Below are 57,671 nucleotides of genomic sequence, written 5' to 3' on the forward strand. Positions count from 1 at the left end.
CCGCCCCGGCCGACGTCACGACGAAGTGGGGACGGATGCGACAGGTCACGAGACGGGAGCTCCTCGGCTGGGGGCTCGCCGGGGGAGCGTCGGCGCTGCTCGCCGGGTGCGCGACACCCGGCACGACGTCGGTCAACGCCCAGCCGGTGGTGCCGGCGGCGGCAGGGGAGAAGGTCACGCTCACGTACTGGGCGTGGCTCAAGGACCTGCAGAAGGTCGCCGACATCTGGAACGCGAAGAACCCGGACGTCCAGGTCCAGGTCTCCTGGATCCCCGGCGGCAACGACGGCGGCTACCAGAAGATGTACTCGGCGCTCGCGGCCGGCGGCGGGCCCGACCTGGCGCAGGTGGAGATGCGCACCGTGCCGGAGTTCATGCTGGTCAACGGGCTCGTCGACCTGGAGCGGTACGGCGTCTCCGAGCACGCGGACAAGTTCGACGAGACGCTGTGGAGCCAGGTGAGCTTCGCCGGCGGCGTCTACGGCATCCCGCAGGACTCCGGCCCGGTGGGCATGTACTACCGGCCTGACCTCTACGAGCAGGTGGGCGCCGAGGTCCCCACCACGTGGGCGCAGTGGGCGGAGGTCGCCCCCGCGTTCCGCGAGATCGGCGCCTATATCGACTCGTTCCCGCTCGACGACACGTCCGTGTTCACCGCCCACGCCATGCAGGCCGGGGCCACGTGGCTGCGCAGCGCCGAGGACGGCTGGGTCATCGACATGGCCGGGGAGGTCACGCTCGACGTCGCGCGCTTCTTCGACCAGGTGATCGACGACGACCTGGTGACCACGGCCGCCAACCCGTACACGCCCGGCTGGTACGCCGCCGCGGCGCACGACCAGATCGCGTCCCTGGTGGGCGCGAGCTGGGGCGACGCGCTGCTGCAGAGCGTGAGCGGCGCGGAGGGCAAGTGGCGCGTGGCGCCCACCCCGCGCTGGGACCACGGCTTCGGGTCGTCGTTCATCGGCGGCTCGACGTCGGCGGTGCTGGCGAACAGCGCGCACCCGAAGGAGGCGATGGAGTTCGCCGTCTGGATGAACACCGACCCGGAGGGCATCGACGCGATGATCAAGTACTCCGGGATCGGGTGGTCGCCGGCCCGCGACTACATCGGCGCGGCGCGCGAGGAACCGAGCGAGTTCTTCGGCGGGCAGCGCTACAACACCGAGGTCTTCCAACCGGCCACGCAGGAGCAGAACCCCGACTGGCAGTGGTGGCCCATCACGCAGCAGACGTTCAACATCCTCGGCGACGGGTTCCGGCGCAAGGCCACGGGCGGCACGCTCGTGGACGCCGTCGTCGCCGCCGAGGACCGGACCATCGAGGTGTTCCGCCAGAAGGGCCTGACGATCCGGAGGGCGGAGCGATGACCGCGCAGACCAGCACGTCGACCCGCGGGGCCTCGGGCACCGCCGCCGCACGCCCCGCGAGGAAGCGCAGCACCGCCGTCGGGCGCGCGCCCTGGATCCTGGTGGGCCCGTTCCTCCTGCTGTTCCTGCTGACGTTCGTGCTGCCGATCATCGTGGCGATCGGGCAGAGCTTCACCACCGTCACGCGCGCCGGGCTGTTCGGCGAGCAGGGCGTCACGACCGGGTTCGCCTGGTTCGAGAACTACCGGATCGCCCTGGAGGACGGGAACTTCGTCGCGTCGATCTGGCGGATGCTGCTGTTCGGCGTCGTGCAGGTGCCGGTGATGATCGTCGCCGCGACGGTGCTGGCCCTGCTGCTCGAGTCGGCGTCGGCGCGCTGGCCGGGCTTCTTCCGCGCCACGTACTTCCTGCCATACGGGATCCCGGGCGTCATCGCGACCATCCTCTGGTCGTTCCTCTACGTGCCCGGCCTGAGCCCGATCATCGACCTCACCGAGACGCTGTTCGGGTTCACGCCCGACTTCCTCGGCGCGGGGACGGTGCTGTGGTCGATCGCGAACATCGTCACCTGGACGTACGCGGGCTACAACATGCTCATCATCGTGGCCCAGCTCAAGGCCATCCCGCCGGAGATGTACGAGGCGGCGCGCGTGGACGGCGCCGGGCCGTGGCGCACGGCGTGGAGCATCCAGCTCCCGCTGATCCGCCCGGCGCTGGTGCTCACCACCGTGTTCTCGATCATCGGCACGCTGCAGCTCTTCGCCGAGCCGCAGCTGCTGCAGACCGTGTCGCCCGCGATCGACTCGCAGTACACGCCGAACCTGTCGGCGTACACGACCGCCTTCGCCTACAACGACTACAACGTCGCCGCCGCCCAGTCCGTGCTCATCGCGCTCGTGGCGTTCGCGCTGTCCTTCCTCTTCCTCCGGCTGACGAACAGGAGCTCGCGATGACCGCCGTCTCCACAGCGCCGCACCGCACCGACGCGCCGGACCTCCCGGCCGCGACCCCGGGCGGCCGCGGCCGGCGCCCCGCGACGACGATCCTTGTCACCGCGATCCTCGCCGTCGTCGCGATCTACTTCCTCGTGCCCGTCTACTGGGTGGTCGTCGCCGCGTCGAAGACGACGGACGACCTGTTCGGCACCAACGGATTCTGGTTCGGCAACAGCTTCGCGCTGTTCGACAACCTCGCCGCCGTGCTCACCTACGGCAACGGCGTCTTCATCCGCTGGTTCGCCAACTCCGTGCTGTACGCCGGGGTGGGCGGCCTGATCGCCACGTACCTCGCGGCGGCGGGCGGGTACGCCCTGGCCAAGTACCAGTTCAAGGGCCGCAACCTTATCTTCGGGCTCGTGCTCGGCGGGGTGCTCGTGCCCGGCACGGCCACCGCCCTGCCGCTGTTCCTGCTGTTCAGCCAGCTCGGCCTCGCCAACACGTACTGGAGCGTGCTGATCCCGTCGCTGGTGTCGCCGTTCGGCTTCTTCCTGTGCCGCATCTACGCGGACGCCACCGTGGACTCCTCGCTCGTCGAGGCCGCGCGGATCGACGGCGCGGGGGAGCTGCGGATCTTCCACACCCTGGGGCTGCGGATCATGACGCCGGCCCTCGTGACGGTCTTCCTCTTCCAGATCGTCGGCATCTGGAACAACTACTTCCTGCCGCTCGTGATGCTGAGCGACCAGGACCTCTACCCGATCACCCTCGGGCTCAACAACTGGAACAGCCAGACCGACCGGCTGCCCGAGTTCTACGAGCTCACCACCGGGGGCGTGCTGCTCTCGGTCATCCCGCTCGCCGTCGCCATGATCGTGCTGCAACGGTTCTGGCGCGGCGGCCTGACGGAAGGCGCCGTGAAGGCATGATCGCCGCATGACCCTGCTCTCCCCGCTCCCGCACGAACACGCCACGCCCTGGTCGGGGCGGGTCGAGCCGCCGCGGTCCGCGCCCGCCGGGGACGCACCCCGCCTCTCCCTCGACGGCACGTGGGACTTCCGCCTCCTTCAGGGCGTCCCCGGCTCCCCGGGCGCACAGGGTGTCCTGAACGTCGGCGTCCTGCCCGACGGCGAAGGGACCGCGGACTTCGCGCGGCCCGGCTACGCGACGTCCGCGGACGCCCGGTGGGGCGAGCTCCCCGTGCGCGCGCACTGGGTGCTGGAGGGCGACGGCGCGTACGGCCGCCCGATCTACACCAACGTGCAGTTCCCGTTCCCGGTGGACCCGCCGCACGTGCCGGACGAGAACCCGACCGGGGACTACCGCCGCGAGGTCGACGTGCCGGCGTCGTGGACCGAGGGCGGCCGCGTGCTGCTGCGGTTCGATGGCGTGGAGTCCTTCTTCACGGTGTGGGTGAACGGCGAGGAGATCGGCTCGGCGTCCGGCAGCCGGCTCGCGCACGAGTACGACGTGACCGACGCGGTGCGCCCGGGCACGAACACCGTGGCCGTGCGCGTCGTGCAGTGGTCGGCCGCGAGCTATCTCGAGGACCAGGACCAGTGGTGGCTGCCCGGCATCTTCCGCGACGTCGCCCTGCTGCACCGGCCCGCCGGGGCGCTCGACGACGTGTGGCTCGACGCGGACTACGACCCGGCCACGGGGGAGGGCGTGCTCGTGCCGGAGGTGCGGGCCGACGCCGCCGCGTTCCCCGTGCGGCTGCGGGTGCCCGAGCTCGGGGTCGACGTCGCGTGGGCGGTGCCCGGGGACGTCGCGCCCGTCGCCGTGGGCGACGTCGAGCCGTGGTCCGCGGAGGAACCGAACCTGTACGACGTGACGGTCGCGTCGGCGGGCGAGACTGTGTCGCTGCGGGTCGGGTTCCGGCGGGTGGAGATCGTGGGCGACCTGCTGCTCGTCAACGGTCGCCGGGTCGTGTTCTCCGGGATGAACCGGCACGAGACGCACCCCGACCGCGGGCGCGTCTTCGACGAGGAGCACGCCCGCGCCGACCTCGCGCGGATGAAGCAGCACAACGTCAACGCCATCCGCACCAGCCACTACCCGCCGCACCCGCGCGTCCTGGACCTGGCCGACGAGCTGGGCCTGTGGGTGATCCTCGAGACCGACCTGGAGACGCACGGCTTCGAGGCCGGCGGCTGGGTGGGCAACCCCAGCGACGACCCGCGCTGGCGCGAGGCGTACCTGGACCGCGTGCGGCGCACCGTGGAGCGCGACAAGAACCACGCGAGCATCGTGCTGTGGTCGCTCGGCAACGAGTCCGGCACGGGCAGCAACCTCGCCGCGATGGCCGAGTGGGTGCACCACCGCGACCCGTCGCGGCCCGTGCACTACGAGGGCGACTACGCCGGCGAGTACACCGACGTCTACTCGCGGATGTACTCGACGGTGCCGGAGACGGCGTCGATCGGCGGCGACGACCTGTCGCCGCTGCTCGGCTGCAGCATCGCCGACTCCGCCCGGCAGCGGTCCAAGCCGTTCCTGCTGTGCGAGTACGCGCACGCCATGGGCAACGGCCCCGGCGCGCTCGACCAGTACCGCGCGCTCGTCGACACACACCCGCGGCTGCACGGCGGGTTCGTCTGGGAGTGGCGCGACCACGGGCTGCGCACCACGACGGCGGACGGCACCGAGTACTTCGCGTACGGCGGCGACTTCGGCGAGGTCGTGCACGACGGGAACTTCGTCATGGACGGCATGGTGCTGTCCGACGACACCCCCAGCCCCGGGCTGCTCGAGTTCTGGCACGTCGAGCGGCCGGTCGTCGTGCGACCGTCCGGGGGCGCGGCGTCCGGGGTCGTCGAGGTCTGGAACCGTCGGCACACCGCGGACACCGCCGACCTCGTGCTGCGCTGGCGGGTCGAGCACGACGGCGAGGTGGTCGCCTCAGGCGAGGCCGCGGTGGCGGACGACGACGGCGCGCCCGTCGCGGCGGGGGAGCGGGCCGTCGTCGGGCTGCTCGACCCGGCGTTGCTGCCCGAGGCGGGCCCGGGCGCCGAGGCGTTCCTCACCGTCGAGCTCGCGCTGCGCGAGGCGGCGTCGTGGGCCGACGCCGGGCACGTCGTCGCGCGCGACCAGTGGGCGCTGCCCGCACCGGCGGCGGTCCGTGCGCGGCGTCGTCCGGCCGTGGCGCTCGCGGACGCGCCGGTCGCGTTCCGCGGCCCGGAGCTGGTCGCGCTCGCCGGCGCGGACGTGTCCGCGCCTCGCGTCGAGCTGTGGCGCGCGCCCACCGACAACGACCGCGGCGCCGCGATGGGCAGCTACGACGCCGACGACCCCACGACCCTGCCGTGGCGCGGCACCCCCGCGCCGCCGGTCGCCGACCGCTGGCGCCGCCAGGGCCTGGACCGGCTCACGCACCGCACCGTCGCCGTCGAGCAGACGGCCGACCGCCTGCGGGTGCTGCGGCGGGTGTCCGCGGCGCAGAGCCGCAGGACGATCGACGTCGAGGAGACGTGGACCGCCGAGCGGGCCGCGGACGGCGTCGTCGAGGCCGTGCTGCGCGTCGTCCTGACCCCCGACGACGACTGGGACGACGTGTGGCCGCGCATCGGCGTGCACCTGGAGCTGCCGACCGACGTCGACGGCGCCGGGTGGTTCGGGCTAGGTCCGCACGACTCGTACCCGGACGTCCGCTCCTCGGTCGTGGTGGGCCGCCATCGCGCGGGGATCGACGACCTGTCGGTGCCGTACGCGCGGCCCCAGGAGTCGGGCCACCGGTCCGAGGTGCGCGAGCTCGTGCTGGAGCGCGGCGGGCAGCCGTGGGCGCGGCTGACGGCGGCCCGGGACGCGCGCGGCCGCCTGCCCGGGTTCACGCTCGCCCGGCACTCGGCCCACGAGCTCTCCGCGGCGGCGCACCCGCACGAGCTGCCCGTGCCCGAGCGGCACCACCTGTACGTGGACGCCGCCCAGCACGGCCTGGGCTCGCGTGCCTGCGGACCCGACGTCTGGCCGACGGCGATGCTCCGCCCGCAGGCCCGCACGCTCGAGCTGCGCTGGCGAGCCCTGTGACGGTCGTGCCGAGATAGAGAACCCGGGTCGGGATCTCTATCTCGGCAGGGTGGCGGAGTCGGTGACGATCGCGCCGTCGTCGAGCACCAGGCGCCGGCCGCGGAAGCGCTCGCGCATGAGACGGTCGTGGGAGACGAGGACGAGGGTGCCGTCGAACTCCGCGAACGCCCGCTCCAGCTCCTCGACGAGCGCGGGGGACAGGTGGTTGGTCGGCTCGTCCACGAGCAGCACGTCCGTCGTGGTGGTGACGACGCGCGCGAGCTCGAGGCGCGAACGCTGCCCCTGGGACAGCTCGCGCACCGGCCGGGGCAGGTCGTCCGGGCGGAACAGGCCCGTCGCGAGCAGCGCCTCCGCGTGCTCCTCCAGGTCGCCGCGGCGCCCGGCCGCGAACGCGTGCAGCACGGTGCGGCCGTCGTCCGAGGCGAGCGCGGCCGTCTGCCGCAGGTGCCCGACGACGCCCGCGCTGCTCGCGGCCCCGGCGTCCAGCGAGACCTCGCCCGCGATCACCCCGAGCAGGGTGCTCTTGCCCGCGCCGTTCGGCCCGGTCACCAGCACGTGCTCGCCCGCGGCCACCGTGAGGCGGGGGACCGAGAGTCGCCCGTGCACCTCGACCCCGTGGAGCTCGACCGTCCCTTCGCCGCCCCGTTCGCCATCATCGCTGCCGACGGGTACGGCCGTGGCGACGTCCGTCCGGAACACGGCGCGGTCGGCGGGCCGCGCGGCCGGTTCGTCGGTGAGCCGCCGCACCCGCTCCTTGGCGTTGCGGATGCGCCCGGTGGCGCCGTGCGCCCGCGACCGCAGCCGGAACGCCCCCGACCCGAACGACGCGATGGGGACCTTGCGCGGGATCTGCTCCATCGCCTCGACGTTGGTCGCCGCGATCTTCCGCTGCCGGTCGAGGTCCGCGCGCCATCGCTCGTACGCCAGCCGCAGCCGTTCGCGCTCGGCCTCCTTCGCGGCGAGGTAGCCCGACCAGCCGGTGCCGTAGCGCCGCGCGCGCCCGCCGTCGACCTCGACGAGCGTCGTCGTGAGGTCCGCGAGGAACGCGCGGTCGTGGGTGACGGCGACGACGGTGCCGTCGTGCGACCGCAGCCGCTCGGTGAGCCAGTCGAGAGCGTCGTCGTCGAGGTCGTTGGTCGGCTCGTCGAGCAGCAGCAGCTCCGGGTCGGCGGCGAGCGTCGCCGCCAGCGCGAGGCGCGAGCGTTCGCCACCCGACAGGGTGCCGAGCGCCCGGCCGCGGTCCAGGCCGGGCAGCCCGAGGCGGTGCAGCGCGACGTCGACGCGGCGGTCGGCCCCGCGCCCGTCGCGGGCGTCGAAGCGGGCGGTGACTTCCGCGTACCGGCGCAGGGCGTCGTCGAGCGCGGCGTCGTCGAGCGACCCGAGCCGGTCCTCGAGCGCGGCGGCCTCCGCCGCGAGCGCGCGCACGTCCGCCAGCACGTGGTCGATCGCGTCGGCGACGCTGCTGGCAGGAGGCAGGTCGAGCGTCTGCGGCAGGTGGCCGACGCCGCCCGGCGCGCGCACGACGCGTGTGCCGTCCTGCGGCGCCAGCACGCCGGCGACGACGGCCAGCAGCGTGCTCTTACCGGAGCCGTTGTCGCCGACCACGCCGACGCGCTCTCCGGGGGAGACGGTCAGGGACAGGCGGTCGAGCACCACGCGGTCGGCGTAGCGCAGGGTGATGTCGGTGAGGGTGAGCTGTGACGGGTCCACGGGCGGGACTCCTTCCGTCGCCGGCGTCGGCGATCGTGGAGGACGGCGGTCGCGCGTGCGCTCACAGAGTTCCCATGGCCGTGCACCCTACGCACGACGGCACGCGGCCACCAGCAGATTGTCGTGGGCGCCGTGTCGGCACGGATTCCGATCCTGAAACCACGCAGCGATCAGGACGCCAGTTCCTGGGCTCCGGCGGCAAGCAGCAACCGGTACCTGCCGTGCTCCTCCTTGGCGAGCTCCTCGTGTCGGCCGGCCTGGACGATCCGCCCGCCGTCGAGCACGACGATGCGGTCCGCGTCGCGGACGGTCGACAGGCGATGGGCGATCATCAGCACGCCGGCACCGCCGAAGAGCTGGCCCATCGACGCCCGGACCCGGGACTCGGTGGCGGTGTCGAGATGAGCGGTGGGCTCGTCCAGCACCACCAGGGCGGGACGCTTGAGTGCCGCCCTGGCGATGGCCAACCGTTGCCGCTCGCCTCCGGACAGGCGGTGTCCCTTCTCGCCGATCACGGTGTCGAGCCCGTCCTCGAGCCGACCGACGAGGTCGGCGAGGTCGACCTTGGCGCACACCTCCGTCAGCTCGTCGTCAGTGGCGTCCGGGTTCGCGTACCGGAGGTTGTCGCGAACGCTCGCGTGCAGCACGTACGTCTCCTGCGGGATGTACGCGACGAGGGCGGCGCGCCGGTGCTCGTCGAGGTCGGCGACCGTGAGTCCGTCGACCTCGACGGCGCCCTCGTCCGGTGCCACGAGCCCCGAGACGATGGCCGCGAGCGTCGACTTGCCGGCCCCCGAGGGCCCGACCACGGCGACGACCTCGCCGCGCCCGACCGTCAGGTCGAGGCCGTCGAGGGCGTGGCCGTCGGCGGGGCCCGGGCGCCCGGCGTCCTCCCCATCCACCCGTCCCGACATGCGGGTGATCGGGAGGAACGAGATCGACAACGCGTCGCCGGAGTGCGAGAGCCCCTCGATCGAGTACGAGGCGACCGCCGGGTAGCGATACCGGACGCCTTCGAGCCGCAGCGCCGGGACGATGGCGCCCTCGGGCCGTCGCGGGTCCGCGGTCGCGGTCGCAGGGGTGGCCGTCGCAGCCGGGTGCTCGGGGTCCGTGGCGAGCACCGCCTCCACCCGGTCCAGCGCGATGTTTGCTCGCAGCTTCGGGTAGCGGGTGCCGAGCAGCGACTGGACCGGCGACTGCAGCTGCTGCAGATAGAGCACGATGAGGATGGCGCTGCCGACCGTGACGTTCTGCGCCGACACGAGCCACGCGCCCATGGCCAGAGCCCCTGCCGTGATGATGACGAATGCGGTGCCGTAGCTCGCGTTCGAGGTCGCGGCAGCGCGAGCGGTCGACGCGGAGAGGCCCGCGAGCACCCGGGTCTTCGCTTCGAACTCAACCTGCTCGCGCGCGGTCTGCCCGTTCTGGCGCGCCAGGACGGCACCGTCGCGGCTGACGAAGGTCTCGGCGATCGAGGCGAGCTCCTTCGTGACCTCGAAGGACCTGCTGATGATCTCGTTGATGCGCGACTCGGCCTTGCGGACGTAGTGGACGGCCGGCGGAATGACCAGCAGCAGCAGGAGCAGGCGCGGATCCACGACGGCGACGATGGCGACCGAGGTCACGATCGTCGTCACGCTGGACACCACCACCGGGATCACGGACGTGTACATCGCCTCGGCGCCGATGGCGTCGCTGGTCAGACGGCTGACTACCGCTCCGGGGCGCACCGTCGTGTAGAAGTGGATCGGCATCGTGGTCAGGCGTCGGAACATGGCCGACTGCATGTCGGCGACTGCGGCACCCGCCGCTCTTGTCGACGCGGCGCGCGCGGCGAACGCCGACCACACCCCGACCAGGCCCAGCCCGAGCATCCCCGCGATCTGCCAGGCGATGTCCGACCCGACGGCCCGGCCCTGCACGAGGGCGTCGATGACCGACCGCAGGAGCAAGACCTGGAAGAGCGGCGCGACACCGCCGACCACCTGGAACACGTACGACCGTGCGAAGAGGCCGCGCTGCCTGCGGATCAGTGCGCTCGCATGCGGGTGCCGGGTCGTGGTGAGGAACAGTGGTCGCCTCATGTCGTTCGGGGGCCTCCTCGTCGAGGACTTGGATCGTCGTCGGCCGTGAGGGCCGCTTCCCGCCGGTGAGCATGCCAGGATCGGTCTCACCAGGGAAGCGGTTTCTCACCGGGTGCCACGACACCTCAGAGTGGTTTCGGTCCCGAGGTCGAGAGGATGACCGGACCCATGAGGCCCGACGGGCGCCGGTCGCCCTCGTACCAGTTCGCGGCGCTGTTGCTCACCAGCACGTCGAGGGTGCGGGTGCCCGGGGCGAGGGTGCCGAGATCCACCTCGTACGGCGCGGCAAGCGCGTGCCCGACGACGACGCCGTCCACGCTGACCGTCGCGGCCTCGCCCACGACGCCGAGGTCGAGACGCGCCGCGCCCGCGCCGTCCGGCACGTCCACCTCGACCGTGTAGCGCACAGACCCCGAGAGCCGGCGCAGGCCGGGCAGCCGGGACCAGTCGCCGAGGCCCAGCTCCGCGGGCGCGACCGTGTCCGGGGCGTCGGCACGGAGGTCGCCGACCACCTTCTCGACCGTGCCGCGCCAGCCGGTGACGTCGAGGCGCCGCCCCGGGACGGCGACGGCGGGGGAGACGCGGTGCCCGGCGGCCGGGACCAGGGCCAGGGTGCGGCGGCGCTCCAGCTCCAGGAGCACACGGCCCTCGTCGTCGCGCGCGACGGCGTGCCGCGCGTCGGTGAACGGGTCCCACCAGCACGCGTCGTCGGGCACGGACGGCAGCCGCAGCCAGGTGCGGACCGGCGCCTCGCCCTCGTGGAAGACGACGTAGCCCGCCCCGTCGGAGAGCACCACGGCCCGCAGGTCGGGCGCGGCGGGCTCGGCGTCCACGACCGGGGCGCCGGCGGCGCGCAGCCGCTCCTTCAGCCCGTCGACGTCGAGCGCGGCGGCGCCGGGCACGTCGTCCGGGTCGACCAGGACGGCGTACGCGGCGGCCGCGCGTTCGTCGTCGCGGTCCACGTACCCGAAGTCGACCTGCGCCTCCAGCAGCGCACGGACGACCGGGCCGGACGGCACGGCGTCGGCGCGGCTGAGCACGCCGACCGACCAGACCGGCGGCGCGGCGTCCAGCAGCTGCGCCACCCGCCGCACGTACCCCACGAAGGCGGGCAGGTGCGGCCACCACGAGTTCCACCGGCCCAGGTCGGGCTCGCTCTCGAACGCCCGCCCGCCGCGCACGGAGGAGAAGAACGCGTGCAGCACGGGCGTCGTCACGCCGCGTGACAGGTACCAGTCCAGCAGCCAGCGCGCCTCGTCGAGGCTGAGCCGCCAGCCGTACGCGCCCAGTACCTCGGTCACCGCCGGTGCCCCGCCGCGGGCGCGGGCCGCGCTGGCGGCGACCTTCGGCGCCGTGCTCTCGGGCCCGTCGAGCCCCGTGCTGCTGCCGCCCTCGTCGCGGCTCGCCGCGCTGCGCGGCACCACCCAGCGCCACACCGTGTCCTGGCCCGGCCAGTGCAGGCGCGCGGCGGTGCCCAGGTCGTCCGGCTCGGCCGGGTGCCCGGTCAGCGCCAGACCGTGCGCGGCGCACCACGCGGCCTGCGCGTCGTAGTACACGCCGTGCAGGCGCGCCCGCACGGCGTCGTCCCAGTCGCGCACGAACCCGGTGGCGTCCGGGTCGGTGCCGCCCGGGCGCGTGCCCTCGCCGTCCCACAGCTCGGGCAGACGGCGCAGCACCACCGCCACCTCGACGCTCAGGGCGGAGGCGACCTCCGCCTCCAGCCCCGGCGTGTACGGGCGGGCGAGCGGGCGGTGCCCGCGGCCCAGCAGGAACGGCTCGTCGGTGAACATCGCGACCACCGTGGTGCCCAGGTGCTCCCCGAGCGCGGCGGCGTAGGCGTCGTGCGTCAGCTCGAGGAACGCCGCGACGGCGTCCGGGTTCAGCAGGTCCGCCGCCGGCGGCGCGAGCGCCGAGCCGTCGTCCTCCTCCGCGTGCGCACCGCGGATCGTGCCCCCGCTGGCCGCGTCGAACATCGCCGTGACCCGCCACGCGCCGGGCGCGAGGTCCAGGCGCACCAGGCCCGGCGCGCGGACGGGCAGCAGCACGGCGTCGCCGCCGCCCGCGCCGCCCGTGCCGCCCACGCGGCGCGCGACGACGGCCAGCAGCCGCGCGTCGAGGTCGCGGCCCAGCGCGGGCCGCCAGTAGCCGACGTCGGCAGGGTCGCCGGGCACCGAGCCCGGCACCTCGACGTCGTGCGTCACCGGCACCAGACAGCGCGCGGCGAACGCCGGGTCGCGCGCCACGACGGCGCCGTTGGCGGAGCCGGACGGGTACGACGCCTCGTCGTACAGCATCACCGCCAGCCCCAGCCGGGCGCACTCGTCGACCGCGACGCGCACCAGCCGCAGGAACTCGTCCGTCAGGTAGCCCACCCGACGGCTCAGCCCGACGCGCGCGCTGAGCGTCACCCCGACGAACCCCGCGCCCGCGATCTCGCGCAGCTGCGCGAGCACGCCGGCGTCGTCCAGGTCGTCGTTCCAGAACACGAACGCGTACGGCCCGACCGGGCCGCGGGGTGTCGGGAGCGGCATCAGGCGACCCGCACCACGCGCACCGCGCCGGCGGGCACGGCGAGGGTGCCGTCGACCGCGTCGCCGCTCAGCAGCTCCGTACCGGTGACCGGGGCGTCCGGCGTGCCGAGCGTCGCGTCGGCATCGGTGTGGTTGATGGCGAAGAGCCACGATGTCGCGGTACCGGTCGCGCCGTCGTCGGCCCACCGCCGCACGACCTCCACGCCCGCCGGCGCGACGACGTCCGGCCCGACGCCGGCCTCGGCGACCAGTCGCTCGGCGAGCGCGCCCAGGCCCGCGTCGTCGAGCCGCGTCGCGACGTACCACGCACGCCCGGCCCCGACCTCGCGCCGCGTGACCGCCGCGCGCCCGGCGAGGGCGCCGTCGTCGTACGACGCGACCACCTCCGTGCCCTCGGCGACGTGCGTCTTCTCGGTCCACAGGTCCGCCGTCGCCTCGCCACCGACGGCCTTGCCGACCACGCGGACCGACTCGGTCCCCTGCAGCGGGTGGAACTCCTCGGTGCGCACGCCCAGCAGGTCGCGGAACGCGCCGGGGTAACCGCCCAGGCGGACGTGGTCGTGCTCGTCGACGATGCCGGAGAAGTAGGTGACGACGACGGTCGCACCGCGCTCGGCGGCGGCTGCCACGTTCGCGGCGTCGGCGTCCGTGACGACGTACGTCGTGGGCAGCACGACCAGGTCGTAGCCGTCGAGGTCGGCGCCCGGCGGCACGAGGTCGGTCGTGACGCCGAGCCGCCACAGCGCCCGGTACCAGGCCTGCACCTGGTCCAGGTAGCGCAGGTCCTGCGTGGGGTGCGAGTCCAGCTCCGACCCCCACCACGACGGGTAGTCCACGACGACGGCCGCGCGCGACCGCACCCGCGAGCCGCGCACCTCGCCCAGCGCCCGCAGCGCGCGGCCGAGCGTCACGACGTCGCGCCAGACGTCGGAGTCCCGGCCGGCGTGGGGCACCATCGCCGAGTGGTACTTCTCGGCGCCGGCCCGCGACTGGCGCCACTGGAAGAACATCACCGCGTCGGCGCCGCGGGCCACGTGCTGCAGCGAGTTGCGCAGCATCTCGCCCGGGGCCTTGGGCGTGTTGCGCGGCTGCCAGTTCACGGCCGACGTCGAGTGCTCCATGAGGATCCACGGCGCGCCGCCCGCGACGCCGCGCGTGAGGTCGGCGGAGAACGCGAGGTCCACGTGCCGGTCGGGGTCCGCGGGGTAGGTGTAGTGGTCGTTCGCGACGACGTCGAGCTCGGGTCCCCACGTGAAGTAGTCCATGCCCCGGCAGTGCGCCGTCGCCATGAGGTTGGTCGTGACGGGCACGTCCGGCGTGATCTCCCGCAGCGTGTCGCGCAGGTCGAGGTAGTAGTCGAGCAGCGCGTCGGAGGAGAACCGGTGGAAGTCGAGCTGCTGCGTCGGGTTGGCGAACGTCGGCGCGACCAGCGGCGGCAGCACGTCGTCGAACGACCCGTAGCGCTGCGACCAGAAGGCCGTGCCCCACGCCTCGTTGAGGGAGTCGACCGTGCCGTAGCGGGCGCGGAGCCAGTCGCGGAACGCCGCCGCGGCGGAGTCCGAGTAGTCGCGCGACACGTGGCAGCCGATCTCGTTGTCCACGTGCCAGACGGCGAGCGCCGGGTGGTCGCGGTAGCGCTCGGCGATGCGGGTGGTCATGCGCAGCGCGTAGTCGCGGTGCACGGGGTGGGTGACGGCGTACGCCTGGCGCCCGCCCTGCTGCAGCACGGTGCCGTCGGCAAGCCGGGGGAGGATCTCGGGGTGCTTGCGGGTGAGCCACGGCGGCGGCGACGCGGTGGCGGTGGCGAGCGCGACCCGGATGCCGGCGGAGTGCAGCCGGTCCATCGTCTCGTCGAGCCAGCCCCAGTCGAGCTCGCCCTCGCGCGGCTCGATCGTGGCCCACGAGAAGATCGCCACGCTGAGGATGGTGACGCCTGCCTCGCGCATGAGCTCGAGGTCCTCGAGGCGCACGTCCTGCGGCCACTGCTCGGGGTTGTAGTCGCCGCCGAAGCCGAGGCCGTCGAGGCCGGCGTTCCAGGGGCGGGGGGTCGGGGTGGACTCCGGTGTCGTGCGTCGTCGCATGGCCCGAGTCTGGCATGTATCGATTCAATGGGGAAGCGCTTGCCCGTCCTCTGGTCAGGCCATCGGGATCACCGCCCGCACCCGCCCGCCTTGCGCGCCCGCGACGGGGAGAGGACCGGCTGCGAACGTCCCCCCGAGCTGTTCCGCCCTCTCGCGCAGGGACGTCAGGCCGACGCCGGGCGCCCACGGCGCGCCGTCCGCGGCGCCGGGCCCGTCGTCCGAGATCTCGACCACGACGGCGCCCCCCTGCACCGCGACGCTGACCGCCGCGGTGCGCGCACCGGAGTGCCGGGCCACGTTCGTCAGCGCCTCGGTGACGATCCGGTAGACCGCGACCTCGGTCGCCGCCGACAGCCGCGGCAGGTCCGCCGCCACCAGCCGCACCTCGAGACGCGCGCCGGAGGCCGAGTACAGGTGGGTCGCGTGCTGCCGCAGCGCCGCCGCGAGGCCCAGCTCGTCCAGGGCCGACGGACGCAGGCCGTCGACGATGCGGCGCACCTCGGCGATGGCCTGCCCGGTGTCGGCACGCAGGTCCGCGAGCAGGCGCTCGACGTCGTCCGGGGACGTCCCGAGCAGGTTGCGCGCGGCGTCCGCGGCGTAGGCCACCCCGGTGAGCGTCGGGCCGAGGCCGTCGTGCAGCTCGTGACGCAGCCGGCGCCGGTCCTCCTCGACCGCCGTCACCACCTGCTCCCGCGACTGGGCGAGGTCCTCGGCGAGCCGGCGTGCGTGCAGGGCCTGGGCGAGCGTCGGGACGACGACGCCCAGCACGCCGCGGTCGGAGCTCCGCAACGTGCTCTCGCCGTCCCGCGCTCCCACCACCAGGCGGCCGACGGCACGGTCGGAGGCCGAGAGGTCGATGGCGTACGTCCGCCCGACCTCGGCGCCGGAGGACCATCGGACCTCCCCCTCAGGGGTCTCGACGGCGGCGTAGGGCAGCCCCAGCGCGCCACGCAGCGCCGCCAGGGCTCCGGTGGGGTCGTCGGCGCCGGACAGCTCGGAGCCCACGTGGGCCGCCGCAGAGACGGCGTCGACGGGCTCGCCGCGCACCAGACGGTCGAACGCGCCGTGCAGCGCGGCCCGCACCGGGCCGAACCCGACGGCTACCGCCACGGCCGCGAGGGCCAGGAACCCCGCCGGGACGTCGTCCTGCGGCTCGGACCGCAGCCGCAGGACCGCGACGAGGCCCTCGAAGACGGCCACGGCGACGACGACGGTCGTCGCCGTGGCCGCCACCCGCACGACGACCGCGCGGACGTCGACCGACGGCGGCCCGAGGAGGCCCGCCGTGCACCCCGCCGGCAGGCACACCAGCGCCACGAGCTGGACCGCGAGGACGACGGCGGAGGTGCCGAGGAAGCCCGCCGGGACCGCGACGACGACGGCCGTCCCGCCCGCCACGACCGGCCACAGCAGCTGCTCGCGCCCGGCCCGGTCCGCCCGCTCGAACCGCCACCACAGGGCACCGACGACGGTGCACAGCATCACCAGCTCGAGCGTCGTGGTGGCGGGCGACCGGCCGAGGACGGCGGCGGCCCCGCCGACCATCACCAGGACGGGGACGGCGATCGCGCGGATCTCGCGGGGACCCGGGCCGGGGAACTCCACGAGCGCGACGGGGAGGATCCCGAGCGCGGCGACGAGCCAGAGCCGGTCGGCGAGCGGCTCCGGAAACCACCCGCTGCCGCCGACGCACGCCGCGGCGAGCACGGCGCCCCCCGCGAGGCTCCCGATCGCGAACGTCCGCGCCCGCGGCCGGGCCAGGCACGCCCATCCGGCCGCGGACCAGGCCAGCGCGGAGACCGCGACGCCCGCCCGGAGGTCGGACGGCCACACGGGGGAGCCGGGCAGCGCGAGCGCGAGCACCGTCACGAGGGCGGACGCACCGGCGAGCGCCCCCCACCCGAACTGTCTCGGCGCGCCGCCGTCGACGGGTGCCGCCCGGGCCGTCATCCCTGCGCCGGTCGTCGTCGGGGCGTGGGAGCGGGAGCCGCTCGGCCGAGTCCCTGCTCTCGTGCGCGGACGATGGCCTCGGCCCGTCCGGCCACCGCGAGCTTGGCGAAGATCGACGAGACGTGGTTGCCGACCGTCTTCGCCGCCAGGCCGAGCTCCGTCGAGATCCGGGCGTTCGACGCGCCCCGGGCGATGAGGTCGAGCACCTCGCGCTCGCGCGGCGTGAGCGCCGGGAACGCGACGTCCGGTGCGGGCGGCGGACTGGTGAGATAGCCGAGGATGCGCTGGGCGACGCCCGGGCCGAAGATCGCCTCGCCCGCGGCGACGGATCGCAGCGCGCGCACGATCTCGTCCTGCCCGGCGCCCTTGAGGAGGTAGCCGCCCGCGCCCGCCTGCAGCGCGGAGAACACGGTGTCGTCGTCGTCGTGGAGCGTGAGGACCAGGACGGCGACCGACGGGACGGCCCGGGTGATGCGACGGGTCGCCTCCAGCCCGTCGATGCCGGGCATGGAGACGTCCATGACGACGACGTCCGGACGCAGCAGCTGCGCCTCACGGACCGCCTCGGCGCCGTCGGCGACCTCACCGACCACGTCTAAGCCGTCGAGCGACCCGAGCAGCGCGACGAGCCCGCGCCGGACCACCGGGTGATCGTCCGCGACGAGCACCCGGAGCACCCGATCGCTCGCGGCCTCCGGCGCCATGGGTCAATGATGGCGCCAGGGCGCCCCCACGGACAGGGGCTGGGCCCCAGACGGGGCGGGCAACCGCCCGGCCGGGACGGGGCGCGGCCCCCTGCAGCGGGGGACGGCATCTCGGACACGCTCGATCCACGGCGCCGCCGGCGCCCCGATCCTTCGGAGGTTCTCGTGTCTGCTGCATCGTCCGGCGCATCGTCCGGCGCATCGCGTCCACCGTTCCCGGCCCGCCAGGTGGTCGGGCTCCTGCTGGTCGGAGTCCTCGGGCTGCTCGACGCCCTCACCCTGCTCGGCCCCACGGCCGCCGAGGGAGAGGTGGGCCCGCCGGTCGAGGTCCTCGTGCTCGACACCGTGCTCGGCGTGATCACCCTGGCTGCCGTGGTCGCCGCCTTCGCCCGACGCAGCCGCGGCGCCGTCCGGGTCGCCGCCGGCGCGCGCCTGCTGTCCGTCCTGACCGTCGTGCCCGCGTTCTTCGCGGGGATGCCCGCCGCCGTCATCGGCGTCGCCGCCGTCGCGGTGCTCGCCAACGTCGCCGGCGTGTACCTGGCCCTGGCGCCGGCGCGCCGCACCGCTCCCGCACGGGCAGGGGAGTGAGCGCCATGGACCTCAGGACCGCACATCGCGTGCTCGCCGCCGTGCTCATGCCCCTGGGCCCGGCCGCCGTCGCCGTCGCCCGGTACGTCATGCCGTACGACACCACCGACACCCCGGACGAGGTGGTGGCCGGCATCCTCGGGTCCCCGGCCGCCGAGGAGCTCATGGCCTGGTTGTCCCTGGTCGCCCTCCTCACCCTCGTCCCGGGAGCCTTCGCCGTGCTCCGCCTCGTCCGGCCCGGCGCCCCCGCGCTCGCGGCGGCGGCAGGCCTGCTCCTCGTTCCCGGCTACCTCGCGCTGTTCGGCTCCGGGGTCGGCGACGCCACCGTCGTCGCGGGGGCGGAGGCCGGGGTCGCGCCGTCGACGCTCGCCACGATCCTCGAGATCGCCTACCAGGACCCGGTCGCGTCGCTCGCCGGGACCGTGTTCGTCGTCGGCCACCTGGCCGGCACCGTCGTGCTCGGCCTCGCCCTGTGGCGCTCGCGCGTCGTCTCCCCCGCATGGGCCGTCGTCATGGGCGTGTCGCAGCCGCTGCACCTCGTGGCTGCCCTGACGGCGAACCACCCGCTGGACCTGCTCGCCTGGGGGATGACGGCGGTGGCGATGGGCGCCGCGGCCGTCGCCGTCCTGCGAACGCGCGACGACGACTGGGACGTCCCGGCCCGGCCCGTGCGGAGCCGCCGGGGGAGCGCCGCGCAGGCCGCCCCCGTCGTCTCCTGACCGGCGTCAGCCGACGCCGGTCGTGGACTCCCGGACGACCAGCTCGGGCTGGAACGTCACCTGCTCGACGACGTCGTCCGGGTCCAGCAGCAGGTCCGCCGCGCGGTGGCCGAGCTGGTGGGTGGGCTGGCGCACCGACGTGAGCGGTGTGGCCAGCTCGCCCGCGAAGGTGACGTCGTCGTACCCGACCACCGCCATGCCGGACGGCACGGGGACGCCGGCGGCGCGGAGCGTGCGCAGGGCGCCGAGGGCGGTGAGGTCGTTGACGCACATGGTGGCCGTCGGGCGCTGGGCGAGCGCGAGCACCTGCTCGGTGCCGGACTGGCCGCCCTCGGCGTTGAGCGTGGCGATCGTGATCTCGACCAGCGCCTCGGCGGGGTCGAGGCCGAGCTCGACGAGCGCGTCGTGCAGGCCGGCGCTGCGGTCGGCGCACTGGCGGATGGTGTGCGGGCCGTTGAGGAAGGCGATCCGCTCGTGCCCGAGGTCGACGAGGTGGCGCGCGGCGGCGGCGGCGCCCGCGCGGTCGTCGACGGCCACCGACGACAGCGTGTCGACCGGCGACGGGCGGTCGAGCAGCACCACGCGCAGCCCCCGGGCGCGGAGGGTCTCGAGGTGCTCGACGTCCGGCGTGGCCGGCACGACCATGACGCCCTGCACGCCGTGCTCCTCGAAGAGGCGCAGGTAGCGTGCCTCGCGCTCCGGCTTCTCGTCGGAGCTGGCGAGCATGAGGGTGTAGTCCGCCTCCTCGAGGCGGTCCTCGATGCCGCGTGCCACGTCGGTGAAGAACGGGTTGGAGACGTCGAGCACGATGGCGCCGGCCGTCGTGATGGTGCCGGCGCGGAGCTGGCGGGCGGAGCCGTTGGGCACGAACGCGAGGTCGTCGATGGCGGCGAGCACCCGCTCGCGGGTGGCCGGCGAGACGCGGTCCGGACGGTTGAGCACGTTCGACACCGTGCCGACCGACACCTTGGCCTGGCGCGCGACGTCGCTGATCGACGCGCGGCGGCGGGGGGCGGTCGTCGTCATGGGCTGCTCCTCGGGTTCGGGCGCGTCGTCGCGCCTGGGCTCCAGCGTAGAGGTACCTGGGCGCCGGGCCGGAGCTCCCCGGTGCCGTCTCGTGTTGCTAGGTTCATGCTATGAACCGTTTCACCGACGACGGCGCAACGACGCACGTCTGTTTCGTGTCCCGCGTACGACGCGACCGCCTCGACGAGTACAAGGCGGCGCACGCCGCCGTCTGGCCCGACATGCTCGAGGCGCTGGCCGAGACCGGCTGGCACGACTACCGCCTGTTCCTCGGCGCCGACGGCCTGCTCGTCGGCGTCCTGCGCACCGACGACTACGAGCGAGCCCAGCGCGACATGGCCGCCCGCGAGGTGAACGAGCGCTGGCAGGCCGCGATGAAGGACTTCTTCGAGCCCGCCGACGGCCGTCCCGACGAAGGCTTCGTCCAGCTCGAGGAGGTCTTCCACCTGGAGTCGCAGCTCGACGCCGCGCGCCGCGCCGACTGACCGCGCGCGACTTGTCAGACTCACCGCGGGCTATACCCCTCCCTGGCTCTGACAACTCTGCGGCTCCGCGAGTTGTCAGAGTCACCGCGGGGTATAGCGCCCTCTGGCTCTGACAACTCGGAGGGCGGGTGTTCGAACCTGAGCGGACGGTTGACGCCGCCCCGCACCCCACCTAGGCTATGAAACGATTCAACGCGGTCGCCCCGCCGGCCGCACCAGCACCGCGCGAGGGAGCGCGGACGAGGAGGAGACATGACGGCGACGACGCCCGTGCTCGACGCACGGCTGCGCAAGGCCCTCGGCGAGCAGACGATCGAGCTGCCCTCGTGGGCGTTCGGCAACTCGGGGACCCGGTTCAAGGTGTTCGGCACGCCCGGCACCCCCCGCGACCCGTACGAGAAGATCGCGGACGCCGCCCAGGTGCACCGCTACACGGGCATCGCGCCGCGCGTGTCGCTGCACGTCCCGTGGGACCTGGTCGACGACTTCTCCGACCTGGCCCGGCACGCCAAGGAGCACGGCGTGACCATCGGGATGATCAACTCGAACCTGTTCCAGGACGACGACTACAAGCTCGGCTCCCTCACGCACTCCGACCCGGCCGTGCGGCGCAAGGCGATCGCTCACCACGTGCAGTGCATCGACGTCATGCGCGCCACGGGGTCCAAGGAGCTGAAGGTCTGGCTGCCGGACGGCACCAACTACCCCGGCCAGGACTCGATCCGCGCCCGCCAGGACCGGCTCGCCGAGTCGCTCGCGGAGATCTACGCCGAGCTCGACGACGACCACCGCATGGTGCTCGAGTACAAGTTCTTCGAGCCGGCGTTCTACCACACGGACGTGCCGGACTGGGGCACGTCCCTGCTGCACTGCCTCGCCCTGGGCGAGAAGGCGAACGTCGTGCTCGACACGGGCCACCACGCGCCCGGCACCAACATCGAGTTCATCGTGGCGCAGCTGCTGCGCCAGGGCCGCCTCGGTGCGTTCGACTTCAACTCGCGCTTCTACGCCGACGACGACCTCATGGCCGGCGCCGCGGACCCGTTCCAGCTCTTCCGGATCATGCACGAGATCGTGCAGGCCGACGCGCTGCGCCCGGAGTCGGGGGTGAACTTCATGCTCGACCAGTGCCACAACATCGAGGAGAAGATCCCCGGCCAGATCCGCTCCGTGATGAACGTGCAGGAGGCCACGGCCAAGGCGCTGCTCGTCGACGCCGAGGCCCTCGACGCCGCGCAGCGCTCCGGCGACGTGCTCGGCGCCAACGGCGCGCTCATGGACGCCTACAACACGGACGTGCGCGGCCTCCTCGCCGACCTGCGCGTCGAGCAGGGCCTCGACCCCGAGCCCATGAAGGCGTTCGCGGCGTCCGGCTACCTGGCGCAGATCGCGGCCGAGCGCGTCGGCGGCCAGCAGGCCGGCTGGGGCGCCTGAGCATGACGACGACGGCGGCGGGCGCGACGGCGGGCATCGCGCCGCCCGTCCCGGCAGATGTCGCGGTCGCCGACCGCGTGATCGCGGGGCCGCACGGCGACCTGCGCGTGCGCGTCTACCGGCCGGCGGGCACGCCCGTCGCGGGCCTGGTGTGGGCGCACGGCGGCGCGTTCGCGCACGGCGACCTCGACATGCCCGAGGCCGACGGCGTCGCGCGCACCCTCGCCGCGGCGGGGGTCGCCGTCGTGAGCGTCGAGTACCGCCTGGTGCCCGCGCTCGACTACCGCGCCCCGGGCGCGACGCCAGGGACGGACGGCGTCCGCTTCCCGGTGCCGTCCGAGGAGGTCGCCTTCGCCTTCGCGTGGGCCGCCGGGGGCGGCGCCGCCGACCTCGGCGTCCCCGCCGGCCGATGGTCGCTGGGCGGCGCGAGCGCCGGCGGCGACCTCGCCGCGGGGGCGTCGCTGCGGCTGCGGGACGGCGCGGCGCCGGGCGGCGCCGTCGGGCCCGACGGTGTGACCCCGCGCAGCGTGGTGCTCGCGTACCCGGTGACGCACCAGGAGCTGCCCGCGCCCAGCGCCGAGCTGGCCGTCAAGATCGCGGCGCTGCCGCCGGAGAAGGACTTCCCGCCGGCGGCCGTGCGCGCGATGAACGGCAACTACCTGGGCCACGACGGCCCGGCGACGTCGCCCTACGCCTTCCCGGGCGGCCAGGACCTGCGCGGCCTGCCGCCCACGCTGATCGTCAACTCCGACCTCGACGCCCTGCGCTCGGGCGGCGAGGCCTACGCCGCGGAGCTCGCGGCCGCCGGGGTGGACGTCTTCGTGACCCGCGAGGACGGCACCACCCACGGCCACCTCAACCGGCCCGCCGAGCCAGGCTTCGCGCGCAGCCTCGCGCGGATCGCCGCCTGGCTCACCACGGACGCCCTCGTCGGCACCGCGCACGAGCGCTGACCCCCGTACCCCTCACCGCACCCACCCCCGTCCGTCGGCCGACGGACCGACCACCGGAGCACCGATGACGAAGCAGACCGTCAACCCGACCGTGGAGGCACTCGTCGCGCGGTCGAACCGCCTGGGCGCCGACCCGCGCAACACGAACTACGCCGGCGGCAACACGTCCGCCAAGGGGATCGAGAAGGACCCGGTCACCGGGCAGGACGTCGAGCTCCTGTGGGTCAAGGGCTCCGGCGGCGACCTCGGCACCCTCACCGCGAAGGGCCTCGCCGTCCTGCGGCTCGACCGCCTGCGCGCGCTCGTGGACGTCTACCCGGGCGTGGAGCGCGAGGACGAGATGGTCGCCGCGTTCGACTACTGCCTGCACGGCAAGGGCGGCGCCGCCCCCAGCATCGACACGGCCATGCACGGCCTGGTCGACGCCGCGCACGTGGACCACCTGCACCCGGACGCCGGCATCGCGATCGCGACCGCCGTCGACGGCCCGGAGCTGACGGAGAAGATCTTCGGCGGCAAGGTCGTGTGGGTGCCGTGGCGCCGCCCCGGCTTCCAGCTCGGCCTCGACATCGCCGAGATCAAGGCGGCGAACCCCGACGCGATCGGCACCGTGCTCGGCGGGCACGGCATCACGGCCTGGGGCGAGACGGCCGAGGAGTCCGAGGCGAACTCGCTGTGGATCATCGAGACGGCCGCGGCGTACATCGCCGAGCACGGCTCTCCGGAGCCCTTCGGCGCCGCCCTCGACGGCTACGGCGCCCTGCCCGACGACGACCGCCGCGCCAAGGCGGCCGCGCTCGCCCCGCACCTGCGCGCGGTCGCGTCGCACGACAAGCCGCAGGTGGGCCACTTCACGGACGCCGACGTCGTGCTCGACTTCCTGGCGAGCGCCGAGCACGCGCGCCTCGCGGAGCTGGGCACCAGCTGCCCCGACCACTTCCTGCGCACCAAGGTGAAGCCGCTGGTCGTGGACCTGCCGGCCACGGCGACGGTCGAGGAGATCGTCGAGCGGCTGCCCGAGCTGCACGAGGCGTACCGCGCCGACTACACGGCGTACTACGAGCGCGGCGCCGCCGAGGCCCGCGCACGCGGCGAGGAGCCGCCCGCCATGCGCGGCGCGGACCCGGCGATCGTGCTCGTGCCCGGCGTCGGCATGTTCTCGTACGGCGCGGACAAGCAGACGGCGCGCGTGGCGGGCGAGTTCTACGTCAACGCCATCAACGTCATGCGCGGCGCGGAGGCCCTGTCCACGTACGGCCCGATCGACGAGTCGGAGAAGTTCCGCATCGAGTACTGGGCCCTCGAGGAGGCGAAGCTCCAGCGCAAGCCGAAGCCGAAGCCGCTCGCGACCCGCATCGCGTTCGTCACCGGCGCGGCGTCGGGCATCGGCAAGGCCATCGCGACCCGCCTCGCGGCGGAGGGCGCGTGCGTCGTCGTCGCCGACCTCGACCTGGAGAAGGCGCAGGCCGCCGCCGCCGAGCTCGGCTCGACCGACGTCGCCGTCGGCCTGGCGGCGAACGTCGCCGACGAGGCCGCCGTCCAGGCCGCCCTCGCCGAGGCCGTCCTCGCCTTCGGCGGCGTGGACATCGTCGTGAACAACGCCGGCCTGTCGCTGAGCAAGTCGCTGTTCGACACCACCGAGGCGGACTGGGACCTGCAGCACGACGTCATGGCCAAGGGCTCGTTCCTCGTGGCCAAGAACGCCGCGCGCATCCTCGTGGACCAGAAGCTCGGCGGCGACATCGTCTACATCTCGTCGAAGAACTCCGTGTTCGCGGGGCCGAACAACATCGCGTACTCGGCCACCAAGGCCGACCAGGCGCACCAGGTGCGGCTGCTGGCCGCCGAGCTCGGCGAGCACGGCATCAAGGTCAACGGCATCAACCCGGACGGCGTCGTGCGCGGCTCGGGCATCTTCGCCTCGGGTTGGGGCGCCAACCGCGCCAAGACCTACGGCATCGAGGAGCAGGACCTGGGCAAGTTCTACGCCCAGCGCACGCTGCTCAAGCGCGAGGTGCTGCCCGAGCACGTCGCCAACGCCGTGTACGCGCTGTGCACCGCGGACTTCTCGCACACCACCGGCCTGCACGTGCCCGTCGACGCCGGCGTGGCGCAGGCGTTCCTCCGATGACGGCGGTCTCGGCAGCGCCCAGGTCGACGGCGGGCACCCTCGCCGCCGTCGACCTGGGCGCCACCAGCGGGCGCGTCATCCTGGGCCGGTTCGGCGGGCGCGAGGGGCTGCGGCTGCAGCACGTCGCCAGGTTCCCCAACGACCCGGTCCGTACGCCCGACGGCCTGCACTGGAACCTGCTGGAGCTGTACCGCCAGGTGCTCGACGGCCTGGCCGCGGCCGAGCGCGAGGCGCCGGGAGAGATCCTCGGCGTCGGGATCGACTCGTGGGCCGTGGACTACGGCCTGCTGCGCGGCGGCCGCCTGCTGGGCGTGCCGTACCACTACCGGGACGCGCGGACGGCGGACGGCGTGGAGCGCGTGCACGCGCGCGTCGACGCCGCAGCGCTGTACGCGCGCAACGGGCTGCAGCACCTGCCGTTCAACACGGTGTTCCAGCTCGCCACGGAGGGGCCGCTGCTCGACCTGGCCGACCGGCTGCTGCTGGTGCCCGACCTGCTCGCGCACTGGCTCACCGGCGCCGAGGTGGCGGAGCGCACCAACGCCTCGACCACCGGCCTGCTGGACGCGCGCACGGGGGAGTGGGACACGGATCTCGCCGACCTCGTCGGGATCCCGGCCGGGATCCTGCCGCCGGTCGTCGAGCCGGGGACGTCGCTCGGCACGCTGCGGCCCGACGTCGCGCAGCTCGTGGGCCGCGCCCTCGAGGTCACGGCCGTCGGCTCGCACGACACGGCGTCCGCCGTCGTCGCCGTGCCGGCCACCGACCGGGACGTCGCCTACGTCTCGTGCGGCACGTGGGGGCTGGTGGGCCTCGAGCTCGACACGCCCGTGCTGACCGAGGAGGCACGCCTCGCCGGCTTCACCAACGAGGGCGGCGTCGACGGCCGCACGCGGTTCCTGCACAACGTCATGGGGCTGTGGCTGCTGAGCGAGTCGATCCGCACGTGGGAGCGCGAGTCCACCGCGGCGCAGCGCTCCAGCACCCTGCAGGAGCTGCTCGCGGCGGCGGCGCACGTGACCTCGCCGGTGGCGATCTTCGACGTCGACGACCCGCGCTTCCTGCCGCCGGGCGACATCCCCGGGCGGATCGCCGACTGGTGCCGCGAGCACGACCAGCCGGTGCCCGCCACGCGCGGGGAGTACGTGCGCAGCATCGTCGAGAGCCTCGCCCAGGCCTTCGCGGACGCCGTGACGACGGCGGCGAAGCTCGCCGGCCGCACCGTCTCGGCGATCCACGTGGTCGGGGGCGGCGCGCAGAACACGCTGCTGTGCCAGGCGACGGCGGACCGCTCCGGGCTGCCCGTGGTCGCCGGGCCCGTCGAGGCCACCGCCATCGGCAACCTGCTGGTGCAGGCCCGCGCCCGCGGGCTGGTGGACGGCGGGCTGGAGGACCTGCGCGCGCTCGTCGCCGCGGCGTTCACGCCTGAGCGCTACGCCCCGCGGTAGGCCCCGCCGGTCATCGCGCCAGCCGGCGCGGTGACCGGCGACCGGTCCACGCTCGCGAACCGCGCCCACACGTGCTTCTCGCCGGTGTCCGTGCGGTACCAGCCGACGTCGTCGGCGATCGTCTCCGCGAGCCGCAGGCCGTGTCCGCCCTGGCCCGGCTCGCGGTCGTGCGGGACGACCGGCGGCGACTCGGGGCTGCGGTCGACCACGTCGAGGACGGCGACGTGCCCGTCGCACAGGAGGCGGGCCACCACCGGCGGGCGGGCGTGCTCGAGGGCGTTCGCCACCAGCTCGCTCGCCACGAGCACCATGCGCTGGCGGCCGGAGAGCCCGCCGAGCTCGCCGGACGGGCCGACCCGCGCGGGGGCGCAGCCGCAGGGCAGCTGGTCCTCGAGCTCCGCGCGCACGTCCGCGAGGTCGTCGACGGTGCGCACGGCCCACGTCCCGACGACGTCGAGCCGTCCGACGGGGACGGCCTCGACCGGCGTCACCGGCGCACGTCCGGAACCATGCAGCCTCCTGTGGCCACGGGGGATGGGGGCCTTCCGAGGGCCGCGGGGGCGACCTGGACCGTCGTCGACCCTACTGCCCCCGGGCCGCCCCCGCGCGCGCTACGGGACGTCGGTGACCGTCACCTCACGGAACGTCACGCTGCGCGCGCTCGCCCCGCTCCGCTTCCCGTATCCCGCGAGCATGAGCTGCGGGTTCTCGGCCTCGAGGACGAGGCTGCCGCCGACGTCGACGAACGTCGTGCCGTCGGTCGAGTACGCCGCCCGATAGGTGTCGCCGGTCCTGGTGAGCCGGAACCAGAGCTCCGTGCCGAGGTCGTCGGTGCCGGGGACCGGCCACACGCGACCCTCCTGCTGCCGGGCGCCGTCCCGCTCGAGCGAGACCTCGATGCCGCGCTTCTTCTCGTCCCACTGGACGTCGAACAGCACGAAGTTGCTGTCGTCGTCGCGGACTCCCACCACCGCCTTCTCCCAGTCCTCCGCGAGCTGTTCGGACAGGCCGAACCGCACCGTCGCCTGCCACTCGTCCGGCGCGTCGTGGACCAGGAGGTTCTTCGCGTCGTCGTTGCTCGCGTAGAGGTCGCCGTCGCCGATCGGGATGCGCACGCCGTCGGCGGTGTGCTCGAGCTTCCCGTCCGGTCGCAGGACCTGCCAGCCCGCGGCGGCGACGTCGTCGGCCGTGGCCCCCCGGAAGTCCGTGCTCTCCAGGGGGCGCACGAACCGCACCGTGGTGGTCACGGGCGTCTGGCCCGGGTAGGCGGCGCGCACGGTCGCCACGGGGGCGCCCGGCGTGGCCTGCTCCACCGACACCTCCGCGCGGCCGTCCGACAGGGCGGCGACGACGGGGAAGGGCTGGTCGGCGCCGAGCCGGACCGTGTACGCCGTCACGTCGGGGTCGAACCCGGGGACGGGCTCGCCGTCCAGCGTGAGGGCGGTGAGCTCCGGCGTGTCCGGGGCGACCGCGACGGGGAAGCTGGTGCTGCGCGTGGTGCCGTCCACCATCACCGCTGCGGTGATCGTCGCGACGCCGGTGGCCAGCCCCCGGACGGTGCCGTGCCGGTCGACGGTCGCGACCTCGGGGGCGGACGAGCGGTAGCGCACCCGGACGTCGTCGAGGTCGTAGAACGACTGATCGTTCGCCACGGCGCTGACCCCGGCCTCGACGGGCTCAGGGTCGTCGAGGTCGATCACGCTGCCGGACGGGACGGCGGTCACCTGCTGCAGGGTCCTGGCCCGCTGGCCGGAGACCGTGAACCGCGCCGTGGCGGAAGGGTCGGCCGCGCTCTGGCCCGCGGTCAGCGTCCAGCGGCCGCGGTCCACCGTCTCCCGGTCGTCGTCCCACGACCACAGCTCGGCCGGGGCGACCGGGAACCGCACCGTGCGGGACTCGCCCGCCCCGAGCGAGACCTTCTCGAAGCCCGCGAGGCGCTGCTGCGGGCGGGTCACCCCGTCCGCGCGCGGCGCGGTCGCGTAGAGCTGCACGACCGTGGACCCCGCGCGGTCGCCGGTGTTGCGCACCGTGGCCCGCGCCTCGATGGTTCCGTCCGCCGCCACCTGCGGCCGGGAGACCGTCAGGCCGGTGACCTCGAGGTCCGTGTACGACAGGCCGTGTCCGAACGGGTAGGCGACGTCCCCGGTGAAGTACTGGTAGGTGCGCCCGTGCGAGCCGTCGGCCGGGGCCACGGCGTAGTCCTTGATGTCCGGCAGCTGGTCCGCGGAGGCGTACCAGGTGAACGGCAGCCGGCCGGACGGCTCGACGCCGTCCACCGACCACAGCACCCGGGCCAGCGCGCTGCCCTGGTTCTGCCCGTTGTACGTGGACCACAGGATCGCGGGCACGACGTCGGCGAACGGCGTCAGGTCCACCTGCGCCACCGACTGCACCGAGACGACCGTGCGCGGGTTCGCCTCGCCGACCTGGCGCGCCAGGTCGGCCTGGCCGCGCGGCAGGTCGAGCGTCGTGCGGTCCTGGCCCTCGGCGGAGTCGTCCTCGCGCGTGCCCACGACGACGACGACGGCGTCCGCGGCGGCGACCGCGGCCAGCTCGGCGTCGTCGAGCGTGCCGTCCGCGCCGACGTAGGTGACGTCGTCCGCGTCCCCGCCGAGCTCGGCGACCGTGCGGCGGATCTCGAGCAGCGGTGTGTTGTCCGGCTCGGTCGAGGTGGGGGAGTAGTCGCCGAGGATCTGCTCGTCGGCGAGGTCCCCGACGACGACCACGTCGTCGAGGTCCGCGGGCGCGCCCGACAGCGGGAGGGCGGCCGGTCCGTCGCCGACCGGCTCGTTCCGCAGCAGCACGGTCGCCTCCTCGCTCATCCGCTGGGCGAGGTCGTCGTGGAGGCCGGAGGAGATCTGGTTCTCGACCGTGTACTCCTCCGTGTCCCACGGGTCGTGCGCGTCGAACTCGCCGGTGCGCATCCGGGTCGTGAACAGGCGGGTGAGCGCCAGGTCGAGGTCGCCCTCGGAGATCAGGCCCTGCTCCAGCGCCTCCGGCAGGTGGGCGGTGAAGAAGCCGCCCTTGCAGTCGATGTCGGTGCCGGCCCGCAGCGTGAACGCCGCCGCCTCCGCCGCCGTCACCGGATGGTCGCTGCCCTCCGGCTGCCAGCGGTGCTTGGCGAAGACGTCGTCCACGGCGCCGCAGTCCGACGTCACGAAGCCGTCGAAGCCCCAGGTGCGGCGCAGGACGTCGGTCACGAGCCGCTCGTTGGCCGGCATGGGGACGCCGTTGACGGCGTTGTACGCCGTCATCAGCGAGCCGACCCCGTGGTTCTCGACCGTCTCCTGGAACGCCGGCAGGTAGTACTCGCGCAGCGTCTTCTCGTCGACGTCGGCCGAGTCGGAGTGCCGGTCGTTCTCGTGGTTGTTCGCGGCGAAGTGCTTCACCGTCGCCACGGTCTTGAGGTACGTGTCGTCGTCGCCCTGCATGCCGTCGACGAACTCGCCCGCGAGCTGACCCGTGAGGAACGGGTCCTCGCCGTAGTTCTCCTCGGCGCGTCCCCAGCGTGGGTCGCGCGCCATGTTGATGGTCGGCGACCAGTAGGTGAGGCCGAGGTTCCGTGACGGGTCGTTCCACAGGGCGCGGGCCTCGCTGCTGACCGCGTCGGCCATGTCGCGCACGAGGTCGCGGTCCCAGGTGGCGCCGATGCCGAGGCCCGTGGGGAACGTCGTGGCCTCGCCGACCCGTGCGACGCCGTGCAGCGCCTCGTTCCAGTACCGGTATCCCTCGACGCCGAGCCGCGGGATCGCGGCCTGGGCGGGCTCGCTGGTCGTGGCGCGGAACTGCTGCAGCTTCTCGTCGAGCGTCATCCGGGACACGAGGTCCGCGGCGCGCTCCTCGAACGAGTAGCGGCCCGAGTCGTCGAGGTAGGGCGTCTGCCCGTCGGTCGGAACGGAGTCCGCGGGCGGCGGCGCCCCGGTCGGGTCGGGCTGGTCGGCCTGGACGGCGGGGGCCACGCCGGCGCCGACCGTGACGGCGGCGGCGACGAGCCACGCGGTCGCGACCGTGCGGCGTCGGGTGGTGAGGGGGTGTCGCTGGAGGGGGAGTCGCATGGTGCACCTCTCTGTGCTGGTGGTGGCGCTGAGGGTGGTGCCGCAGGGGCCGCGGGCCGGGCCGCCGGGCGCCGAGGATGTCCCGACGGCCCGACCCGCGGTGGGGCGGTCAGGTCAGCGCCACGGCGCCCATCCGTCGTCGCCGGACAGGTACGCCTCGCGGGTGTGCGCGGCGGCCTCGTCGTCGGTCAGCTGCGGGCGACCGTCGACGGCCTCGCCGGCGGGCGCGGCGCCCGGGCCGGCGTTGCGGTACTCGCGCATGAAGTCGTCGCGCCACGACCAGCCGCTCATGTCCGACCAGGCCGGGGTGCCGACGTGCGCGCCCAGCCACGAGTCGCGCACGACGACGGACGGGTCGACGAGCGGGTTGCTGCTCGGGTGCCACGGGCGGCCGAGGAACACGGTGCCCGCCGCGGCGTCCGACGTGAACCGGGTGCCGGTGAACAGGAAGCCCTTGCCGCCGGGGACGGTCGCCGGGGCGGACACGTAGCCGTTGTTCGTCGCGGAGCCGCGGTCGAGCGAGTGGATCTCCGAGCCCTCGACGACGAGGGTGCCGCCGCCGTAGACGAAGTCGACGTCGCCCTCGATGTAGGAGCCCGTGACGTACGTGCGGGCCGCGGTGGCGCCGGAGCCCGGGTCGGCCAGGTACGTGTCCTGGTTGCCCAGCAGCCGCACGCCGTCGAGCACCGTGCGGTCGCCCGACGTCCGCAGCGCGAGCGCCTGGCTGCCGCCGTTCGCGGCCTCGTCGTACGCGTTCTCGACCGTGAGGTCGCGCAGCGTGACGTCGTCGGCCAGCACGGACAGCACCGGCGAGCCGGTGTGCCCGAACGTGCCGCCGTAGAACTTGGCCTGGCCGGCGGCGAGGTCGTACGAGATCACCACGTCCTCCGGGTCGCCGGAGGCGCCGCGGATCGTGATCCCGTCGGCGCCGGGCCACACCCGCACGACCTCGCGGTAGACGCCCGGCTCGACGACGACGTCCACCGGGTGCGGGGACCGCGACGCCGCGCCCACGGCGGCGCCGACCGACGCGTAGTCGCCGGTGCCGTCGAGCGCCACGGTGACCGTGCGGCGGACCTTCTCCTGCGCGCCGAGCGTGCCGGCGCCGTCGGTGACGATCCGCACGACGTCGTCCACGTCGTCCGGCGCGTACGCGTACCGGGCGGCGGGGTCGAACGTCGGGCCGGTGTCGTCCTTGCGCCCGCGGATCGTGGTGAAGCGGTTGTCGCGCGAGTCGACCTTCGACGCCGGGTCCTTGGCGACGATCGCGTCCTCGCCGTTGGAGTACACGCTGGACTCGACGACGAGCTGCGACGCGCCGCGCGACATCGTGCCGTACTGCGCCTGCCCGTCGAACCAGTTGTTGTACAGGTGGCCGGCGGCGACGTTGTCGATGCTCGCGTTGCGCTGGTAGGTGTTCGAGAACCGGTTGTGGTGCATCGTGATCTCGGTGACCACGTTGTCGGTCCAGCCCACGCCCACCGTCTTGTTGTGGTCGTGCAGGTAGTTCCACGACAGCGTGACCGCCGTGGAGTCCTTGCGGACGTCGATCAGGCCGTCGCCGAGCCGCGTGAGCTCGTTGTGGTCGATCCACACGTGGCTGGACGTGTCGACGCGGATGCCGTCGTTGTCGTTGTCGGCGCTCTTGCCGTCCCAGTCGCCCGGCACGTACGAGTCGCGGAAGCGCAGGTTGCGCACGACGACGTTCTCGACGTGGTCGAGCCGCAGCCCGACGCCGACCAGCTCGGCGCCGGACGCGAACCCGACGATCGTCTTGTCGCTCGCCACGTCGATCATCGAGCCGAACTCGGCCGGCTCGATGGTGCCCTTGACGTAGATGGTCAGGGGCTCTTCCGACGCGGCGGCCTCGGCGAGCGCGGCCGCGTCGCGGACGGTGACGACGTCGCCGCCCGCGCCGCCCGTGGTGCCGTGCGGGAGGTCGTCGGTGGGCGTGGAGGCGAAGCCGGTCGCGACGGGCGACCAGACGGGGCCGTCCGCCGTCGTGGTCGTCGGCGCGCCGATGCGCTCCAGGACGGCGGCGCCGGCCGCGGCCGGGTCGACGTCGGACGGCGCCGCCTGCGCGGCGGGGGCGAGCAGGGTCAGGGCCAGCACCGGGGCGCCGAGCAGCGCCGCGGTGCGGGTGGTCGTGAGTCTCATGTTTCCTCCTTGATCAGGGGGTGTCAGGAGTGGCGGGGGTCGTCGGTCGAGAGACCGCCGCCCACCAGGGGGACGTCGTCGAGCACGGTGCCGCCGGCGGCGTCGCGCAGGGCGAGGGTCTCCCTCGGCCCGTTCGCCTCGGCGTCGTAGGCGTTCTCGAGCGTGAGGTCGCGCAGGGTGACGCCGTCGGCGAGGACGGTCGCGGTGGCCCAGTCGCTGGCGGGCTTGTCGTAGGTCACGACGACGTCGGCGGGGTCGCCCGTCGCGCCGCGGATCGTGAGGCCCTCGGCACCGGGCCAGACGGAGAGCACCTCGCGGTACGTGCCCGGCCCGACGACGATCTCCACGGGCCGGTCGGACCGCGACGCCGCGCCCACGGCGGCCTGGATCGACAGGTAGTCGCCGGTGCCGTCCTGCGCGACCGTGACCCGCCGGCCGAGGCGGTCGTCGTGCGTGGAGCGCGTGCCGGCGTACCGGGTCAGCAGCGGCACGACGTCCTCGACGGGGTCGGCCTCGTAGGCGTAGAGGTCGGAGGCCTCGAACGTGGGCCCGGTCTCGGCCGGCTCCTCGCCCCAGTTCCCGCGGAACAGGTTGTCGCGCTGGTGCAGGCGGGCGGCGTCGCCGCTGAGGATGAGCGGGTTGCGGGCGTTCTCGTAGACGCTCGACTCCACCAGCAGCTGCGACCCGCCGCGCGACGTCGTGCCGTACGAGCTCACCCCGGACAGCCAGTTGTTGTACAGGTGGCCGAGCGCCACGTTGTCGATGCTGCCGTTGCGCTGGTGCACGTTCGAGAACCGGTTGTGGTGCAGCGTCAGCGTGGTCACCACGTTGTCCGTCCATCCCACGCCGAGCGTCTTGTTGTGGTCGTGGAAGTAGTTCCACGACGCCGTCACGGCGGTGGAGTCCTTGCGGATGTCGAGCTGCCCGTCGCCGAGGCGGGCGAACTCGTTGTGGTCCACCCACACGTGGTCGGACGTGTCGATGCGGATGCCGTCGTTGTCGTTGTCCGCGCTCTTGCCGTCCCAGTCGGCCGCGACGTACGAGTCGCGGAACGTGAGGTTGCGGATGATGACGTTCTCGACCTCGAGCAGCCGCAGCCCGCCGCCGACGAGCTCGCCGCCCGACGCCGCGCCGACGATGGTCTTGTCGCTCGCGACGTCGATCATCGAGCCGAAGGGCTCCACGTCGAGGGTGCCCCGCACCAGGATCGTCAGCGGCTCGTCGGCCGCGGCCGCCTCGGCCAGCGCCGCGGCGTCGCGCACGGTGACGGTGTCGCCGCCAGCGCCGCCGGTGGTGCCGTCGGGCAGCTCGTCCGTCGGCACGGACGCGAACCCGGTCGCGGTGGGCGACCACACGGGGCCGTCCGCGGACGATGTGGGTGGGGCACCGATGCGGTGCAGCAGCGCTCGGCCGGTGGCCTCGGCGTCCGTGCCCGACGACGCGTGCGCCACCGGGGCGAGCAGCGTCAGGCCGAGGACCGGGGCGGCGAGGGCCGCCACGGCGCGGCGGACGCGCGGGCCCGGCCGGGGGGAGGGGGTGTGGTGCGGAGTGGGTCGATGGTCCGCCGTGAAGGGCATCGTCGCGCCTCTCGTGAGACTCGGGCCGGGTGGCCCTCGGGTCGGGACGAGCGGGGCGGCGGCCGGGTGCCCGTCGCCGACGGCGGGTGCCCGGTGGTGCCTGTCGTTGCTGGTCGTGCTGCTCGTGGTGCGGCCGACGTCGGTGTCGGTCTTCCCGTGCCCGTCGCGCTCTGCGACCGGAAACGCCTCAGAAACCGGTTTCTCAGAACGTAGCCGATGACCGGCGCCCACGTCAATAGTTCAGCCGCCGATATCAATCGACGGTGGCGGAGGCCGGAGCTATCTGGCCGCGATGCCGAGCCGGTCCCGCCAGCGCTCCCACGGCGGTGCGACCGCCCAGTTCAGCCGCAGCGTGCGCACGGCCCGCACCAGGCGACGGCGGCGGGCGTACCGCAGCGACCGGGCGGACACGCCGACCCGGAGCCGGCGGTCCCGCACGATCCGGCGACGGGGTCCGAGCGCGAACGCGAGGTCCAGGTCGTCGTGGATCTCCGGGTCGACCCGCTCGACCTGGTCGCGCACCGCCCACCAGGTGCTGCGGCGGAACGCCATGCAGGAGCCCCACAGCGCCGTGTGGCCGAGCGCCATCCCGGTGCTGGCGTAGTACACGCCGAGGTACAGCGCGCACGCCCAGCGACCGCCACGCAGGTCGGTGAACGTCCCCGTCCCCGTCACGGCCTCGGCGGCGGGGTCGTCGGCCAGGCGCTGGGCGACGGCGCGCACCCAGCCGGGCGCAGGCTGCGAGTCGGCGTCGAGGCGCGCCACGACCTCGCCCCGGGCCGCGTCGTACCCGGCCGCCGCGGCGGCCGGGATGCCCACCCGCGGCTCGTGGACCACGACCGCCCCCGCGCGCCGGGCGACGTCGGCGGTGTCGTCCGTCGAGGCGTTGTCCACCACGACGACCTCGAGCGGGGCGAGGGTCTGCGCCGCGAGCAGCGCGAGGCACCGTTCGAGCGCGGCGGCGTCGTCGCGGGCGGGGACGACGACCGAGACCGTGGGGAGCGGCCGCCCCGAGAGCCGGGCACCCGGAGCTCCCGTCACTGGAGCCCCCGCGCCGGTGTCCGGGCGGTGGCCCGGGCGACGAGCCATGCCGCCGCGACACTGCCCACGAGCGCCGCCGCGAGGTCGCCGACGGTGTCCGGGTACGTCACGTGGATGCTGTCGTCGACGAACCGGTGCCCCACCGCCTCGAGCAGCTCCCAGACGACGGCGAGCAGCGCGCCGAGCCCGACGGTCGTCAGGGCGGCCGTCGCCCGGGGACGGACAGGGGATGCCGTGACGCCGTCCCGCGTCAGCACCTGGTGGGCCAGGGCGGCGAGCGCACCGGTCGCGACGGCGTGCACGAGCAGGTCCAGCCCCGCGACCCGCTCGTAGAGCCCGGCCACGGCGCACCACGCGGCGGCCAGCATCACGGTCCCGCACGTGATGTCGAGCCACGCGGCGGCGCCGGACGCGCGGGGCACCATCGAGCCGCCCAGGACGAGGGCGAACAGCGCGACCGCGACCCCGTCCGACGTCGCCGCGGCGGCCAGCATGCTCACCAGGGCCACGGCGCGGACGACGTCGCCCAGCACGATGCCCCACGTCGGCCGCCCCGGCGCGGGGCTCCAAGCCGTCCTGGTGCGCGTGGTCCACGGTGCCGGCGTCACGCGGCCACCCTAGGCAGCGGTGGCGGAAGCCCACCCGCCGGGGCGGGAGGGCCTCGGCCGCCGGCCTCTCAGGACTGCTGCGCGGCGCCCACCCGCCCGACGGCGAGGTCTGCGACGTCGCCGGCGCCCGCGATGTCGAGGCGCCGGTCGACGACGGCGGCCACGACGTCGACCTCGAGCGACGACCCGGACGGCACCGTGCGCACCGCGTCCCAGGCGATCGCCGGACCCAGCCCCACGTAGTCGCCCACGCGGGCGAACCACGCGTCGGGCTCCCCGGAGGGCTGGGCGAGCACGAGCGTGGTCCACGCGGCTCCGCTGCGGCGCACGACCGCCACCCACCGGGTGCGCGAGCCGTGCACGTCCCCGCCCCGGTCAGGGCTCAGGGCGTAGGCCTCGTCGCCCGACGGGAGCCGCCAGAACCAGCCGCCGTACCCGGCCCCGGGGCGGCCGTTGGTCGCCGGGCTGCCGATCTCCACGTCGGCGTCGCCCGCGTGCAGGGTGCCGTGCCAGCCGAGCGCCCACGCGTCGACCTCGGGCAGCACGACGGCGGTGAGGCGTCGCTCCTCCGTCAGCTGCACGCCGCCGCGCTCGTCCAGCCACCGCAGCTGCTGGGTCAGGGTGGCGCCGTCGTCCGAGACCTCCGTCCGCCCGGCCTCCTGGCGGCCGTGGTTCGCGAGCAGCGTCGGCCCCTGGTCGCGCACGTACGTCCGCCCGCCCCAGTAGCTGGTGCCGTCCACGTCGGCGACCGCCATCGAGACGCCGTAGTGATGGCGGTGGTCCAGCGGGCTCTTGGTCGTCATGGCCACGCCCTGCGCCGAGTGCACCGGGTGCAGGAACGGGCGCGGGCTGTGCACCCCGGGCATGTCCTCGCCCCGCGAGTAGCGGCCCAGGGGGCGGTCGTCGCCGACGCCGAGCACCCAGTCGTCGTCGACCGGCCGCCACCGGGCCCGGACCGTGTCGTCGCGCGCGTGCGCGCGCCCCGCGAGGTCCGCCGACGTCACGCCGAGCCGGCGCGCGGGCGGCACCGGCCCGGTGCTGCCCCGCACCACCAGCCCCGGGGTCACGTGCACGGCGATGCCCTCCGCGCCGAGCCGCGTGCGCTCGGTGCCGAGCACGCGGGCGTGCAGCAGCTCCCAGGCGCGGCGCCCGAGGTCGGCCTGCGGCACGGCGGCCGTCGTCAACGACGGCGTCGCGTAGCGGGCGAGCTCGATGTCGTCGAAGCCACCGATCGAGATGTCGCCCGGCACGGCCACGCCGGCCTCGTTGAGGCGCGCGAGCAGGCCGAACGCGACCAGGTCGTTGAACGCGACGACGCCCGTCGCGCCCGTGGCCAGCACGGCGTCCGCCGCGCGGTACCCGGCGTCGACGGTCGGGCCGCAGGGCACCGTCGTGACCCGCAGGCCCGGATGGCGCTCGCGGGCGTCGTCGAGGGCGCGGGCGCGCAGCCCGTTCGAGGCGCTCGACCGCGGACCCGCGACGTAGGCCAGCTCGCGGTGCCCGAGCGCGACGAGGTGGTCGACCATGCTGCGCACGCCCGCCGCGTAGTCGACGCGGACCGTCGGCACGGTCAGGCCCGGCACGAGCCGGTTGACCACGACGACCGGCTCCAGCCGCGGCAGGAGCTCCAGCAGCTCGTCCTCGGACGTCCGCGGCGCGGCGAGGACCAGCGCGTCGCAGCGCTGGCGCGCCTCGAGCGCGACCTCGGCCTCGTCGGCCGTGTTCTCGGCCGTGTCGGCGACCAGGACGCGGTAGTCGTGCGGCGCGGCCGCCGCCATCGTGCCGCGCAGGATCTGCTGGAACATCGGGTTCGCCAGGTCGGGCACGACCAGCGCCACGGAGTTGGTGCGGCCCAGCGACAGGCTGCGCGCCACCCGGCTGGGCTGGTAGCGCAGGTCCCGGGCGGCGACCCGCACCCGCTCGGCGATGTCCCGCGCGACGCTGGCCCGGCCGTTCATCACGCGCGAGACGGTCGCCCGCGACACCCCCGCGGCGGCCGCCACCTCGTCGATCGTCGGCCCGCCCGAGCGGGCCATCAGGCGTCCTTCCCGGCCACGGTGACGCGCACCGGGCCGAACGTGCCGCCGTCGTCCGGACGCAGGTCCGCCCCGAGCGGCGAGCTCGCGAACAGGCCGACCTCCGCGCCGATCCAGTGGCCGACGACCGCCTGCCACGGCGGGGCCGTCTCGTGCCACTCCGCGTCGTCGTCGCCCGGCAGGGCCGCGTCGCGCCAAGCCCAGGTGACGCGGCCCTCGGCGTCGATCGCGGTGCGCAGCACGACGCCCGTCGCGCCCGCGGGCACCGGCTCCTGCGCGAGGATCTCCTCGTCGCCGTGGGTGCCGCCGCGGCGCACCGTCAGCTCCACGCCGCCGGGGGTGCGGACCAGACCCGCCCAGGCGTACTCGCGCCCGAGGACGACGACGCCCGCGCGGGTGCCGGGCGCGTCGCCGGTGAGCCCGACCCTCGTCTCCCAGGTGCTCGGCTGCCCGGGCAGCTGCTGGCTCAGGACAGCGCCCTGGTCGCGCAGGTTGCCACGCGGCGAGGGCTGCGCGGGCAGGCGCAGCGAGCCGCCGCCGTCGGCCACGGCCCAGCCCTCGGCGGGGTTCGCCTGCCAGTGCCAGCGCGGCGCCAGGCCGGGGGCGGAGAAGTCGTCGCTGCGCACCGGCTCGCCCGGCTCGGCGCCGGCCACCGGCGTCGGGTGCGTGAGCACCGGCGAGCCCTCCTCGCCCATGACGGGCCAGCCGTCGTCGTCCCATCGCATCGGCTGCAGGTGCACGACGCGCCCGAACACGCCGCGGTCCTGGAAGTGCAGGAACCAGTCGTCGCCGTCGGGGGTGTCCACCCAGGCGCCCTGGTGCGGGCCGTTGACCGGGGTGTCGCCCTGCGCGAGCACCACGCGGTGCTCGTACGGCCCCCACACCGACCGGGAGCGGAACGCCGTCTGCCAGCCGGTGGCGACGCCGCCCGCGGGGGCGAAGATCCAGTACCAGCCGTCGCGCTGGTACAGCTTGGGGCCCTCGAGCGTGCGGAAGCCGGGCAGCTCGTCACCGTCGACCACGGTGCGCGCGGGCCCGACGACGTGGCGCAGGCCCGGGTCCACCTCGACCACCGTGAGCCGGTTCTTCACCCCGGCCCGGCTCTTGGCCCAGCCGTGCACGAGGTACGCGCGGCCGTCGGCGTCCCACAGGGGGCACGGGTCGATGAGGCCCTGGCCCGGGATCAGGCACCAGGGCTCCGACCACGGGCCGCGGGGGTCGGCGGCCGTGAGGACGAAGATCCCGTGGTCCGGGTCGGGGTAGACGATCCAGAACAGGCCGTCGTGGTGCCGGAGGCTGGGCGCCCACACCCCGGAGCCGTGCCGGGGGAGCGCGTAGTGCCCGGCCTGCGGCAGCGCGGGCAGCGCGTGGCCGACGTGCTCCCAGGACACGAGGTCGCGCGAGTGCAGCACGGGCAGCCCGGGGGCACGGTTGAAGCTGGACGCGATCAGCCAGTAGTCGTCCCCGACGCGCACCGCGTCGGGGTCCGGCCAGTCCGCGTCGAGGACCGGGTTGCTGTAGTAGGTCATGGTCGCCTTCCGTCACGTCGCTGGGACAGTCGGCGAGAAACCGTGGGAAACCGGTTCCCGCCGTGCTGTGCCCAGCCTAGCAACCGGTTTCCGCCAGAGGGAACGCCCGGATGCGACGTGCGGGTGCGCGGCGACCTCTCATGTCGGGCCGCGACGCCGTTCGAGGGCGCCGTCGGCCAGGTCTCAGCGTGGTGGTGGGTCGAACAGCGCGAGCTCGCCGGCACCGGGGGCCTCGAAGGCGCCCAGCCACTCGTCGAGGTCGGCGCGACGGATCGGTTCGTCCTGCCAGGGCGGCGTGGAGTTCCGTGCGTCGATGCGCCGCCACAGCTCGTCGGGAGGGGCGTCGAGGTAGTGCAGCTCGACGCCGACACCCAGGCTGCGGGCCGCGGCCCGCATCTCGTCGCGTTCGGCTCGCGACCAGAGCCCGAAGTCCAGGACGACGCTCAGGCCGTGGCGCAGGATCTCCTGGGCCAGGCGCCAGAGCTCCCGTTCGACCCTTTCGTTGGCGACCGTGTCCCACGGGCTGGAGCCGAGCGCCCGCAGCCACTCGTCCTTCGTGAGCCGCACGGCGCCGCGTTCTGCGGCGATCTGGAGAGCGCGTGTGGTCTTGCCCGCCCCGGGCAGCCCGCAGGTCAGGATCAGTCGTGCTCCGTCGGGCGAACGGTCGACGGTGTCCGTCATGGTCGCGACGCCGCGGGAGAAGCCATGCCGCGACGCTACAGGCCGGCGCCGCCCCGCCCCGACGCCTCAGCCGGCCAGCAGGTGCGACACGTAGAGCGCCAGGGCGCCGACGAAGGAGACGGCGCCCACGCCCAGCGCGAGCTTCTGCAGGCCGCGGTTCCCGGCGCCGGCGCGGAGCCGGACGATCGCCCAGGCCACGGCGGCGGCCGCCACGAGCGGGACCACGAAGAGCGCCAGGGAGGCGATCGAGAGCACGAGCAGCCAGACGTCGGCGGCGGGGGTGCGGAGGGCCGGCGCCGGGGACGCCGCTGCGGGCGCCGGGGCCATCGGGGTCGACGCGGCGGCGATGGAGTCCACCGGGCCCAGCTCGTCGAGCACGCGGCGGGCACCGGCGTCGTCCGAGCCGTGCAGTGCGAGGGACTCGGTCGCGTGCTCGCGCACCGCGGCGAGCGTCTCGGCGCGCTCGCGGGGCTCGCTGCCGGCGAGGGCGCGCTCGAGGTCGGCGAGGTACGCCTCGACCAGCGGGGGGAACGCGGGGGCTGTGGTCATCAGGACTCCAGGGTCGTGCGGACGTCGGCGGTGAACCGGGACCAGGTGGCGGTGAACGTCTCGAGCGCCGCCCGCCCCTCGGTCGAGAGCTCGTAGTACCGGCGCGGCGGGCCCATCGACGACGCGATCTGCGTGGTCGTGACCCAGCCCTGCTGGCGCAGCCGCGAGAGGAGCGGGTACAGCGTGCCCTCGCTGGTCAGCAGGGTGCTCGTGGCGCTCAGGCGCTCGGCGAGCTCGAGGCCGTAGGCCGGCCCCGAGCGCAGGCAGGCCAGGACGCAGTACTCCACGACCCCCTTGCGGAGCTGGGTGAGGACGACGTCCTGGGTCGGTACCATGCGACACAAGGTACCACTCTCTTGCGTCGCAAGGTAGTGGTCGCCCGGGCCTGCCGATCGCCCGCCACGTCAGCCCGCCGCCCGGCGCACGAGGCCGGTGAGCTTCTCCTCGAACTCGGGCGTCCAGGCCAGCACGGCGAAGGAGGTCGGCCAGAAGTCGCCGTCGTCGAGCTGCGCGGCGAAGTCGAAGCCGATCGTCGCGTACCGGGTCTTGAACTTCACGGCCGGCTGCACGAACACCACGATCTTGCCGGCGGCGTTCGCGAAGCCCGGCATGCCGTAGTACGTCTTCGGCACGAGGTGGGGCGCGACGTCGCTCACCACGCGGCAGAGCCCCTCGGCGATGTCGCGGTCGGTGCCCTCGAGCGGGTCGATGGCCTCGCGCACCGCCTTCTCGCCCGCGGCGCGGTTCCTGCCTGCCTTCTCCTGCTCGCGCAGCTCCTTCGCGCGCTGCTTGACGGCGGCGCGCTCGTCGACGCTCAGACCCTCGGACGTGGCCATGACGGTTCCTCTCGTGGTGGCTGGCGCGGCGCCCGACGGCGTCGCACCACCCACGCTAGGGACCGCCCGCCAGCCGCGCTTCTCCGATCCTGACCGGTTCGACCTGCTGGTTCGACCTGCTGGTTCGACCTGCTGGTTCGACCTGCTGGTTCGACCTGCTGGTTCGACCTGGCGCGGCCGGGCACGACGACGCCCCGCCGCCCGGGGAGGCGACGGGGCGTCGTGCGGCGGGCCGGCGTCGGCGACAGGCCCGCACCGGGGTGTCAAGGCCCGGTGTGCTGCGGTGGGGCTACAGGTGCGGCAGCACGTGCCGCGCGTACCGCTCGCCGACCGTGCGGGCGGTGTCGCGCGGGTCGTCGGCCCAGATCTCCTCGTTGAAGATCTCGGTCTCGACGTCCCCGGTGTAGCCCGCCTCGGCCACCCAGCGCGAGATCGTCGGGAAGTCGACGTACCCGTCGCCCACGTGCCCGCGCGAGTTGAGCGGGTCGGCGGCCAGCGGCAGGTTCCAGTCGCAGACCTGGTAGCCCGCGATCCGGCCCTGGGCCCCGGCCCGCGCGATCGACTCGCGCAGCTGCGGGTCCCACCACACGTGGTAGGTGTCGACGACGACGCCCACGGTCTCGGGCGCGAACGGCGCCGCGAGGTCGAGCGCCTGCCCCAGGGTGGAGATCACCGCGCGGTCGGCGGCGAACATCGGGTGCAGCGCCTCGAGCACGATCCGCACGTCGTGCTCGGCCGCGAACGGCGCGAGCTCGGCGAGCCGGTCCGCCACGCGGGCGCGGGCGGCGACGACGTCGCGGTCGCCGGGGCCGGCGTCGGGCCGGGGGCCCCGGCCCGGCTCGCTGAGGGCGGGCAGCCCGCCGACGACGAACACCAGCTCCCGGGTGCCGACGCCCGCCGTCTCCTCGATGGCGCGCTTGTTGTCGTCGAGCGCGGCGGCGATGCCCGCCTCGTCCGCGGCCGTGAGGAACCCGCCGCGGCACAGCGACGAGACGCGCAGGCCGGCGTCCGACACGATGCGGGCCGCCTTGTCGGCGCCGTGCTCCTGCACCTGGTGGCGCCACAGCCCGACGGCGCCGAGCCCGGCCGCGGCGGCGGCGTCGACCGCCTCGGCGAGCGTGGCGTGCTTGACCGTCGCGGTGTTGAGGGAGCAGCGGCTCAGGTCGGCCCCGGACGGCGCGGCGCTCATGCGGAGACCCCGTTCGTCACCAGCAGGGCGTCCAGGCGGCGGGCGGCCAGGGCCGGGTCGAGCAGCATGCCGCAGCCGTCGGCGAGCCGTGCCAGCTCCACGAGGTGCGCCAGCGAGCGGCCGGACTGCAGGCCGCCCACGAGCTGGAACCCGCTCTGGAAGCCGTTCAGCCACGACAGGAACGCCACACCCGTCTTGTAGTAGTAGGTCGGCGCCGCGAAGATGTGCCGCCCCAGCTTCTCGGTCGAGGCGAGGATCGCGTGACCGCGTGCGCCCTCCCCGGCGTCGAACGCCTGGAGGGCCGTGGACGCGGCCGGGTAGATCGCGGCGAAGATGCCGAGCAGGGCGTCGGAGTGCCCCTGCTCGTCGCCGGCGATCAGCTCGGGGTAGTTGAAGTCGTCGCCGGTGTACAGCCGGACGGGGGAGCCGTCGAGCGCGGCGAGCGCCCGGCGCAGCCCGATCTCGTGCTGCGCGTCGAGCAGCGAGACCTTGACGCCGTCGACCCTGTCCTGGTGGGCCTTGATGAGGTCGAGGAACGTGGCGGTCGCGGACGCCACGTCGTCGGACCCCCAGTAGCCGGCGAGGGCCGGGTCGAACATCGTGCCCAGCCAGTGCAGGACGACGGGCTTGTCGGCCTCAGCCAGCACGGCGTCGTAGACGCGGGCGTAGTCCTCGGGGGAGCGGGCCACCTTCGCCAGCGCGCGCGAGGCCATGACGATGACCTGCGCCCCGGCGTCCTGCACCACGTGCACCTGCTCGCGGTAGGCGTCGATCACCGCGGCGAGGCCGGCCTCGCTCGGCTCGATCGACGCGGGGTCGAGCTGGTCGGTGCCCGCGCCGCACGCGATGCGGGCGCCGACGGACGCGGCCTCGGCCGAGGACCGGCGCACCAGCTCCTGCGTCGCGGCCCAGTCCAGGCCCATGCCGCGCTGGGCGGTGTCCATGGCGTCGGCGACGCCGAGGCCGAAGCGCCAGATCTCGTGCCGGTAGGCGAGGGTCGCGTCCCAGTCGACGACGGCGGGCGCGCCCGGCACGTTCTCGGCGCCGACCTGCGGCACGACGTGCGCCGCGGCGAACGCGACGCGCGACGTGATCGGCGCGGCCGGGGCGTGCCACGGGCCCGGCGCGTTGAGCTCGCGCACCTCGGTGCCGGTGGCGCGGCCCGCGGCGTCGAACCGGGGGAGGCGCACGGTGACGCCGCTGGGCGCCAGCTCGGGGGCGAGCGCGGGGTTGAGGGTCTGTGTCGTCACAGCGTGATCTCCGGGACGTCGAGGCGGCGGCCCTCGGCCGACGACTGCAGGCCGAGCTCGGCGAGCTGCACCCCGCGCGCGGCGGACAGCAGGTCGAAGCGGTGCGGGCGGCCGGCGACGACGTCGCGCAGGAACTCCTCCCACTGCAGCTTGAAGCCGTTGTCGAGGTCGGCGTTGGCGGGCACCTCGAGCCACTGGTCGCGGAAGGGCTCCGTGACGGGCAGGTCCGGGTTCCACACGGGCTTGGGGGTGTGGGCGCGCTGCTGCGCGACGCACTTGCGCAGGCCCGCCACGGCCGAGCCGTGGGTGCCGTCGATCTGGAACTCGACGAGCTCGTCGCGGTACACGCGCACGGCCCAGGAGGAGTTGATCTGCGCCACGACCGGGTCGCCGCCCGGCGTCTCGATCTCGAAGATGCCGTACGCGGCGTCGTCGGCGGTGGCGGCGTACTCCTTGCCCTGCTCGTCCCAGCGGGTGGGGATGTGGGTGGTGGTCTGCGCGTTGACGGTCTTGACCGCGCCGAGGATGCCCTCGAGGACGTAGTTCCAGTGGCAGAACATGTCCGTGGTCATGCCGCCGCCGTCCTCCTTGCGGTAGTTCCAGGACGGGCGCTGGGCGGCCTGGTGCTCGCCCTCGAACACCCAGTAGCCGAACTCGCCGCGCAGCGACAGGATGCGGCCGAAGAAGCCCTCGTCGACGAGGCGGCGCAGCTTGACCAGGCCCGGCAGGTACAGCTTGTCGTGCACGACACCGGCGGTGACGCCGGTCTCCTCGCGCAGGCGGGCGAGCTCGACGGCCTCGGCCAGGGTCTCGGCGGTCGGCTTCTCCGTGTAGACGTGCTTGCCGGCCTGCATCGCCTTGGTGAGCGTCTTGGCACGCAGCGAGGTCATGGAGGCGTCGAACACGATGTCCGTGGCGGGGTCGGCGATGATCCCGTCGAGGTCGGTCGTGTACTCGGTGACGCCGTGCTGGGCGGCCAGCTCGGCGAGCTTGGACTCGTTGCGGCCCACGAGCACGGGCTCCACCTGCACGCGCGAGCCGTCGGGCAGCTCGACGCCGCCCTGCTCGCGGATCGGCAGGATCGAGCGCACGAGGTGCTGGCGGTAGCCCATGCGGCCCGTGACGCCGTTCATCGCGATGCGCAGCGTGCGCGTGGGTGTGCTCACTCGGGACTCCTTCGTCGTCGTCGACGCCGGACGGCGTCGCCGGATGGCGGGCGCGAGACCCCGCCGCGAGGCGACAAGGAATGCGCTTTCCCGCCCACGGTAAGGTGTCCCCGGCGAGCACGTCAAGACATGCCGCCGCCGGAGGGCGAGGATGCCCCCGGGAACAGCGGGCCGCGGCCCGCCAGGACGGAGCAGGAGGAGCAGGTGGCACGAGCGAGGCTGCAGGACGTCGCCGACCGCGCGGGGGTCTCCCTCGCCACGGCGTCGCGGGTGCTCAACGGCTCGGCGCGACAGCCCGGCGCCGACCTGGTCGCGCGGGTCAAGGCCGCGGCGGGGGAGCTGGGCTATGTCGTGAACGCCCAGGCCCAGGCGCTGGCGCGCGCCCGGTCCGGGCTCCTGGGGCTCGTCGTGCAGGACATCTCCGACCCGTACTTCTCGTCCATCGCCGCCGGGGCGCAGGCCGCGGCCCGGGCCAGCGGGCGCCTCGTGCTGCTCGCGTCGACCGGCCGCGACCCCGTGGCCGAGCGGGAGGCCGTCGCCGCGTTCGCCGCCCAGCGCGTGGACGCCGTCGTCGTCGCCGGCACCCGCTGGACCCCCGACGACGACGCCGCCCTCGCGGCCGAGCTCGACGCGTTCGTCGCCGCGGGCGGCCGGTCCGTCATCGTCGGCCAGCCCGTCGGCGACGGGTCCGTGGTGCGCCCGCCCAACGCCACCGGCGCCCGCGCCCTCGCCGAGGCCCTGCTGGCGCAGGGGCAGCGGCGGTTCGTGGTGCTCGGCGGGCCCACGCGCGTCGTGACGTCGCGCGAGCGCACCGACGCGTTCACCGCCGCCGCCCGCGCCGCCGGCGGGGAGGTCGCGGAGGTGCTGGTCACCGAGTTCTCCCGCGACGGCGGGTACGCGGCCGGCGACGACGTCGCCGAGCTGGTGCGCGAGCGCGCCGCCGAGAAGCCGCTGACCGTCTTCGCCGTCACGGACGTCATGGCGATCGGGCTCATCGCCCGCCTGCGCGAGCTGGGCGTCGAGGTGCCGCGCGACGTGCGCGTCGCCGGGTTCGACGACGTCCCGACCCTGCGCGACCACGCGCCCGCCCTGTCCACCGTGCGCATCCCCCTCGAGGAGATGGGCAGCCTCGCCGTGCAGGCCGCCGTCGGCGACACCGCGCCCGGGGCTGTCACCGAGGTCGGCTTCGAGGTGCAGCTGCGCGACTCGACCCGCTGACGCGGCGGGCGGCCCGGGTCAGGCGCGCGCGAGCGTCAGCCCCAGCCCGCGGTGGGCGCGCTCGATCGTGGCCGCGTAGGCGGACAGCATGCGCACGTGGCTGAACCGGGGCCGCGCCGCGAGGAGCGCCCCGGCGAGGGAGTCCCGGCGCGCGGCCGCCTCGCGCCACGCCGCGGCGATCTCCGCCGGGTCGAAGCCAGTGACGAGGCCGATGCCGTCCACGATCCGTGCGCTGTCGCCCACCGGCGTCGTCACGGGGACCGCCCCGCTCATGGCGCCCTCGATGAGGCACAGCGGGGCCGCCTCGCCGAACGACGACGTCAGCGCGACGACGTCCGACGCCGCGAGCACCTGCTCCATGTCGTGCCGCACGCCGAGCAGGTGCACCCGGTCGAGCAGGTCGGGGCGGTCGCCGAACGCGTCGCGCAGGTCGGCGGCGAGGTCCGGGTTGGCGGGGCTCATGCCGGACCCGCACATCACGACGTGCGCGTCGGCGTCGCTCCCCAGCAGCTCGCGGGCCGCGGCCACGAACAGGCGGGGGTTCTTCATCGCGTCGTACCGGGCCGCGTACGTCACGACCGTCCCGTCGGCGGGCAGCCGGTGCGCCCCGCGGAGGGCCAGCCGGCGCGCGGCCCGTGCCGGGCGGAAGCGCGTGAGGTCGACGCCGTTCGGGATGACCCGCAGCAGGTGCGCGGGCACGCCCGCGGCCTCGTAGGCGGCGCGGGTGGACTCGGCGCAGCAGACGACGGCGGCGAGCCGGCCGTCGTCCGCGGCGCGCAGCAGGTGCCCCAGGCCCGACCCCTGGTGCTCGGGGTCCGAGCGGTGCAGGCAGGCGACCACCGGCCGGTCGGGCAGCGCGTCCGGGCGGGACAGCAGCCGCAGCGGCTGCTCCTTGAGCGCGAGCACCACGTCCGTGGCACGCAGCTCCCGGGCCAGGATCTCCGCCTCGCGGTCGGTGAGGACCTCCGGGTCGTGGGGCACCTCCGACGACCGGCCCAGCGACGACACCCGGACGCCCGCCGCCGTCAGCTGCCGGTAGCGCCGGTCGTCGGTCAGGCGCTGCAGGGCGGCGTCGCGCCGCACCTCGTCGTGGATGCTCAGCGCCGCGTGCCGCTGGCGGCCCTGGGCGTGCAGGCCCGCCACGACCGACGAGTGCAGCACGCGGGCGCCGCCGCTGAAGAAGCCCTCGTAGAGGGACAGGACACGAAGGGCTCGGGGCTCGGTGTACAGCACGGTCATGGGGACCACCTCCTGCCCCCAGCGTGCGCGGCGATGGTGTGGGGCCGATGACCGGCGTGTGACATTCTCATGACGCGCCGAGGGCGAGTCATGGTGCGTGCTTGGTCGTCGTCAGTCCAGGCAGAACTCGTTGCCCTCGACGTCCCGCATCGTGATGCAGGACTCCTCCTCGCCGTCGGCGAGCTGGGTCCACAGGTGGACGGCGCCCAGCGGCTCGAGGCGTGCCTGCTCGGCCCGCAGCGCGGCCAGGCGCTCGTCGCCGACCAGCCCGGTGCCGACGCGGACGTCGAGGTGCACGCGGTTCTTCACGACCTTGCCCTCGGGCACCTTCTGGAAGTACAGCCGCGGACCGTCGCCGGTCGGGTCCTGCGCGTTGCAGTCCGAGCCCTCGGGCATGACGTACCCCAGCACCTCGCACCAGAAGCGGGCGACCCGCTCCGGGTCCGCGCAGTCGAAGGTCACCTGGAACTTCCGCACCGTTGCCATGCGCTCACCGTAGGTGCCGGCCCCGACGGGCGGCAGGGATTTCAGGGGGCGAGGAGCGACCGGATGTCCCGCTCCGCCTGGGCGGGCGTGGCGAGCCGGCAGCCGAGGTCCGTCCACCGCCGCACCAGCGCGGGCTCGGCCCGCAGCAGCCCCCAGCCGCGCCGCACCAGCGTCGGCAGCGGCTTGCGCGACTCGGCGACGTCGCGCAGGAACCGGAACCAGAAGTTCACGACGCGCGGCTGGCTGAGGCAGATCGCGTCGGCGAGGATCCCGTCCGCCCGGCACGCGGCCACCAGCTCGGCGGCGAAGATCCCCTCGGCGACGACGACGGGCGCGTCGCCCGCCTCGAGCACCGTGCCGCCGGTGCGGCGCGAGGTGGGGATGTCGTACACGGGCACGTCCGCGCGTCCGGTGCGCACCACGGCGCGCAGCGCGTCCAGGGCGGCGGCCGAGTCCCAGCTGCGGGGGTCGTCCCAGTCGACGATGCCGTAGCGCATCGGCATCCCCGGGAAGTCGACGTCGTGGTAGAAGTCGTCGAGGTTCATCACCGGCAGGCCGAGCCGCCGCGTGAGCGCCGTCTTGCCCGACCCCGACGGCCCCGTGAGCAGCACGATCCGCCGGGCGGGGCGGCGGGCCCCGGGCGGCACCTCGAAGAGGGCGTCGGACTCGTTCGCCGGGTCGTCCGCCGGCGGCGCGCTGTCGGTCACGGGCACCCATTCTCGGCGGCGGCGGTCGTGCTGTCGAAACCGGGACCCGACCGGCGGGCGCGCCGCCCCGCCCCCGGGTACGTTGCGGACGTGCAGGCCCGCGCGCCCCGGCCGGCCGCCGGCGTCGCGCTCGACGCGGCGGTCGCCGTCGTCGTGCTCGCCCTCCCGGTCACGCTGTGGGCCACGGGGGCGATGCCGTTCGTCCCGTGGGGCGCTGCCGCCACCGTGATCTCCTGCGCGGCGCTGTTCTGGCGCCGCACCCACCCGACCGTCGTCCTCGCCGTCACCGCGGTGCTCGGCGTCGCGGACACCGCGGCCGCCGCCCCGGGCGGGGCGCTGCTGCTGCCGCTGGCGATCGCCGTCTACACCGTCGTCTCCCTGGGCGACCGTCGGCTCGGGCTGCTGGCCGCGGCGGGGTCCGCCGTCGTGCTCGACGGCGTCCTGCTGCTGCGCGGCGCAAGCCCGGGCTCCGGCGTGGTCGCGGCCGTGCCGCTGCTGCTCGCGGTCGCCGCGGTGGTCGGTCTGGTGGTCGCGGCCCGGCGTGCGGAGCTGGCGTCGGCGCGGGACCGGGCCGCGCGGGCCGAGGCGACGCGCGAGGCCGAGGCGAGCCGCGCCGTCGCGGAGGAGCGGCTGCGGATCGCGCGCGAGCTGCACGACGTGCTGGCGCACCAGGTCGCCGTCGTCGGCGTGCAGTCCGGGGTCGCCGAGACCCTGCTGGTCGACGATCCCGACGCCGCGCGGGAGGCCCTCGCACACGTGCGCACCGCGTCCGCCGACGCGCTGCGGGAGCTCGCGACCCTGCTCGACCTGCTGCGTCGCGGCGACGAGGAGGCCCCCGAGCGGGCCGCGCCGGCGCCGTCGCTCGCCCGCCTCGACGAGCTGCTCGACGCCGTGCGCGCCACCGGGCTGCGCGTGGAGGTGCGGGTCGAGGGCGACGCCCGGCCGCTCGTCCCCGTCGTCGACCTCGCCGCCTACCGCGTGGTGCAGGAGGCGCTGACCAACGCGCACAAGCACGGCACCGGCCGCGCCCGCCTCACGCTCGCGTGGACGCCTGCCGGGCTCGGCGTCGAGGTCGTCAACCCGGTGCCCCGCGAGGCGGCGGGTGGCGTCGCGGCGGCCCCCTCCACGGGCCACGGTCTGCTCGGCATGCGCGAGCGCGTCGCGGCGGTGGGCGGCACGCTCGACGCCGGCGCCCGCGGCGGCGAGTTCGTCGTGCGCGCCGAGCTCCCTGCCCCCGCCCCTGCCCCCGCCCCCGCCCTCGACCCGACGTCCCCGGAGGAACCCCGATGACCGTGCGCGTGCTCGTCGTCGACGACCAGGAGCTCATCCGCGGCGGCTTCGCGGCCCTGCTGCGGCACGCCGACGGCGTCGAGGTGGTGGGGGAGGCCGGCGACGGCGACGAGGGGGTGCGCCTGGCGCGGGAGCTGCGCCCCGACGTCGTCCTCATGGACCTGCGCATGCCGGGCACCGACGGGCTCACCGCCACCGCGCGCATCGCGGACGACCCGGACCTCGCGGCCGTGCGCGTCGTCGTGCTCACGACGTTCGAGGGCGACGCCGAGGTGCTCGGCGCGCTCCGCGCCGGTGCCAGCGGGTTCCTCGGCAAGGGCGTGGCGCCCGCCGACCTGGTCGCCGCCGTGCGGACGGTCGCGGCCGGCGAGGCGCTGCTGTCGCCCGCGGCGACGCGCGCCGTCGTCGCGCACCTGGGCAGCGGCCCGCACGCCGCGCGCGGGATCGACCCGGCGCTCGTCGCGCACCTCACCGAGCGGGAGCGAGAGGTCGTGGCCCTCGTGGGTCAGGGGCTGTCGAACGACGAGATCGCCGCGGAGCTCGTCGTGTCCCCGTTCACGGCGAAGACGCACGTCAGCCGCGCCCTGGCGAAGACCGGCGCCCGCGACCGCGCGCAGCTCGTCGTCATCGCCTACCGCTCGGGGCTCGTCGAGCCGCGCTGAGCCGCGCCGGTCCGCCGTCGGCGGGCGTACTCCCTGGGGAGTACGCGCAGGTCCACCCGCCAGCACGACGACCGCGGGGATGCCCCGAGCGCACCCTGAGGTCATCGATGCAGCAGGCATCGGTCGAGGAGCGGGACCTCACCGACAACCCGCACGCCAGGAGCGCACGATGACCGCCATGACCGGCAGGAGCGTCACCACCGACGAGGTCTCCACGCGGGGCCAGGCCCCGGACTTCCCCCTCTACGCCGGGGACCCGGTGCGGCTGTCCGGGCGGCGGTGGGGCGTCCTCATGGCGTCCGTCCTCGTGGCCGTCGCGTGCGACCTGTTCGTCACCGTCCCCGGGCCCGCCTGGCTGGCGCTCGCGCTGCGCGGCACCCTGTTCGCCGGCATCCCGCTGGTGACGCTGCACCTGGTCGCGCCGGGCACCGTCGGCCGGCTGTTCCAGCGGCTGCGGCCGCGGGCCGGGCTGCTCGCCGTCGGGATCGCCGTCGCGAACGTCGTCGTGTCGTTCGTCGTCGGGGGCCTGGTGTCGGTCCTCGTCGAGACCCACCCCAACCCGATGGGCGGCACGATCGCCGCCCAGGGCGTCCTCGACAGGGCGCTGACGTACCTCGCGATGATCCCGCAGCTCGTGGGCGAGGAGATCTTCACCGTCCTGCCGCTGCTCGCGGTCCTCACGCTCGCCACCACCGTGTGGCACCTGTCGCGACGCTCGAGCCTGGTGCTCGCGGTGGTCGTCTCGACGCTCCTGTTCGCGGCGCTGCACCTGCCCACCTACGGCTGGAACGTGCTGCAGTGCGTGCTGGTCATCGGCACCGCGCGGGTCGTCCTCCTGGTGCCGTACCTGCTCACCAAGAACCTCGCCGCGTCGGCCACCGCGCACGTGCTCAACGACTGGGCGCTGTTCGGCTCGGCCGCGATCCTCGGCTGAGCCGCGGGGACCCGGGCCGACGACGTCAGCCCACCAGGAGGACGTGCAGGGTCCGCGGGCCGTGCACGCCCTCCACGCGGTCCAGCTCGATGTCCGACGTCGCGCTGGGACCGGAGATCCAGGTGAGCGGCCGCTCCGGGTGCGCGCCGAGCAGGCGCACCGCCTCGGGCACGGTCTGCACGGCCTGGTCGGCCCGGACCACGCAGAGGTGCACGTCCGGCACCAGCGAGATCGCCCGCCGGCCCTGGTCGGGCTCCCCGTCGAGCACGATCGTGCCCGTCTCGGAGATCGCGACCCGCGCGGCGGTGACGACGGCGGCGACGGCATCGAGGTCCGCCGCGGCGAGCGGCTGCTCGCGCGAGTCGCGCACGACGTCGACCTCCGCCGGCAGCGCCGCCAGCCACGCGTCGTCCAGCCCGTCGGGGACCACCACCCGCCCCCCGCGCGAGTTGTCAGAGCCAGGTGGGGCTATACCTCCCTGTGGCTCTGACAACTCAGGGCCCGGGGAGTTGTCAGAGCCAGAGCGGGCTATACCTCCTTGTGGCTCTGACAGCTCGGCGACGAGGGCGGCGACGGTGGCGGGCAGGGCGTCGGCGGTGATCTGGTGCACGTGCGCCTTGTAGTCCACCAGCCGGTCGACGAGCTGCTCCAGCACCTCGGGGGAGCCGACGGCGTGCTCGCCGGAAGCCCGGTAGGCGCGCGGCACGGGCTCCGGGTGCGGCGCGGTGCCGACCTTGCCCGACGGCGTCGTGCCGGAGCCGGTCTGCCCCAGCGCCGCGCGCACGCGCGCCAGGACCTCGGTGCGAGCGTCGCTCATCGGGCACCCTCCTCGTGCTCGGGGGTGGTCTCGTGCTCGGCCTGCCACCACTGCCGGAACGTCTGGCGCGGCGGCGCGGGCAGGTCGCGCGCCTTCGTCCACGCCGACGCGGGCGGCGGCGCCACGGAGATGGCGTGGTCCCGACCGCCCAGGCCGGAGCCCAGCGTGGCGGCACGACCGGCGAGAGCGAACCGGTCGCCGTCGGCCATGACCCACGCCGCCGCCTTCATCGCCGTCCGCCACGGGTCGACGCCGCGCGACGAGCGGTCGGCGTCGACCTCCCGGGCGCGCAGGTCGACGAGGATCGACGGGATGTCGATCTTCACCGGGCACACCTCGTAGCAGGCGCCGCACAGCGACGACGCGTACGGCAGGGAGGCGTTGGGGTCGTGGTGCCCGGACACGCCGCCGGTCGACGCGGTGAGCTGCGGCGTGAGGATCGCACCGATCGGCCCGGGGTACACGGAGCCGTAGGCGTGGCCGCCCACCCGCTCGTAGACGGGGCAGACGTTGAGGCACGCGGAGCACCGGATGCAGTGCAGCGCGGAGCGGCCGACCTCGTCGGCGAGCACGTCGGTGCGGCCGTTGTCGAGCAGCACCAGGTGGAACTCCTGCGGCCCGTCGCCCGGCGTCACGCCCGACCACATCGACGTGTACGGGTTCATCCGCTCGCCGGTCGACGAGCGGGGGAGCAGCTGGAGGAACACCTCGAGGTCGTCGAAGGTGGGCACGAGCTTCTCGATGCCCATCACCGTCACGAGCGTCTCCGGCAGGGTGAGGCACATGCGGCCGTTGCCCTCGGACTCGACGACGGCGAGCGTGCCCGTGTCCGCGACGGCGAAGTTCGCGCCGCTCACCGCGACCTTGGCGGACAGGAACTTGCGGCGCAGGTGCGCGCGGGCCGCCATCGCGAGCTCGCGCGGCACGTCCGACAGGTCCGGCGGGGCGTCGCCCATCCGGGCGAGGAAGATGTCGCGGATCTCCGACCGGTTGCGGTGGATCGCCGGGACGAGGATGTGCGACGGCATGTCGTCGGCGAGCTGCACGATCAGCTCGGCCAGGTCGGTCTCGATGGCGGCGATGCCCTCGTCGGCCAGCGCCTCGTTGAGCCCGATCTCCTGCGTGGCCATCGACTTGATCTTGACCACCTCGTCGGCGCCCTTGGCCTTCGCGATGTCCGCGACGATCCGGTTCGCCTCCGCCGCGTCGCGCGCCCAGTGCACGACGCCGCCGCGCGCCACGACGTTCTCCTCGAGCTGCTGGAGCAGGTCGGGCAGGTGGGCCATCACCTGCTGCTTCACGGCCGACCCGGCGTCGCGCAGCGCCTCCCAGTCGGGCACCTCTCCGACGACGGCGGCACGCTTGGTGCGGATGACCTGCGTGGCGTGGCCGAGGTTGCGGCGCAGCTGGTCGTTCTTCAGGGTCTGCTTGGCGGCGGCGGGGAAGTCGTCGCCCCAGCGCAGCGGCTCCTGCGGGTGGGGGACCGGGCCGAACGGCTCGTCGGCGGCGTCGGTCGTGCGGCGGCGGGTGGGCAGGCCGAGGAAGGTCTGGCTCATCGGGCGGCCTCCGTCCTTGCCGGGCGCTCGCGTTCCGGGCGGGTGAACGTCGTCTCGGGCAGGGGCGTGGGCTCCTCGCGGGTCGAGGCGAGCACCTCCGCCAGGTGCAGGGCGCGGACGCCGGTGCCCTGGCGGGAGAGCCCGCCGCCGATGTGCATGAGGCACGACATGTCGCCGGCGGTCAGCACCTCGGCGCCGGTGCCGCGCACGTTCGCGGTCTTGTCCTCGAGCATCGCGGCCGACGTGTCCGCGTTCTTCAGCGCGAACGTGCCGCCGAACCCGCAGCAGGAGTCGGCCGCCGGGAGCTCCACCAGGTCGATGGCCTCGACGGCGCGCAGCAGCCGCAGGGGCTTGTCGCCCACGTGCAGCATCCGCAACGAGTGGCAGGTGGGGTGGTAGGTGACGCGGTGCGGGAACCAGGCGCCGACGTCGGTGAGGCCGAGCACGTCGACCAGCAGCTCGCTCAGCTCGTACGTCTTGGCGGACACCGCCTCCGCCGTGGCGGCCAGGTCGTCCAGGCCCGCGCGGCGGCAGACCATCGCCTGCTGGTGGCGCACCGACCCCGTGCACGAGCCGGACGGCATGACGACGGCGTCCCACTCGCCGTCCGCGACCGGCGCGAACGTCTCCACGTGGTTGCGGATCACGGGGACCGCCTCGCGGAAGTAGCCGGTGTTGACGTGCATCTGCCCGCAGCACGCCTGGTCGGCGGGGAAGACGACCTCGTGGCCGAGGCGTTCCAGCAGCCGCACGGTCGCGCGCGGCGCCCCGGGGAACAGGGTGTCGGCGAGACAGGTGGCGGCGAGGGCGATGCGCATGCGACTCCTCTGTGCTTCGTGCGGTCGTGCTCGTGCGGTGCCGGCGCCAGGCCGCTGCGGTGCGACTGTCGTCAGCCACCGGTCGGCTCGGTCCAGCATGACCCGGGCGGGTCGGGGGCGCCACGGCGGCGGCGCCGAGCGGCCACTGTAGCGGATGTGGTCAGACCATTGCTCCGTACGGTCGTTACGCTGAGCCCGTGCGCACCCACGAACGAGTCCTCGCCCACCTCGAGGAGGGCATCGCCGCCGGCCGCTGGGGCCTCGGCGAACGGCTGCCCGGCGAGCGCGCGCTCGCGGAGGACCTCGGCGTCTCTCGGCCGTCCGTCCGCGAGGCGATCCGCGTGCTCGACGCGCTCGGCATCGTCCGGCCCGGCGTCGGATCCGGGCCGACCGCGGGCGCCGTCGTCATCGACCGCCCGGCCGCCGGCCTGGGCGCCGCCGTGCGGCTGCACGTCGCGACCGGCACGCTGCCGGTGCGGGACGTCGTCGCGACGCGCGTCCTCCTCGAGTCGTGGGCGGTGGCCCAGGCCGCGGAGCGGGTGATGGACCACGCGCCCGGCACGGCCGCGCACCTGGAGGAGGCGCGCCGGCTCCTGGGCCGGATGGAGGACGACGACGTCCCGGCCGCCGAGTTCCTCGAGCTCGACCAGGCGTTCCACCTGGAGTTCGTGCGGATGGCAGGGAACGTGCTGGTCGAGGCCGTGATGACCGGGCTGCGGGGCGCCATCGGCGGGTACGTCGCCGTCGGGATCGAGCGCCTGCCGTCGTGGCCGCGCACCGCCGCGAGGCTGCGCGCCGAGCACCGCGCCGTGCTCGACGCCGTCGCCGCCGGGGACGCCCCGGCCGCCTCCCTCGCGGTGAAGGCGCACATCGAGGGGTTCTCCCGGGAGGCCGGGGTCTGAGGCTCGCGCCCCTGTGGACCGCGGCGCTCCGCGGGGACTTGTGGACGAACGGCGCGTCCCCGCGTCGTGGGCGGGGCCTGTGGATGGCCCGCCGGGGGTGTCGCCGGGGAGCGCTAACGTCCTGCCGGTGGCCGCCGGTCGGCGGCCGCGCGGGACGGGCGGGACGGATCCGGACGGGTGGTGAGGCATGGAGCGGGAGCACGCCGCGCGGCTGGCGCGCGGGCTGATGGCCGAGCACGGGCTGTCCGGCTGGACGTTCCGGTTCGACGGCGCGCGGCGGCGCGCGGGGCTGTGCCGCTACGACCGCCGCGAGATCAGCCTCTCGGGGCCGCTGACGGCGCTGTACGACGAGGGCGACGTGCGCGAGGTGGTCCTGCACGAGATCGCGCACGCGCTCGCCGGCGCCCGGCACGGGCACGACGCCGTCTGGCGCGCCACGGCGCGGTCGATCGGCTCCACGGGTCGGCGCGTGGTGCGCGAGGGGAGCCCTGAGGTGGAGGGCGACTGGGCGGGGGTGTGCCCGGCCGGGCACCGGGTCACCCGGTTCCGCCGTCCGCAGCGGCCGCAGGCGTGCGCCCGCTGCTCGCCGGTCTTCGACCGGCGCTTCCTCCTGTCGTGGACGTACCGCGGGAGCCCGGTGCCCGAGCTCGGGCCGTCGTCGCGCGCGGGCACGGACCCCGTCCGGGACCCGGCCGAGCCACCGACCGGGCGACCGGTCGCGCCGGTCGACCCGGCGGGCGTCCGCCCGGGGGAGCGGCTGCGCGTGGTCGCGCCGGGGCGGTACGGCGGCGTCGTCGGCACCCTCGTGAAGCGCGGGCGGACGCGGTTCCACCTGCGGGTCGGCAGGTCGGTGCTCACGGTGCCGTTCGGTCTCGTGGAGCGCCCGTGACGGGGTCGCCACGCGGAGCTTCACGGTGCCGACCGGGCCCTGAGCGGCCCTGGCGTGGCGCCGATGTGGCGCGGACGTAGCACCTGAGCGGCTCTGGCGGCGGGGCCCTGTGCGGCACCGACGTGGGCCTCGACGTCGCCGTGACCTGGGCTTGTGCTTGCCCGGGTCGACGGGCATCATGGTCGCGCACCACCTGCTTGAATCCATTCAACCTCGGCGGCCGACGATGGCCACCGGGGGTGGCTCGACGACGAGACCTCGAGGTGAGCACCAGTGCCAGCACAGAACCGCACAGCGCGTCCATCGTTGGAAAGCGCTACCCGATCTCCCGGCCGCCGCGCCGCCGGACCCGCCTGCCGCGCCCTCGCCGCGGGGGCGACGACCGTCGGCCTGGTCCTGGCGGGCCTGTCCGCCACCGTCGGCGCCGCATCGAGCGCTGCGGCCGCCGACGTGCCCGCCCCCGCCGCCGTCCGCGTCGCCTACGCCGTCGACGGCACGCTGACGATGCGGTGGAACGAGGCGGAGGGCGCCGCCGGCTACGTGCTCTCGCGCAGCGACGCCGTCGACGGCGAGTACGCCGAGGTGGCGCGCACCGACGAGCGGACGGTCTACGCGACGGACGACGTCGACACCACCGCGGTGCACTACTACCGGGCGCAGGCGATCGGCGCCGACGGAACGCTGTCCGCGCCGTCCGCCGTCGCCGTCGGCACGCTGGTGGGCGACGGCGTCGCCGACCCGGAGATCCCCTCCGACGGCCTCACGCTCGACTTCGGGAACGGGACGACGGCGGCCGGCGCCACGCGGGTCGTCGCCGGCCCGGCGTACTCGAAGGCGAGCCGCGTCGGCTTCGTCGACCCGGCCCAGGTGACCCCGGTCCGGCGGGACGGCGACGACCCGCTGCGCTCCGACCTGGTCCGGGTCGGCGACACGGAGCTCGTGGTCGACCTCCCGGACGGCGACTACACCGTGGGCGTCGTCGCGGGCGACCCGGAGGCCGCCACCGACATCGCGATCACCGCCGAGCAGATGGCCAAGGTCCCCGCCACCCAGAAGGCCGCCGGGGAGTTCCTCGAGACCGAGTTCGACATCGCGCTGGTCGACGGCCAGCTCAACCTCGACTTCGCGGGCGCCGCGGCGAACCTCGCTGCGCTGACGATCACCCCGCAGGCGCCGCGCGAGGCGGGCGCGGAGCCCACCGTCTACGTCACCGGCGACTCGACCGTCCAGACCTACACCGACTACTGGGCCCCGCAGGCCGGCTGGGGCCAGATGCTCCAGCGGTTCCTGTCCGACGGCGTGAC

At 74.8% G+C, this 57,671-nt stretch carries 46 protein-coding genes (1 of these 46 running past the window's edge); 18 read left to right on the top strand and 28 right to left on the bottom strand.

The features are described from left to right. Positions 1-35 precede the first annotated feature (35 nt). Genes ABZ493_RS14185 through ABZ493_RS14200 form a run of 4 tightly spaced genes read left to right on the top strand, consistent with a single transcriptional unit; the run spans position 36 to position 6,331 of the window. The gene (locus tag ABZ493_RS14185; RefSeq protein WP_430582835.1) at positions 36-1,370 is read left to right on the top strand and encodes an extracellular solute-binding protein; all 1,335 of its coding nucleotides are present in this window, start codon (positions 36-38) and stop codon (positions 1,368-1,370) included. Beyond that, the gene (locus ABZ493_RS14190) at positions 1,367-2,323 is read left to right on the top strand and encodes a sugar ABC transporter permease (protein ID WP_430582783.1); all 957 of its coding nucleotides are present in this window, start codon (positions 1,367-1,369) and stop codon (positions 2,321-2,323) included. The genes ABZ493_RS14185 and ABZ493_RS14190 overlap by 4 nt, the downstream gene beginning before the upstream one ends. Next, positions 2,320-3,234 carry a carbohydrate ABC transporter permease gene (locus ABZ493_RS14195; RefSeq protein ID WP_430582784.1) on the top strand — a complete coding sequence of 305 codons (915 nt, stop codon included), beginning with the start codon at positions 2,320-2,322 and terminating at the stop codon, positions 3,232-3,234. The genes ABZ493_RS14190 and ABZ493_RS14195 overlap by 4 nt, the downstream gene beginning before the upstream one ends. Before the next feature lie 7 nt (positions 3,235-3,241). Continuing rightward, positions 3,242-6,331 (top strand): glycoside hydrolase family 2 TIM barrel-domain containing protein, encoded by a 3,090-nt coding sequence (locus tag ABZ493_RS14200; RefSeq protein WP_430582785.1) that lies wholly within the window; start codon positions 3,242-3,244, stop codon positions 6,329-6,331. A gap of 36 nt (positions 6,332-6,367) precedes the next feature. Here ABZ493_RS14200 and abc-f read toward each other — a convergent pair whose 3' ends face one another. From abc-f to ABZ493_RS14230, 6 genes are all read right to left on the bottom strand, one after another. Continuing rightward, on the bottom strand, positions 6,368-8,041 hold the full coding sequence (gene abc-f / locus ABZ493_RS14205; protein WP_430582786.1) for a ribosomal protection-like ABC-F family protein: 1,674 nt from the start codon (positions 8,039-8,041) through the stop codon (positions 6,368-6,370). 170 nt (positions 8,042-8,211) lie between these two features. Further along, complete coding sequence (locus tag ABZ493_RS14210) at positions 8,212-10,125, bottom strand: ABC transporter ATP-binding protein (protein WP_430582787.1); 1,914 nt, start codon at positions 10,123-10,125, stop codon at positions 8,212-8,214. A gap of 125 nt (positions 10,126-10,250) precedes the next feature. After that, the gene (locus ABZ493_RS14215) at positions 10,251-12,656 is read right to left on the bottom strand and encodes a hypothetical protein (RefSeq protein ID WP_430582788.1); all 2,406 of its coding nucleotides are present in this window, start codon (positions 12,654-12,656) and stop codon (positions 10,251-10,253) included. After that, complete coding sequence (locus ABZ493_RS14220; protein WP_430582789.1) at positions 12,656-14,737, bottom strand: beta-galactosidase; 2,082 nt, start codon at positions 14,735-14,737, stop codon at positions 12,656-12,658. The genes ABZ493_RS14215 and ABZ493_RS14220 overlap by 1 nt, the downstream gene beginning before the upstream one ends. A 54-nt stretch (positions 14,738-14,791) precedes the next feature. Next, positions 14,792-16,687 carry a sensor histidine kinase gene (locus ABZ493_RS14225; RefSeq protein WP_430582790.1) on the bottom strand — a complete coding sequence of 632 codons (1,896 nt, stop codon included), beginning with the start codon at positions 16,685-16,687 and terminating at the stop codon, positions 14,792-14,794. Further along, positions 16,684-17,391 (bottom strand): response regulator transcription factor, encoded by a 708-nt coding sequence (locus ABZ493_RS14230; RefSeq protein WP_430582791.1) that lies wholly within the window; start codon positions 17,389-17,391, stop codon positions 16,684-16,686. The genes ABZ493_RS14225 and ABZ493_RS14230 overlap by 4 nt, the downstream gene beginning before the upstream one ends. Positions 17,392-17,619: 228 nt before the next feature. On the opposite strand from ABZ493_RS14230, the gene ABZ493_RS14235 reads away from it, so the two are divergent. Both ABZ493_RS14235 and ABZ493_RS14240 read left to right on the top strand, forming a co-directional pair. Continuing rightward, on the top strand, positions 17,620-17,979 hold the full coding sequence (locus tag ABZ493_RS14235; protein WP_430582792.1) for a hypothetical protein: 360 nt from the start codon (positions 17,620-17,622) through the stop codon (positions 17,977-17,979). Positions 17,980-17,984: 5 nt separating this feature from the next. Next, entirely contained in the window at positions 17,985-18,698 is a 714-nt protein-coding gene (locus ABZ493_RS14240; protein ID WP_430582793.1) for a hypothetical protein, read from the top strand. 6 nt (positions 18,699-18,704) lie between these two features. On the opposite strand, the gene ABZ493_RS14245 is transcribed toward ABZ493_RS14240, so the two are convergent. Further along, complete coding sequence (locus ABZ493_RS14245; protein ID WP_430582794.1) at positions 18,705-19,724, bottom strand: LacI family DNA-binding transcriptional regulator; 1,020 nt, start codon at positions 19,722-19,724, stop codon at positions 18,705-18,707. Between the two features lie 110 nt (positions 19,725-19,834). Here ABZ493_RS14245 and ABZ493_RS14250 point away from each other — a divergent pair, with 110 nt between their 5' ends. The 5 genes from ABZ493_RS14250 (at position 19,835) to ABZ493_RS14270 (ending at position 26,175) form a co-directional block, all read left to right on the top strand. Then, on the top strand, positions 19,835-20,209 hold the full coding sequence (locus ABZ493_RS14250) for an L-rhamnose mutarotase (RefSeq protein WP_430582795.1): 375 nt from the start codon (positions 19,835-19,837) through the stop codon (positions 20,207-20,209). A gap of 252 nt (positions 20,210-20,461) precedes the next feature. After that, positions 20,462-21,643, top strand: a complete 1,182-nt coding sequence (gene rhaI / locus ABZ493_RS14255) for an L-rhamnose isomerase (protein WP_430582796.1) — start codon at positions 20,462-20,464, stop codon at positions 21,641-21,643. A 2-nt stretch (positions 21,644-21,645) separates the two neighbouring features. Next, a complete protein-coding gene (locus ABZ493_RS14260; RefSeq protein WP_430582797.1) occupies positions 21,646-22,596 on the top strand; it encodes an alpha/beta hydrolase in 951 nt (316 codons plus the stop codon). Positions 22,597-22,660: 64 nt separating this feature from the next. After that, positions 22,661-24,727 carry a bifunctional aldolase/short-chain dehydrogenase gene (locus ABZ493_RS14265; protein ID WP_430582798.1) on the top strand — a complete coding sequence of 689 codons (2,067 nt, stop codon included), beginning with the start codon at positions 22,661-22,663 and terminating at the stop codon, positions 24,725-24,727. Further along, complete coding sequence (locus tag ABZ493_RS14270) at positions 24,724-26,175, top strand: rhamnulokinase family protein (RefSeq protein WP_430582799.1); 1,452 nt, start codon at positions 24,724-24,726, stop codon at positions 26,173-26,175. Before ABZ493_RS14265 ends, ABZ493_RS14270 begins: the two co-directional genes overlap by 4 nt. Here the strand turns inward: ABZ493_RS14270 and ABZ493_RS14275 are convergent. From ABZ493_RS14275 to ABZ493_RS14345, 15 genes are all read right to left on the bottom strand, one after another. Beyond that, positions 26,160-26,666: an ATP-binding protein gene (locus tag ABZ493_RS14275; RefSeq protein ID WP_430582800.1), complete on the bottom strand. Its 507-nt coding sequence runs from the start codon at positions 26,664-26,666 to the stop codon at positions 26,160-26,162. The two genes, ABZ493_RS14270 and ABZ493_RS14275, sit on opposite strands and share 16 nt — an antisense overlap. Before the next feature lie 120 nt (positions 26,667-26,786). Continuing rightward, positions 26,787-30,230, bottom strand: a complete 3,444-nt coding sequence (locus ABZ493_RS14280) for a glycoside hydrolase family 3 N-terminal domain-containing protein (protein ID WP_430582801.1) — start codon at positions 30,228-30,230, stop codon at positions 26,787-26,789. A gap of 114 nt (positions 30,231-30,344) precedes the next feature. Then, complete coding sequence (locus tag ABZ493_RS14285; protein WP_430582802.1) at positions 30,345-32,387, bottom strand: pectinesterase family protein; 2,043 nt, start codon at positions 32,385-32,387, stop codon at positions 30,345-30,347. A gap of 23 nt (positions 32,388-32,410) precedes the next feature. Further along, entirely contained in the window at positions 32,411-33,964 is a 1,554-nt protein-coding gene (locus tag ABZ493_RS14290) for a pectinesterase family protein (RefSeq protein ID WP_430582803.1), read from the bottom strand. Between the two features lie 279 nt (positions 33,965-34,243). Further along, a complete protein-coding gene (locus ABZ493_RS14295; protein WP_430582804.1) occupies positions 34,244-35,005 on the bottom strand; it encodes a glycosyltransferase in 762 nt (253 codons plus the stop codon). Continuing rightward, on the bottom strand, positions 35,002-35,613 hold the full coding sequence (locus tag ABZ493_RS14300) for a hypothetical protein (protein ID WP_430582805.1): 612 nt from the start codon (positions 35,611-35,613) through the stop codon (positions 35,002-35,004). Before ABZ493_RS14300 ends, ABZ493_RS14295 begins: the two co-directional genes overlap by 4 nt. A gap of 68 nt (positions 35,614-35,681) precedes the next feature. Further along, positions 35,682-37,649: a DUF6807 family protein gene (locus ABZ493_RS14305; protein ID WP_430582806.1), complete on the bottom strand. Its 1,968-nt coding sequence runs from the start codon at positions 37,647-37,649 to the stop codon at positions 35,682-35,684. Next, positions 37,649-39,178, bottom strand: a complete 1,530-nt coding sequence (locus ABZ493_RS14310; RefSeq protein WP_430582807.1) for a glycoside hydrolase 43 family protein — start codon at positions 39,176-39,178, stop codon at positions 37,649-37,651. Before ABZ493_RS14310 ends, ABZ493_RS14305 begins: the two co-directional genes overlap by 1 nt. 183 nt (positions 39,179-39,361) lie before the next feature. Beyond that, complete coding sequence (locus ABZ493_RS14315; RefSeq protein ID WP_430582808.1) at positions 39,362-39,859, bottom strand: ATP-binding protein; 498 nt, start codon at positions 39,857-39,859, stop codon at positions 39,362-39,364. Between the two features lie 66 nt (positions 39,860-39,925). Next, positions 39,926-40,408 carry a hypothetical protein gene (locus ABZ493_RS14320; RefSeq protein ID WP_430582809.1) on the bottom strand — a complete coding sequence of 161 codons (483 nt, stop codon included), beginning with the start codon at positions 40,406-40,408 and terminating at the stop codon, positions 39,926-39,928. Then, positions 40,408-40,743 (bottom strand): PadR family transcriptional regulator, encoded by a 336-nt coding sequence (locus tag ABZ493_RS14325; protein ID WP_430582810.1) that lies wholly within the window; start codon positions 40,741-40,743, stop codon positions 40,408-40,410. The genes ABZ493_RS14320 and ABZ493_RS14325 overlap by 1 nt, the downstream gene beginning before the upstream one ends. A 69-nt stretch (positions 40,744-40,812) precedes the next feature. Beyond that, positions 40,813-41,244 (bottom strand): hypothetical protein, encoded by a 432-nt coding sequence (locus ABZ493_RS14330; RefSeq protein ID WP_430582811.1) that lies wholly within the window; start codon positions 41,242-41,244, stop codon positions 40,813-40,815. Positions 41,245-41,533: 289 nt separating this feature from the next. After that, positions 41,534-42,433, bottom strand: coding sequence for a sugar phosphate isomerase/epimerase family protein (locus tag ABZ493_RS14335; protein ID WP_430582812.1), 900 nt, complete (start codon positions 42,431-42,433; stop codon positions 41,534-41,536). Further along, entirely contained in the window at positions 42,430-43,575 is a 1,146-nt protein-coding gene (locus ABZ493_RS14340; RefSeq protein ID WP_430582836.1) for a dihydrodipicolinate synthase family protein, read from the bottom strand. The genes ABZ493_RS14335 and ABZ493_RS14340 overlap by 4 nt, the downstream gene beginning before the upstream one ends. A gap of 104 nt (positions 43,576-43,679) precedes the next feature. Next, entirely contained in the window at positions 43,680-44,849 is a 1,170-nt protein-coding gene (locus tag ABZ493_RS14345; protein ID WP_430582813.1) for a Gfo/Idh/MocA family oxidoreductase, read from the bottom strand. 204 nt (positions 44,850-45,053) lie between these two features. Between ABZ493_RS14345 and ABZ493_RS14350 the strand changes: the two genes are divergently transcribed. Then, positions 45,054-46,067, top strand: coding sequence for a LacI family DNA-binding transcriptional regulator (locus tag ABZ493_RS14350; RefSeq protein ID WP_430582814.1), 1,014 nt, complete (start codon positions 45,054-45,056; stop codon positions 46,065-46,067). Between the two features lie 18 nt (positions 46,068-46,085). On the opposite strand, the gene ABZ493_RS14355 is transcribed toward ABZ493_RS14350, so the two are convergent. The 3 genes from ABZ493_RS14355 to ABZ493_RS14365 all read right to left on the bottom strand — a co-directional run bounded on the left by ABZ493_RS14355 (position 46,086) and on the right by ABZ493_RS14365 (position 48,499). Then, entirely contained in the window at positions 46,086-47,306 is a 1,221-nt protein-coding gene (locus ABZ493_RS14355; RefSeq protein WP_430582815.1) for a glycosyltransferase, read from the bottom strand. A 111-nt stretch (positions 47,307-47,417) separates the two neighbouring features. Next, positions 47,418-47,792: a VOC family protein gene (locus tag ABZ493_RS14360; protein ID WP_430582816.1), complete on the bottom strand. Its 375-nt coding sequence runs from the start codon at positions 47,790-47,792 to the stop codon at positions 47,418-47,420. Positions 47,793-47,833: 41 nt separating this feature from the next. Continuing rightward, positions 47,834-48,499 (bottom strand): ATP-binding protein, encoded by a 666-nt coding sequence (locus ABZ493_RS14365; RefSeq protein WP_430582817.1) that lies wholly within the window; start codon positions 48,497-48,499, stop codon positions 47,834-47,836. A 90-nt stretch (positions 48,500-48,589) separates the two neighbouring features. On the opposite strand from ABZ493_RS14365, the gene ABZ493_RS14370 reads away from it, so the two are divergent. From ABZ493_RS14370 to ABZ493_RS14380, 3 genes are all read left to right on the top strand, one after another. Further along, a complete protein-coding gene (locus ABZ493_RS14370; protein WP_430582818.1) occupies positions 48,590-49,789 on the top strand; it encodes a histidine kinase in 1,200 nt (399 codons plus the stop codon). Beyond that, positions 49,786-50,451 carry a response regulator transcription factor gene (locus ABZ493_RS14375; RefSeq protein WP_430582819.1) on the top strand — a complete coding sequence of 222 codons (666 nt, stop codon included), beginning with the start codon at positions 49,786-49,788 and terminating at the stop codon, positions 50,449-50,451. The genes ABZ493_RS14370 and ABZ493_RS14375 overlap by 4 nt, the downstream gene beginning before the upstream one ends. Positions 50,452-50,629: 178 nt before the next feature. Then, entirely contained in the window at positions 50,630-51,385 is a 756-nt protein-coding gene (locus ABZ493_RS14380) for a CPBP family intramembrane glutamic endopeptidase (RefSeq protein ID WP_430582820.1), read from the top strand. 25 nt (positions 51,386-51,410) lie between these two features. Here the strand turns inward: ABZ493_RS14380 and ABZ493_RS14385 are convergent, their stop codons facing one another. The 3 genes from ABZ493_RS14385 to ABZ493_RS14395 are packed head-to-tail and all read right to left on the bottom strand — an operon-like array spanning position 51,411 to position 54,576. Further along, positions 51,411-52,202 (bottom strand): LUD domain-containing protein, encoded by a 792-nt coding sequence (locus ABZ493_RS14385; protein WP_430582821.1) that lies wholly within the window; start codon positions 52,200-52,202, stop codon positions 51,411-51,413. Continuing rightward, positions 52,199-53,758, bottom strand: a complete 1,560-nt coding sequence (locus ABZ493_RS14390; RefSeq protein WP_430582822.1) for a LutB/LldF family L-lactate oxidation iron-sulfur protein — start codon at positions 53,756-53,758, stop codon at positions 52,199-52,201. Before ABZ493_RS14390 ends, ABZ493_RS14385 begins: the two co-directional genes overlap by 4 nt. Then, a complete protein-coding gene (locus ABZ493_RS14395; protein WP_430582823.1) occupies positions 53,755-54,576 on the bottom strand; it encodes a (Fe-S)-binding protein in 822 nt (273 codons plus the stop codon). The genes ABZ493_RS14390 and ABZ493_RS14395 overlap by 4 nt, the downstream gene beginning before the upstream one ends. Before the next feature lie 197 nt (positions 54,577-54,773). Here ABZ493_RS14395 and ABZ493_RS14400 point away from each other — a divergent pair, with 197 nt between their 5' ends. The 3 genes from ABZ493_RS14400 to ABZ493_RS14410 all read left to right on the top strand — a co-directional run. After that, a complete protein-coding gene (locus tag ABZ493_RS14400) occupies positions 54,774-55,478 on the top strand; it encodes an FCD domain-containing protein (protein WP_430582824.1) in 705 nt (234 codons plus the stop codon). Between the two features lie 187 nt (positions 55,479-55,665). Then, positions 55,666-56,367 carry a SprT-like domain-containing protein gene (locus tag ABZ493_RS14405; RefSeq protein WP_430582825.1) on the top strand — a complete coding sequence of 234 codons (702 nt, stop codon included), beginning with the start codon at positions 55,666-55,668 and terminating at the stop codon, positions 56,365-56,367. Positions 56,368-56,673: 306 nt separating this feature from the next. Next, positions 56,674-57,671, top strand: partial view of an SGNH/GDSL hydrolase family protein gene (locus ABZ493_RS14410; protein ID WP_430582826.1) — the beginning only. Its footprint extends 1,318 nt past the window's final position; the window shows 998 of its 2,316 coding nt (coding positions 1-998); the start codon lies at positions 56,674-56,676; its stop codon lies off the right edge, out of view.

It is taken from the genome of Isoptericola sp. NPDC019482 (assembly GCF_040632295.1).
Lineage (GTDB): Bacteria > Actinomycetota > Actinomycetes > Actinomycetales > Cellulomonadaceae > Isoptericola.

Excerpts from the sequence above, each read along its gene's own strand:
- ABZ493_RS14360 (WP_430582816.1), bottom strand. The coding sequence starts at position 47,792 with ATGGCAACGGTGCGGAAGTTCCAGGTGACCTTCGACTGCGCGGACCCG.
- ABZ493_RS14335 (WP_430582812.1), bottom strand. The coding sequence starts at position 42,433 with ATGAGCGCCGCGCCGTCCGGGGCCGACCTGAGCCGCTGCTCCCTCAAC.
- ABZ493_RS14185 (WP_430582835.1), top strand. The coding sequence starts at position 36 with ATGCGACAGGTCACGAGACGGGAGCTCCTCGGCTGGGGGCTCGCCGGG.
- ABZ493_RS14280 (WP_430582801.1), bottom strand. The coding sequence starts at position 30,230 with ATGCGACTCCCCCTCCAGCGACACCCCCTCACCACCCGACGCCGCACG.
- ABZ493_RS14320 (WP_430582809.1), bottom strand. The coding sequence starts at position 40,408 with ATGACCACAGCCCCCGCGTTCCCCCCGCTGGTCGAGGCGTACCTCGCC.
- ABZ493_RS14395 (WP_430582823.1), bottom strand. The coding sequence starts at position 54,576 with ATGCGCATCGCCCTCGCCGCCACCTGTCTCGCCGACACCCTGTTCCCC.
- ABZ493_RS14390 (WP_430582822.1), bottom strand. The coding sequence starts at position 53,758 with ATGAGCCAGACCTTCCTCGGCCTGCCCACCCGCCGCCGCACGACCGAC.
- ABZ493_RS14225 (WP_430582790.1), bottom strand. The coding sequence starts at position 16,687 with ATGACGGCCCGGGCGGCACCCGTCGACGGCGGCGCGCCGAGACAGTTC.
- ABZ493_RS14325 (WP_430582810.1), bottom strand. The coding sequence starts at position 40,743 with ATGGTACCGACCCAGGACGTCGTCCTCACCCAGCTCCGCAAGGGGGTC.
- ABZ493_RS14375 (WP_430582819.1), top strand. The coding sequence starts at position 49,786 with ATGACCGTGCGCGTGCTCGTCGTCGACGACCAGGAGCTCATCCGCGGC.
- ABZ493_RS14220 (WP_430582789.1), bottom strand. The coding sequence starts at position 14,737 with ATGCGACGACGCACGACACCGGAGTCCACCCCGACCCCCCGCCCCTGG.
- ABZ493_RS14310 (WP_430582807.1), bottom strand. The coding sequence starts at position 39,178 with ATGACCTACTACAGCAACCCGGTCCTCGACGCGGACTGGCCGGACCCC.
- ABZ493_RS14190 (WP_430582783.1), top strand. The coding sequence starts at position 1,367 with ATGACCGCGCAGACCAGCACGTCGACCCGCGGGGCCTCGGGCACCGCC.
- rhaI (WP_430582796.1), top strand. The coding sequence starts at position 20,462 with ATGACGGCGACGACGCCCGTGCTCGACGCACGGCTGCGCAAGGCCCTC.
- ABZ493_RS14290 (WP_430582803.1), bottom strand. The coding sequence starts at position 33,964 with ATGCCCTTCACGGCGGACCATCGACCCACTCCGCACCACACCCCCTCC.
- ABZ493_RS14195 (WP_430582784.1), top strand. The coding sequence starts at position 2,320 with ATGACCGCCGTCTCCACAGCGCCGCACCGCACCGACGCGCCGGACCTC.
- ABZ493_RS14315 (WP_430582808.1), bottom strand. The coding sequence starts at position 39,859 with ATGACGGACACCGTCGACCGTTCGCCCGACGGAGCACGACTGATCCTG.
- ABZ493_RS14385 (WP_430582821.1), bottom strand. The coding sequence starts at position 52,202 with ATGAGCGACGCTCGCACCGAGGTCCTGGCGCGCGTGCGCGCGGCGCTG.
- ABZ493_RS14330 (WP_430582811.1), bottom strand. The coding sequence starts at position 41,244 with ATGGCCACGTCCGAGGGTCTGAGCGTCGACGAGCGCGCCGCCGTCAAG.
- ABZ493_RS14380 (WP_430582820.1), top strand. The coding sequence starts at position 50,630 with ATGACCGGCAGGAGCGTCACCACCGACGAGGTCTCCACGCGGGGCCAG.
- ABZ493_RS14215 (WP_430582788.1), bottom strand. The coding sequence starts at position 12,656 with ATGCCGCTCCCGACACCCCGCGGCCCGGTCGGGCCGTACGCGTTCGTG.
- ABZ493_RS14270 (WP_430582799.1), top strand. The coding sequence starts at position 24,724 with ATGACGGCGGTCTCGGCAGCGCCCAGGTCGACGGCGGGCACCCTCGCC.
- ABZ493_RS14230 (WP_430582791.1), bottom strand. The coding sequence starts at position 17,391 with ATGGCGCCGGAGGCCGCGAGCGATCGGGTGCTCCGGGTGCTCGTCGCG.
- ABZ493_RS14200 (WP_430582785.1), top strand. The coding sequence starts at position 3,242 with ATGACCCTGCTCTCCCCGCTCCCGCACGAACACGCCACGCCCTGGTCG.
- ABZ493_RS14210 (WP_430582787.1), bottom strand. The coding sequence starts at position 10,125 with ATGAGGCGACCACTGTTCCTCACCACGACCCGGCACCCGCATGCGAGC.
- ABZ493_RS14250 (WP_430582795.1), top strand. The coding sequence starts at position 19,835 with ATGAACCGTTTCACCGACGACGGCGCAACGACGCACGTCTGTTTCGTG.
- ABZ493_RS14240 (WP_430582793.1), top strand. The coding sequence starts at position 17,985 with ATGGACCTCAGGACCGCACATCGCGTGCTCGCCGCCGTGCTCATGCCC.
- ABZ493_RS14305 (WP_430582806.1), bottom strand. The coding sequence starts at position 37,649 with ATGGCCCGCTCGGGCGGGCCGACGATCGACGAGGTGGCGGCCGCCGCG.
- ABZ493_RS14355 (WP_430582815.1), bottom strand. The coding sequence starts at position 47,306 with ATGACCGTGCTGTACACCGAGCCCCGAGCCCTTCGTGTCCTGTCCCTC.
- ABZ493_RS14405 (WP_430582825.1), top strand. The coding sequence starts at position 55,666 with ATGGAGCGGGAGCACGCCGCGCGGCTGGCGCGCGGGCTGATGGCCGAG.
- ABZ493_RS14285 (WP_430582802.1), bottom strand. The coding sequence starts at position 32,387 with ATGAGACTCACGACCACCCGCACCGCGGCGCTGCTCGGCGCCCCGGTG.
- ABZ493_RS14245 (WP_430582794.1), bottom strand. The coding sequence starts at position 19,724 with ATGACGACGACCGCCCCCCGCCGCCGCGCGTCGATCAGCGACGTCGCG.
- ABZ493_RS14265 (WP_430582798.1), top strand. The coding sequence starts at position 22,661 with ATGACGAAGCAGACCGTCAACCCGACCGTGGAGGCACTCGTCGCGCGG.
- ABZ493_RS14260 (WP_430582797.1), top strand. The coding sequence starts at position 21,646 with ATGACGACGACGGCGGCGGGCGCGACGGCGGGCATCGCGCCGCCCGTC.